This is a genomic window from Janthinobacterium sp. UMAB-56 (assembly GCF_900095265.1).
Classification (GTDB): Bacteria; Pseudomonadota; Gammaproteobacteria; order Burkholderiales; family Burkholderiaceae_D; genus Janthinobacterium.
The window spans coordinates 169,195-224,462 of the sequence record NZ_LT607658.1; the positions used below are offsets into that span (position 1 = coordinate 169,195).

Here is a 55,268-nt window from a genome sequence, read left to right on the forward strand (position 1 = left end):
TGCTCGATAAAGTCGGCTTGCCGGAGCAGGCCTTCCACCGCTATCCGCACGAGTTCTCGGGCGGCCAACGCCAGCGCATCGCCATTGCCCGCTGCCTGACCATGCAGCCGGAAATTCTGGTGTGCGACGAATCCGTGTCGGCGCTGGACGTGTCGGTGCAGGCGCAGGTATTGAACTTGCTGCAGGATTTGCAGGATGAATTCGGCTTGTCCTATATCTTCATCTCGCACGATTTGTCCGTGGTGAAATACATCGCCGACCAGGTGATGGTGATGCACAAGGGGCAAGTGGTGGAACTGGCCGATTCGGATGAGCTGTACCGCAACCCTGTGCATCCGTACACGCGTACCTTGTTGAGTGCCATACCCAAGGGCGTGCAAATCTAAACACGCTTTTACGGTAAGATAGCGGCCATGCCCAACCTCATTTACCTGCTCGAACATTACGGTGTCCTGATTGTCTTTGGCATCGTGCTGGTGGAGCAGCTCGGCCTGCCGATTCCCGCCTTCCCCATCCTCGTGGTGGCGGGGGCGCTGGCCGTCGATGGCGACATGAATGGGGCGCTGGTGCTGGCCGCTGCGCTGGGCGCTTGCCTGATCAGTGACTTCACGTGGTTCCGCGCGGGCCGCCATTTCGGCAAGCGCATCCTGCGGCTGCTGTGCCGCATCTCGCTGTCGCCCGATTACTGCGTCAGCCAGACGGAAGACAAGTTCAAGCGCTGGGGGCCGAAAGCCCTGATCGTTTCCAAGTTCGTGCCGGGTTTCAATACCGTGGCTGCGCCCATGTCGGGCGCGCTGGGCACGCCGCCCCGCCTGTTTTTCCTGTACGCGGGCCTGGGCGCCTTGCTGTGGAGCGGCACGGGCATCGTCGTCGGCGTGATCTTCCACGCCAGCGTGCAACAGGTGCTCGACTTGCTCAGCACCATGGGCAGCACGGCCTTGCTGATGCTGGCCACTTTGCTGGGCTTGTTCCTGCTGTACAAATTCCTCGAGCGCCGGCGTTTCCGCCAAGCCTTGCAGATCGAGCGCATCGGCATCGATGAATTGCTCGCACTCATAGAGCAGGGCGAGGAACCGTTGATGGTCGACGCCCGCAGCGCCACGGCGCAGGCGCTGGAGCCTGCCGTGCCGGGCGCCTTGTTTTTCAATGGCAAGGAACCCGTGCCGGCCATGATCGCCATGGACAAGGACCGCCACATCATCGTGTATTGCAGCTGTCCCAACGACGTGACGGCTGCGCAAGTGGCCAAGTTGCTGCACCAGCACGGCTTTCACCGCGCCAAGCCCCTGCATGGCGGCCTCGATGCGTGGAATGCCGCCTATCGCTCGGACCAGCCGGCGCCCGCCAGCTTGCTGGGCGAAGGCTTGCCGTCCTGATCCACGCTGCCTGCCGCACGCCAGCTTGGCAGTAAAGCTGGTGGTAAAAACCGGTAGTAATAATACGAAAACACCATCGCCGGGTTGCCTGGATGATAGCGCCACACCCGTGCCGCCGCACACCAGGCAGCTTTGCGCAAACTCCGGCATACTGTGCTTTCCAGCTAATTCCTGCTGCTGTGCAACATGATTTTCGTGTGTCTGACGAGTGCAAGTACTTACTATGAATCTTTGTTTGTGAGTAACGTTGGCTGCGCCTGTTGCATTTGGAGTGGAACTACCAATAAAGGCTAGATTTGATGTACTTAAACTACAAACTTTGCTTGCCTCCGGGCGCATTCATCCTTTAAGCTTGGCGTCCCATGCGTCCCACTTCATCATTTAAAATCATGAGCGCTTCGTCTTCTCCCGTACTGCCGACTTCCGCCTTCTCCGATGGACCGCGCCTGTTGGCCGATGTGGGCGGCACCAATGCCCGTTTCGCCCTGGAAGTGGCCACCGGCCACATCACCCTGGTGGAAGTGTTGCCTTGTGCCGATTACCCTAGCCTGTCTGCCGCCCTGCAAGCCTACCTGGCACTGCCGCACATCGCTGCCGCCGGCGGACAAGCCGTGCGCCATGCCATGATCGCCATCGCCAACCCGGTCGACGGCGATTTCCTCAGCATGACGAACCACCACTGGTCATTCTCGATCCGCGCCATGCGCGAAGAGTGCGGTTTCACGACCCTGGACGTGGTCAACGATTTCACGGCCCTGGCCCGCGCCTTGCCGCAGCTGTCGAGCGAGCAAAAGCACCAGGTTGGGGCGGGCACGGCCCGTCCCAACACGGCCATCGGCCTGATCGGCGCCGGCACGGGCCTCGGCGTGTCGGGCCTGATTCCGTCGCATGGCGGCTGGATCGCCCTGCAAAGCGAAGGCGGCCACGTCAGCTTTGCGCCGTTCAATGAAGTGGAAGTGAGCATTTTGCAATTTGCCTGGCGCGAATACGAGCACGTCTCGGCCGAGCGCCTGATTTCCGGCGATGGCCTGGAACTGATCTACCGCGCCCTGGCCGACCGCGCGGGCGTGCCGGCGGAAGCCTTGCCGGCGGCGGAAATCACGCGCCGCGCCCTGGCCGGCGAATCCCAACTGTGCGACGACGTCATCGAAGCGTTCTGCTGCATGCTGGGCACGGTGGCGGGCAACGTCGCCGTCACTTTGGGCGCGCTTGGCGGCATTTATATCGGCGGCGGCATCGTGCCACGCCTGGGCGAGCGTTTCGACCGCTCCGGCTTCCGCGCCCGCTTCGAGCGCAAGGGGCGCTTTGCCAATTATGTCTCGCAAGTGCCGACCTTCGTCATCACGGCGCAGTACCCGGCGTTCCTGGGGGCATCGGCCATTCTCTCGGAGAAACTCGCCTCCCGGTGATGCAGGTGGCTGGGGATGTGTCGTGTCGAGGCCGGGTAAAACGCGTGTTTTACCCGGTTTTGCGCTTTTCCGCTTTTTATCAGGTACAATTGGCATCGTTGGATGAAACGACGACTGTCGCTCTCCTGTCTGGCTGTGTTGTCGCCACGGGAAAAGCAGCTGCTCCGAAGTGCGTTTCATTGCTGGTTATTTAAGGCCAGCACCATGGATGGCAGGACTTTCACTGCATCCGCTTTAATCCCGCTTTGCGCGCATCGGCCAAGGCGTCGGAAAAACAGCCTCAACTTGTAACCCAGCACGGCGTCATCATCGATGTATGCCATCTGTTACGTTGAAATGAACGTTTTTGATTTCTTTCTCTGCATACGAATTGCAACACATATCCGCACAGAATTGCTATGAATACAATTGAGGCTAAAAAAGTCCTCGAAACCGCGTTGCTGTGCGCTCGTGAATCGCTGACGATCCACAGCTTGAAGAAGCTGTTCGTCGATGCGGACGAGAATGGTCGCGTGCGTGGTGTCGGCGTTGGTGCCGACACGATCAAGCAATTGCTGGAAGAATTGCGGCAAGAGTGGGAAGGGCGCGGTATCGAGATCGTCAGTCTGGCCTCGGGCTGGCGCTTTCAAAGCCGCCCGGAAATGAAGATGTATCTCGATCGCATGACGCCCGAGCGGCCGCCCAAGTATTCGCGGGCGACCCTGGAAACCTTGGCCATCATCGCCTACCGCCAGCCGGTAACGCGCGGCGATATCGAGGAAATTCGCGGCGTTGCCGTCAATTCGCAGACGATCAAGATGCTGGAAGACCGTGGCTGGGTTGATGCCATCGGCTACCGCGACGTGGTGGGACGGCCGGCCTTGCTGGCCACCACCAAGCAGTTTTTGGATGATCTGGGTTTGCATTCGCTGTCCCAGCTGCCGCCTTTGCAGCAAATCAGTGAAATGCAGGGCAATGGGCTCGAAGCCCTGGAAGCGGCCCTGCAGGAAAATTTTGACAAGGCAAGCAATGAGCTTGCCCCCCAGCTTGGTGCAGGTAGCAATACGGCTGTGACAGATGTAGATGTGACAGCAAGCCTTGATGCCGGCCCCGATGCTTCGCCCACGGACGAAGCCTACACTCACGACCCTGCGCCAGAACTAACGGTTGACGCTGCGCCAGGTCAGCACAGCCAAGAAACGAAGAATGAATAATCCGAACACACCCGAGACAGTAACCGCCAGCGACGAAGCCATCGTTGCCAAGCCCAAGCGCCGCACCAAGGCCCAGATCGAAGCTGATGCGGCCGCTGCCGTTGCAACTGCTGCAGCCGGCGACAGCGTCGCTGCCAAGCCGAAGCGCCGTACGAAAGCCGACGTGGCCGCCGATGCGCCTGTCGCTGACGCCGCCGTAGAAGCTGCGCCTGCCGTCAAGAAAACCCGCGCCAAGCCAGCGCTGAAGGCCGTGGCCGACGCCGCGGAAGCCGCTGCCGAGGCGGTTGCTGCCCCGGCGCCGCGTCCGCCGCGCGCCCGCGCCGCCGCCAAGGCCGCTGCCGCCGTCGCTGAAGCGGCGCCGGAAGCCGTGGCTGACAAGCCGGCCGAAGCTCGCACTACCCGTGGTCCGCGCCAGATGCGTGGCGTGCAGGCAGAACGCGCGCTGCGCCAGCCGCCGCGCGCCGAAGCGCCGCAGGCAGCCGAAGCCGTTGCTGCAGCGCCTGCCGCAGAGCAAGTAGCTGCGCCTGTCGCCGATGTGTTCGATGCCGAAGGCAACCTCGTTTCCGGCCCGCGTCTGCCGCGCGGTCCGCGCAACGACGTGCCGGGTGCTGGCAAGAATGCCGGCAAGAGCCGCAAAAAGGGCAAGGGCCGCCAGGCTGCGCCCGGTAAACTCAGCGACGCTGACGCCGTGTTCTCGTTTGTCACCTCCGACGCTTTCGACAGCGAAGAAGGCGGCACGGGCCGCGTGCAAAAGGTGGCCGTGCGCCGCGACCTGACGTCCGACGACGACGCACCGAAGCTGCACAAGGTGCTGGCTGAAGCCGGTCTCGGTTCGCGCCGCGACATGGAAGACCTGATTGTTTCGGGCCGCGTGTCCGTGAATGGCGAGCCGGCCCACATCGGCCAGCGCATCCTGCCGTCCGACCACGTGCGCATCAATGGCAAGTTGATACAGCGCCGTGTCAGCAAGAAGCCGCCACGCGTGCTGGTGTACCACAAGCCGGCCGGCGAAATCGTCAGCCACAACGATCCGGACGGCCGTCCATCCGTGTTCGACCGCTTGCCGACCATGAAAGCGGGCAAGTGGCTGGCCGTTGGTCGTCTCGACTTCAATACGGAAGGCTTGCTGCTGTTTACCACCTCCGGTGACCTGGCCAACCGCCTGATGCACCCGCGCTACGGCATCGACCGCGAGTACGCCGTGCGTACCCTGGGCGAGCTGGAAGAGGGCATGCGCCAGAAGCTGCTGGCCGGTGTCGAACTGGAAGACGGCCTGGCGCAGTTCTCGAAGATCGCCGATGGCGGCGGCGAAGGCATCAACAAGTGGTACCGCGTGGTGATCGGCGAAGGCCGTAACCGCGAAGTGCGCCGCATGTTCGAAGCCATCGGCCTGACCGTCTCGCGCCTGATCCGTACTCGCTACGGCGCCATGACCCTGCCGAGCGGCCTGAAACGCGGTCGCTGGGAAGAGATGGATGAAAACACCGTGCGCGACCTGCTGACCGCCTACGGCATCGAAAAGAAAATGCCGGCATCGGGTGACCCGCGTGCCGCTGGTGCCGCCAAGGGCCGCGAAGCGCGCAAGGCCAGCCGCGATGACGAGCCGAATGGCAACCGCATCGATGTGAGCAACCGCAACGCCGATCCTTTCCCTGTCGCGCCGCGCCGTGGCCAGCCGCAAGGCCAGTTTGCCCGTCCGCAAGGCCAGGGTCGCCCAGGCGGCGCGGGTCGTCCAGGCGAAGCGCGTGGTCCGGGCCGTGGCCAGCCGCAAGGTCCGTTCCAGGGTGGCCAGCCGCGCTCGTCGGCATCGTTCGAAGGCGCGCCGCAAGGCCAGGGTCGTCCGCCGCGCGCGGCCGGTCAGGGTCAGGGTCGTCCGGGTGGTGAAGGCCGCGCGCCGCAGCGCGGTCCGCGCCAGCCCGATCCGCTGCAAACGACCTTCGGCTTCGCTAACACGGGTCCGCGCCGCAATGCGGGCGGTGCCGGTGGTCAGGCGCGTTCCGGTGGCCAGCCGCGTGGCGGCATGGACCGTGGTGGCATGGATGGCATGCCGCGTCGTCGCAGCAAAGGTTAATCGGGAAGAGTTTCTTCTTGCGCGCCCGCCGAACTGCTGCGGGTGCGCGCTCTTGTAACTGTTGTAAGCCGGGCCGCTCCTCGTGTGCGGCATTGCGGCGAAGTTAATAAGAGGTTATAATCTGCAGCCTAATAAAAGTTCTCCGCAGGGTTGTTTGGTGGGGAGTGCTTTCATCTGGCTGGGGAAATACAAGAAGATGGGCAGATGCCCATTTTTTTTTTGTTGAACCGTTTGTAATGGCGCCAACAAGAGGCCATATATGACTTGCGCGTGTTTTTTTGCATGTTGTCGGCGCTCAGTGTGGCGCTGTCATGCCGAAAGCGGGCCTTATTTCTGGAGAATTTCTTGCAGCAGTTGGGATTAATTGAAAAGACAGTTACAGGTCTGGGCTATGAGCTCGTTGATGTCGAACGTGCCGAGCGCGGACTGCTGCGCGTCTTTATTGATTTCAGCGCCGCCGATGCCGCTGAAAAAGGTCCGATCACGGTCGAAGACTGTGCCACGGTGAGTCACCAGTTATCGCATGTGTTGACGGTAGAGAACGTTCCTTACGAGCGTCTCGAGATTTCTTCCCCGGGTCTGGATCGTCCGGTGCGCAAGCTGGAAGACTTTGTCCGTTTCGCAGGCCAGGAAATCATCGTCAAGCTGACTGTGGCGATGCCGGGTACGAACAACCGGAAATCGTTCCAGGGGCTCTTGCAAGAACCCGTGGGCGATAAATTGTCGTTGGAATTTGAAGGTAAGGATGGTCCGGCGATGTTGGAGTTTACGCTCGCGGATGTGGATAAGGCACGCTTGGTGCCGCAGGTGGTTTTTAAGGGACGCAAAGCATGAGCCGCGAAGTTTTATTATTGGTTGACGCGCTGGCGCGCGAAAAAAACGTCGATAAAGATGTCGTCTTCGGCGCCCTCGAATTCGCGTTGGCGCAAGCCACGAAGAAACGGTATGAGGGTGAGGTAGACATCCGCGTTTCTATCGACCGTGAATCGGGCGAATTCGAATCGTTCCGCCGCTGGCACGTTGTGCCCGATGAAGCGGGCCTGCAATTGCCGGATCAGGAGATCCTGCATTTCGAGGCAAAAGAACAGATTTCCGATATCGAAGTCGATGACCACATCGAAGAGCCGATCGAATCCGTTGAGTTCGGCCGCCGTTTCGCCCAGGATACCAAACAGGTCGTCCTGCAGCGCGTGCGTGACGCCGAGCGCGAACAGATCCTGGTCGATTTCCTGGAGCGCGGCGATTCGCTCGTCACCGGCACCATCAAGCGCATGGAACGTGGCGATGCCATCGTCGAATCGGGCAAGATCGAAGCGCGTCTGCCGCGCGACCAGATGATCCCGAAAGAGAATCTGCGCATCGGCGACCGTGTGCGTGCTTTCATCTTGCGTATCGACCGCAATATGCGCGGCCCGCAAGTGATCCTGTCGCGCACCGCGCCCGATTTCATCATGAAGCTGTTCGAACTGGAAGTGCCGGAAATCGAGCAAGGCATGCTGGAAATTAAATCCGCAGCCCGCGATGCCGGCGTGCGCGCCAAGATCGCCGTCTATACGGCCGACAAGCGCATCGACCCGATCGGTACTTGCGTCGGCATGCGCGGTTCGCGCGTGCAGGCCGTGACCGGCGAACTCGGTGGCGAACGTGTCGATATCGTGCTGTGGTCGGAAGATCCGGCGCAGTTCGTCATCGGCGCCCTGGCGCCGGCGAACGTCTCGTCGATCATGGTCGATGAAGAAAAACACGCGATGGATGTCGTCGTGGATGAAGAAAACCTGGCAATCGCGATCGGCCGTTCCGGCCAGAACGTGCGCCTGGCCTCGGACCTGACCGGCTGGAAGATCAACATCATGACGGCCGAAGAATCGGCTGACAAAGCTGCCCAGGAAACGGCTGCCGTGCGCATCCTGTTCATGGAAAAGCTCGATGTCGACCAGGAAGTGGCCGATATTCTGGTGGAAGAAGGTTTCGCCAGTCTGGAAGAAATCGCTTACGTGCCAATTTCCGAAATGCTGGAAATCGAATCGTTTGACGAAGATACCGTCAATGAACTCCGTACCCGTGCGCGTGATGCGCTCGTGACCGAAGCGATTGCTTCGGAAGAGGGTCTGGAAGGCATGGACGAGGCGTTGGTGGGTCTGGAAGGCATGGACCGCATCACCGCCGGCAAGCTGGGTCTGGCTGGTATCAAGACCGTTGAAGCATTTGCAGCACTGGCATACGACGAATTTGGCGCAATCCTGGCCTTGTCTGCGGACCGTGCGCGTGAACTGATTACAAGTGAATTTAAAGATGTGACCGACGATGAGATGAAGTTGGTTGACTCGAAATACGACGATCGTGCCAAGGCCTTACAAGCCAAGGCATGGAGTCTGGCCGAATCCGCAAAGGCTTAATTTGAGTATCTTTATCATCTCCGCGACACATAGAAAAGAGGACTGAATGGCGAGTAACAACGTAGCCCAATTTGCCACCGAACTGAAGATGCCTGCAGATTTGCTGCTGACGCAGCTGCGTTCTGCCGGCGTCGAGAAAAGTTCGACGTCAGATCCATTGTCGAAAGATGATAAGGACAAGCTTTTGGATCATCTGCGCCGCACACACGGCGCAGCGGCTGACACAGAAAAGAAAAAAATCACCGTGACCCGCAAGGAAACGACTGAAATCAAGCAAGCTGACGCCACCGGCAAATCGCGCACCATCCAGGTGGAAGTGCGCAAGAAACGCACTTTCGTCCAGCGTGACGAAGCTGCGCCGGTCGTAGCAGAACCGGTTGCGCCTGCCGCACCGGTGATCGATCCCGCCGACGTGGCGCGCCGTGAAGAAGATGCCCGTAAACAGGCTGAACTGATCGCCCGCCAGGAAGCCGATCTGCGCGAAAAGCAAGAACGTCTTGCCAAGCTCGACGCGGAAAAAGAAGCCCAGGCGAAAGCCACGCAACAGGCTGAACTGGCTGCGAAGAAAGAAGCTGAAGCGGAAGCCAAGAAAGCGGCTGCCAAGGCTGCTGCCGCACCTGTCGCCAGCGCCGCTGCACCTGTCGTTGACGACGCCGCCGCTGAAGCGAAAAAAGTGGCTGCCGCTGAAGAAGCGAAGAAGAAAGCCGCCGCCGCTGCTGTTGCCGCCAAGGAAGCCGCTGACAAAGCGGAAGCCACCGAGCGTGCACGCAAGGCTGTTGCCGACGAAGTCGCCCAGATCAAGGCCATGATGAACGCGCCACGCCGCGCCATTAAGGCACCTGAACCCGTACCGGTTCCGGTCAAGCCGAAGGCGCCGGAAGGCACCCTGCACAAGCCTGCTGACAAGAAACCTGGCGACAAGCCGGGCGACAAGAAGCCTGCTGTTGCAGACAAGAAATCCATCAAGTCGGCCAATGTGTCGTCCACCTGGTCCGATGACGCGAAAAAACGCGGCACCACCGGTGGTCCCAAGCCACGCGGCAATAGCGGCCCAGGCGGCCGTGACAGCTGGCGCGGTGGCGCGAAGGGCCGTCGCCCGACGCACCATGATGACCGTGAATCGAACTTCCAGGCTCCGACGGAAGCCGTCGTCAAAGACGTGCACGTACCGGAAACGATCACCGTGGCCGAACTGGCGCACAAAATGTCCGTCAAGGCATCCGAAGTCATCAAGCATTTGATGAAATTGGGCCAGATGTGCACGATCAATCAGGTGCTGGACCAGGAAACCGCCATGATTCTGGTGGAAGAAATGGGCCACAAGGCGTTCGCCGCCGAACAGGACGATCCGGAAGCGCTGCTGGCCGATGTGGGCGAACACGCGCACTTCGAAAGCAAGCCACGCGCACCGGTGGTCACCGTCATGGGTCACGTCGACCATGGTAAGACCTCTTTGCTCGATTACATTCGTCGCGCCAAGGTTGCTTCCGGCGAAGCGGGCGGCATTACGCAGCATATCGGCGCTTACCACGTCGATACGCCACGCGGCATGATCACCTTCCTCGACACCCCGGGTCACGAAGCGTTTACCGCAATGCGTGCCCGTGGCGCCAAAGCAACCGACATCGTTATTCTGGTGGTTGCCGCCGACGATGGCGTGATGCCGCAAACGAAAGAAGCGATTGCCCATGCGAAAGCAGCCGGCGTGCCGCTGGTGGTGGCGATCAACAAGGTCGACAAACCAGGTGGTAACGTGGACCGCGTGACGCAGGAACTGGTCGCCGAGCAAGTCGTGCCGGAAGAATACGGTGGCGAATCGCCATTCGTGCCGGTGTCGGCCAAAACGGGTCAGGGTATCGACGATCTGCTGGAACAAGTGCTGTTGCAAGCCGAGGTGCTGGAACTGAAGGCACCGGTCGATGCGCCTGCGCGCGGCCTGGTTGTCGAGGCGCGTCTGGACAAGGGCCGTGGTCCTGTCGCGACGATCCTGGTGCAGTCCGGTACCTTGAAACGCGGCGACGTGATCCTGGCTGGCTCTTCGTATGGCCGTGTTCGCGCCATGCTCGATGAGAACGGCAAGTCCATCGCTGAAGCGGGTCCTTCGATCCCGGTCGAAATCCAGGGCTTGACGGAAGTGCCGGTTGCCGGTGAAGAAGTCGTCGTCATGGCTGACGAGCGCAAGGCGCGTGAAATCGGTCTGTTCCGTCAAGGTAAGTTCCGTGACGTGAAACTGGCGAAACAGCAAGCTGCGAAACTGGAAAACATGTTCGACCAGATGGCCGAAGGCGAAGTGAAAAACTTGCCGCTGATCATCAAGACCGACGTGCAAGGTTCGCAAGAAGCGCTGGTCGGTTCGCTGCAGAAACTGTCGACCTCCGAAGTGCGCGTACAAGTTGTGCACGCAGCCGTCGGCGGCATCACGGAATCGGACGTCAACCTGGCAGTCGCCTCGAAAGCGGTCATCATCGGCTTCAACGCCCGTGCTGATGCCCAGGCACGCAAGCTGGCCGAGTCGAATGGCGTGGACATTCGCTACTACAACATCATTTACGATGCGATCGACGAGATCAAATCGGCGTTGTCGGGCATGTTGGCACCAGAGAAACGCGAAACCGTCATCGGCCAGGTCGAGATCCGCCAGGTTATCCTGGTCTCGAAAGTGGGCGCGATTGCCGGTTGCCTGGTCACCGATGGCGTGGTCAAGCGTGCTTCTTCCGTCCGCCTGTTGCGCAACAACATCGTGGTGTGGAGCGGCGAGATCGACTCCCTGAAACGCTTCAAGGACGATGCGAAAGAAGTTCGCGCCGGTCTGGAGTGCGGCCTGTCGCTGAAGAACTACAACGACATTCAGGTTGGCGACACACTGGAAGTGTTCGAAGTCCAGGAAATCGCTCGTAGCCTGTAATCTCGGTAAGAACAATGGCGCGGACATATCGTTGTCCGCGCAAACACGTGGGGCGCATTGGTCAACGGGCAACCGTTTGACCCATGCGCCCTGCGGCACTTAGGACAGCATATATCATGGCTAAACATAGCAAAACCATGCCAGCGCGCGGCTTGCGCGTGGCAGACCAGATCCAGCGCGATCTGGCTGAAATCGTCGCCTACGAATTGAAAGACCCGCGCGTGGGTACGATGATCACCATCACCGAAGTGCAGATCACGCCCGATTACGCCCATGCCAAGGTGTTTTTCACGATGTTGAAAGACAGCAAGGAAGCCATCAAGAACACCACCGAAGGCTTGATGGCCGCGTCTGGCTTCATCCGTGGCTTGCTGGGCAAGCGCCTGCACATCCACACCCTGCCGATGCTGCATTTCGTGCACGACAGCTCGACCTCGCGCGGCATGGAAATGTCGCTCCTGATCGACAAGGCCAACGCCACGCGCGCGGCCGACGCCGAGCCGGATGCGAAGCCTGAAGACAAAGCGGACGAGCAATAAAGGTGGCGGGTCCGAAGAAACCGCCCGGCATCAAGCGGGTGCGCGACCTGGTCGACGGTGTCTTGCTGCTCGATAAGCCCGTGGGCTGGTCCAGCAATGATGCCCTGATCAAGGCCAAGCGCGTGTTGAACGCGAAAAAAGCGGGCCATACGGGTACCCTGGACCCGTTCGCCACGGGCTTGCTGCCATTGTGTTTTGGCGAAGCCACGAAGTTCTCGCAAGACTTGCTGGAAGCCGACAAAACCTACGAAACTCTGGTGCGCCTGGGGCAGACGACGGATACGGGCGACACGGAAGGCGCAGTGCTGGAAACGCGCGACGTTAACGTCACTCAGGAGCAGATCGAAGCCGTGCTGGCGCAGTTCCGCGGGCCGATTCTGCAGACGCCGCCCATGTACTCGGCCTTGAAGCGAGATGGCAAGCCCTTGTATGAGTATGCAAGGGCAGGCATCACCCTGGAGCGCGAAGCGCGCCCGGTGACCATCCATAAGCTTGAGTTCCTCGGCTACGAGGCCCCGTTCCTGAAATTGTCCGTGATGTGCAGCAAAGGCACGTATATTCGCGTGCTGGGCGAAGACATCGGCCATGCCCTCGGTTGCGGCGGGCATCTGAACGCTTTGCGCCGCACGCAGGTGGGCGATCTGACCTTAGACGGCGTCGTTACGCTGGACGAGCTGACGGCGCACGCTGCGCCCTTGAGCTTGCTGGCCCCCGTCGATGCTTTATTGTCGAGTTTCCCTGCCGTCCAGCTGACGGAAGAACTGTCCAAGCGTTTCCTGCACGGCCAGCGCATCGCGCTGGGCAAGGAAGACGTCGCCGTGCCGGCCGAGCCAGGCAGGGTGCGCGTGTATCACGACAGCAAGCTGCTGGGCACGGGCCAGTTGCAGGAATACAGCATCCTGGCGCCGGAGCGTTTGATCGCGACAGCACACGAATAAGTAAGTCACGCTCAAGTCATATTGATCAGCGACACTGCTAATCCGGTGTCGTATTTTTAAACAAACCGTCCCCGACTGCGGGAGCCGCCAGCATTTTTAGATAGCGTTGCAACGCAACATGCTATACTACGCGGTTCCGGAAATAGATTAGCATTCGGGTATCTCGTACACCTTGTACGCACTCCGCAGTTTTTCAGTAACTACTACGACCATGTCAAATACAAAACGCGCAATTCGTAATATCGCCATTATCGCCCACGTTGACCACGGCAAAACCACGCTGGTGGATCAGCTGCTGCGCCAGTCCGGCACCTTCCGTGAAAACCAAGCGGTCGACACCCGAGTCATGGACTCGAACGACCTGGAAAAGGAGCGCGGCATTACGATTCTGTCGAAGAACTGCGCTGTTGAGTACGAAGGCACCCACATCAACATCGTCGACACCCCAGGCCACGCCGACTTCGGCGGCGAAGTGGAACGTGTTCTGTCGATGGTTGACTCGGTTCTGCTGCTGGTCGATGCACAAGAAGGCCCGATGCCGCAAACCCGTTTCGTCACGCGCAAAGCGCTGGCACTGGGTCTGAAGCCTATCGTCATCGTCAACAAGGTCGACCGTCCAGGCGCGCGCCCGGACTGGGCCATCAACCAGACGTTCGAACTGTTCGACAAGCTGGGCGCTACCGACGAACAACTCGATTTCCCTATCATTTACGCTTCGGGCCTGAACGGCTATGCCGGCCTGACCGAAGACGTGCGCAGCGGCGACATGAAGCCGATGTTTGACGCCATCCTGGAACACGTTCCAGTACGTGACGACAATCCTGAAGGCCCGCTGCAAATGCAGATCACCTCGCTGGATTACTCGTCGTACGTCGGCAAGATCGGCATTGGCCGCGTCAACCGCGGTACCGTCAAGGTCGGCCAGGACGTGCTGGTCATCAATGGCCCAGGCGCCACGCCTATCAAAGGCCGCATTAACCAGGTGCTGAACTTCAAGGGCCTGGAGCGCGTGCTGGTGGACGAAGCTGTTGCCGGCGACATCTGCCTGATCAATGGTATCGATGAAATCGGCATCGGTTCGACGCTGTGCGCAGTCGATACCCCGGATCCGCTGCCGATGCTGACCGTCGACGAGCCGACCCTGACCATGAACTTCATGGTCAACAACTCGCCACTGGCTGGCCGCGAAGGCAAGTTCGTTACCTCGCGCCAACTGCGTGACCGTCTGGACCGCGAACTGAAAGCCAACGTTGCTCTGCGCGTTTCGCCAACCGACGACGACACGATCTTTGAAGTATCGGGCCGCGGCGAGCTGCACCTGACGATTCTGATCGAAAACATGCGTCGCGAAGGCTTCGAGCTGGCCGTATCGCGTCCACGCGTCGTGTTCAAAATGGTCGATGGCGTGCGCCACGAGCCGTTTGAAAACCTGTCGGTCGACGTTGAAGAAGTCAACCAGGGCGGCGTCATGGAAGAACTGGGCCGTCGTCGCGGCGACCTGCAAAACATGGAATCGGATGGCAAGGGCCGCGTGCGTCTCGAGTACCTGATCCCTGCGCGTGGCCTGATCGGCTTCCAGGGCGAATTCATGACCCTGACCCGCGGCACCGGCCTGATGAGCCACGTGTTCCATGAATACGCGCCAGTCGACAACACCCGTGGCGAAATGGCTGGCCGTCGTAATGGCGTGCTGATCTCGCAAGACGACGGCGCCGCTGTTGCCTACGCTATCTGGAAACTGCAAGACCGCGGTCGCATGTTCGTGTCGCACAATGACCCGGTCTATGAAGGCATGGTCATCGGTATCCACTCGCGCGACAACGACCTGGTCGTCAACCCGATCAAGGGCAAGCAGCTGACCAACGTGCGTTCGTCGGGTACCGACGAAGCGGTGCGCCTGGTGCCACCAATTCAGATGTCGCTGGAATACGCAGTCGAATTCATCGAGGACGACGAACTGGTGGAAATCACGCCTAAATCGATCCGTCTGCGCAAGCGCTTCCTGAAAGAGCACGAGCGTAAAAAAGCGTCGCGTGATGCGTAATATGTTGTAGTGCATGGCCTGCGGGCCATGCCGCTCCCGGCCCGCTGCGCCGCGTCACCGTCACTGGTGAGGCACGCAGCGGGTTTGTCATTTGCAGCTCCTGTTTTTTGTAGACACCATGACTTCCTCTTCTTTGCCTTCCCGCCGCCTGTCCGTCGCCCCGATGATGGATTGGACCGACCGCCATTGCCGCAAGTTCCACCGCGAAATCACGCGCCACACCTGGCTCTACACCGAGATGGTGACGACGGGTGCGCTGGTGTACGGCGACGTGGAGCGCCATTTGCGCTTCAACGAGGAAGAGCATCCGGTGGCGCTGCAGCTGGGGGGCAGCGATCCGCAAGACCTGGCCACCAGCGCCAGGCTGGGCCAGCAGTGGGGCTATGACGAGATCAACCTGAACTGCGGCTGCCCGTCCGAGCGCGTGCAAAAGGGCGCGTTTGGCGCCTGCCTGATGGCCGAACCGCAACTGGTGGCCGACTGCGTGAAAGCCATGCGCGACGTGGTCGATATCGACGTTACCGTCAAGCACCGCATCGGCATCGATGACAGCGAGTCCTACGACTTCGTGCGCGATTTCGTCGGCACCGTGGCCGACGCCGGCTGCAAGACATTTATCGTGCATGCGCGTAACGCCATCCTGAAGGGCCTGAGCCCGAAGGAAAACCGCGAAGTACCACCGCTGAAATATGATTATGCCTATCGCTTGAAGCGTGATTTTCCCCAGTTCGAGTTCATCATCAATGGCGGCATCAAGACGCTGGCTGAAATCGACCTGCACCTGCAGCACCTCGACGGCGTGATGCTGGGCCGCGAGGCTTACCACAACCCGTATGTCATGGCGCAGTTCGACCAGCGCTATTACGGCGACGATGCGCCCGTCAAAACGCGCGAACAGGTGCTCGAAGCGATGATTCCGTATATCAGTGCGCAGCTGGAAAAGGAAGCGGGGCGCTTGAAACTGAACAGCGTCACGCGCCACATGCTGGGTCTGATGCAAAACCTGCCCGGCGCGCGCGGTTTCCGCCAGACCCTGTCGGATTCGAAGAAGCTGGCCTCGGGCGACCCGCGCCTGTTGCTGGAAGCGGCGGCGCGCTTGTCCTTGCCTGCCTGATGAGCTGCGATTGCCATGCCCATGCACAGCAGTTGCATGGCTACCTGCAAGCCGTTAGCGCATTGAAGGATGATGGCAGTTTGTTTCTTTGCGATTATCTGGGGCCCATCGCAGCGCAGGCATCGTTAGACGCCCTGTGCCGCGCGCTGGGGCTGCCACCGGAGGGCTTGCGCCTGCAGCCACTCGGGACGGCCGCGTGCAACGGCGTCTTGTGCACGCCGCGCCAGTGGCTGCTCGAGCGCCTGAACCCGATGAGCGATGCCGATCGCCAGTCGCTGGACGGGCGCCTGTTCGACGGTTTCGCGCGCGAACTGGCCGAACTGCTGGGCGGCGAGCCGCACTGGTATCAACTGGTATCGTCTAGCCAGCGCAGCCTGGCCGCCCACTTGGGTGCCATCTGGAGCGTCTTTGTCTTTGGCACAGAGCGTCACGCCTATGTGATGCATTGCAGCTGGGACCGCTGAGCCAACTTGTCTATACCTGTGCCCTGGCGCACTGGTATTGTCTGTACTTCCCCTTCCTCTGCGTATCTCTCCCAAAACGCTGTCACCGGCTTTCCCATGTGTTGTAAATGCGCTGTTTCGGCGCACGCCCGCACTGTCGTGGGGCATTTCTATGGGCCAAGAAACGGCGTTGTTGCCATTTCCCCGAAGAAAGTTAATCAGGCATTTATTCAGGTACTTATTGCTTGCTTTGAGGCAAAATTTACACCTATAATTGATTATAGACAAATATTTCTCATATGAATGTTTGATGTTGATCTAATATCATCAGTGTCAAAAATTCAGTGTGTGGAAGAAATTTGCATTCGCAGTCACTGGCGTTTTCAGGGCTGTTGTGGATCAGGAAGTACCCCAGGCTGCGTGCGGCCGGATACCGCCAGCATACCAATGGGTATGGGCGGAACCCGGTGTAACGCAGCCTTCGTCTTGTCGTGCCGGGCAAAAATCCTTATCAATAGTTTCATTTACGAAGAGCCGAAATGAATTTAGCAAAAATGAAGGTTGGTACCCGCCTGGGCCTGGGTTTCGCCCTGGTACTGGTTCTGCTGGTGGCCGTGACCGTCCTCGGCATCGCGCGCATGGCGCAAATCCAGGACCGTCTCGATCACGTGATCAATGTCAACAACGTCGTCACCCGCCTGGTGATCGATATGCGTGGCAACGTCAGCGACCGCATCACCTCGCTGCGCATCCTCACTCTGATGACCGACGCGGGCGATATGGAGCCGGAAATGGCGCGTATCAAGACGCAGACCAGCACCTATCAGGAAACGCAGAAAAAACTCGAAGAGAAATTCGCCATCGAGTCGACTGCCGAAGAAAAAACCTTGCTCGCTTCGATCAAGGAATATGAAGCGGCAGCCATGCCTGCCATCGCCAAGGCGTCCGCACTGTGGATGGCCAACGATGCGGAAGGCGCCACGCGCGTGATGATCAAGGAAATCCGCCCGGTACAGAAAAAATGGATGGAGGCGCTGGAGCAGCTGGCCACCCTGGAAGACAAATTGAACGAACAGATGCAATCGGATGCCCGCAAGGCCTTCGACAGTGCGCGCCTGTTCATGATCATCCTCGGCGTGTTGGCCGTGGCGATGGGCGTGGCGGCAGCGCTAGTGATTACCCGCGGTCTGCTGAAACAGCTGGGCGGCGAGCCTGACTACACGGCATCGATCGCCGGCAGCATCGCCAATGGCGACCTGTCGATCGGCATCCACACCCAGCCTTCCGATACGTCCAGCCTGCTGGCGGAAATGAAGGAAATGCGCAACAGCCTGGTGGGCATCGTCGGCCAGGTGCGCGTCGGTACGGAAACCATCGGCACGGCGTCGCGCGAGATCGCCGACGGCAATCTCGACCTGTCGTCGCGTACGGAAATGCAGGCGAGCGCGCTGGAAAAAACGGCGTCGGCCATGGAAGAGCTGACTTCGACCGTGAAACAGAATGCGGACAATGCACGCGAAGCCAACAAACTGGCCGCCACCGCTTCGGACGTGGCCTTGAAGGGCGGCTCCGTGGTGTCGCAAGTGGTTGACACCATGAGCTCGATCAATGAATCGGCGAAGAAGATTGTCGACATCATCGGCGTCATCGACGGCATCGCCTTCCAGACCAACATTTTGGCGCTGAACGCGGCCGTGGAAGCGGCGCGTGCCGGCGAGCAAGGCCGCGGCTTTGCCGTGGTGGCCTCGGAAGTGCGCAATCTGGCCCAGCGTTCCGCTGGCGCCGCCAAGGAAATCAAGATCCTCATCGATGATTCGGCCGAGAAGACCGAACGCGGCACGCGCCTGGTGGGTCAGGCTGGCGTGACGATGGGCGAAGTGGTCGACAGCGTGCGCCGCGTGACGGACATCATGAGCGAGATCGCCAGTGCCAGCCAGGAGCAAAGCGCGGGCATCGAACAGGTCAATCTGTCGATCATCGAGATGGATGGCATGACGCAGCAAAATGCCGCCCTGGTGGAGCAGGCTGCCGCTGCGGCGCAAAGCTTGCAAGACCAGGCGTCCGAACTGGCCCACGTGGTCAGCATTTTCAAACTGGTTGAAGGCGAAGAGAAGCCGGCAGCGTATGTGCCTGCACCCGTGGCCACGGCACCAGTGGCCGTGCGCAAGCCGGCGTCGGTTTTGCGCCCGGTGAAGTCGCTGACGCGCAAGGCTGAAGCGGCCGCGCCCGTGGCAGCTCCTGCGCCACGCAAGGCGGCAGGCGCTGGCAGCAATGATGAGTGGGAAGAGTTTTAAGCGCGGCCAACGGCGCACAGGAAATTGTAATTACCGTATCTGATAATCATGGGGAAGCACATGTTTGAGAATAAGCGTTTTATGAGTGTTGCAGCAGCCTTGCTGGTGTCCGTTTCTTCCGCCGCCTTCGCGGCCGAGGTGCCGGCGTCGTTCGATTCCAAGAGCTGCAAGGCCGACTATCCGAAAGCCTCGCTGATGAACGAAGAACAGGGCACCGTGTCGATGTCCTTCCTGGTCAATGCCGATGGTAGCGTTGCCGATTCGAAAGTGGACAAGAGCAGCGGCTTCAAGAACCTGGACAAGGCCGCCATCAAGGCTCTGTCAGCGTGCAAATTCAAACCGGGCACCAAGGATGGCGCCGCAGCGCAAACCTGGACCAAGGTCGATTACGCCTGGAAGCTGGACTGATCCGCGCATTGCCGGGAGCCAGGCTCCCGGCATGGTCGTCTCCGCTACGGGCGGCGCCTGCAAGGGTGCCGCCCGTAGTGTTATGTGCGCCAGCCAACGGCGCTGTCGCCGCCGATTCTGTTACCCTCAAAACATACCTTCGGGATATCCCACCACAAGAGGCTCACCATGCAGCGCATCCTGACACTTTCCTCCCTGGCCGCTACCGGCTTGCTGCTTTCCGCCTGCGCATCGCTGGGCACGCCTGCCGGCTTGCAGCCTGGGCAAACCGTGGCCGTCGTCAATAGCCTGAGCTGGGACAATCCCCTGACGGGCAAGCGCGATGGCGTGCGTACCAGCTGGCCTGTCAAGGAAGGCAAGATTGCCCCTGAATATTTTCCGCTGGCGCAATTAAAGCAATGCGAGGCCGGCGGCAAGCCTTGCGCCTGGGGCGTGATGCGGGCGCAGCGGGGCGCGCCCGCCATGGCCTATGTGGACGGCGGCGTGGACCTGGCCGTGAGCGTGTCCATCGACGTGGCGCGGCGCCAGGATGCGCGCCAGGGGGAGATGCAAACGGCGATGGCAATCCCGCAGGATGTGGCAGCGCTGGCTGGCCGGCAACAGGTACAGCCCAGTTGGACATTGAAGTACGGCAAGGTCGAGCAGGTCGAGCTCGATTACGGCGTGCGCTATCAGGTGTGCGTGCAGCGCTACGATGCTACCGGCAAGGCCATTGACACGTGCGCGATTCCGTTTATTTGAGGAAACATGCCGCGCCAGCCGTGTGTAGCGGCTTTGCCACAATGCATGTTGCAGCGTGCTTCGGGGTGTAACAATCGGTAAAAGCGCAGCAAAGCGCGGCGTAATTTCTTATAGTACTTAATTAAGCTAGTGCATAGCATTGGTACTCGAGGAGAATTGCAATGAAAACCCTGTTGGCAGTAATCTCGCTGGCCGCCCTGGGTGGCTGCGCTGTGGCGCCGCCCGGTCCGGCGTATTACGGTTCGCGCGCGCCACAGGGCGCCTACAATCCCTATGAATGGCATACGGTCTCGTCCGAGCCGGCGCAGTCGGGTCGGGTAATGAGCGAGCCGCGCGTGGAATACACGAATGAGCCGGTGTATGTACAGCGGCAACCCGTGTACGTGCAGCAACCCGTGTACGTGCCGGCGCCTGTGTACGCGCCGCAACCGTATTATTACAATCCGCCCGTGACGATCGGCCTGGACTTCATGTTTGGCTTTGGGCGCTACGGTGGGCACCGCGGTGGCTGGGGCGGGCATGGACGCTACCACGGCCGCCGTTAGTCATCGGTCAGCGTTCATCTGGCGCGCCTGGTCGTATGGCGGGCAGTAGCGGGATGCTGTATCAGTGGAAATAGACCGAACCCTGATGCAGCACGTCCGCCGAGCACAGGATATACATCGCCGCCGCTGCCAGACCTATTTGCAAGGCGCCAAAGCTGATCGGGATGAGGCGGGACATGTCGTACTCCTGAGTGGTGTGGGGTGTGTTCAGGCTTTCATCATAGTTTGAGTTGATGCTTTTGGGCATCAGATGAATGTCCGCCGCGATGTAGGACAACACCTCGTGCCTGGCTCCCCGCCTCGCTCTGCGGCCGCTTAGCGGTTTTTCCAGCGCACTACAGGCTCTTCCGGTGCCGTGTCCGGCACGTTCGAGATTGCCAGCCAGTGCGTCAGGCGTTCCGGGTGCTTGAGATTGATGCCCATGCCATCGATGATGCCCACCTGTTCCAGCATGCGCGCATCGATCTTCGCCTTCGACACCGTGGGCGCACCCATGACCATGCGGTCATACGCCTTGCGCGCCTTGTGTTCCCACTTGTGCAGATTGCTTTCGTCGAAGCGGTTCGCTTCGAAATACACGGTCAGGGTGCCATCGAGATTGCCGAAGCCGACAATGCCTGCGCCCTTGCGGATGGTGGTGGTGTTGTCGATGTCAAATTCCGCCGTGGGCACGAAAATGCCGGCCCGGCCATCGATATCGGGACGTCCCACGGGTGTTTCCTTGCCGTAGGAACTCGTTTCGGTAATGGTTTTTTCTGCAGACATGGTACGTGTGTGGTGGCCGTGCCGGGAGCGCAATCGGGCCCGGCAGCGCCAGTCATCCTGTTCAAAAAATGCGTGCTGATGAGCAGGGCGGGGTAGGGGCCCTGGCGGAGCGATGCTAGGCATTGCCTGATACCCCGCTATTGTAGCGCCAATTTAATTCTTTATGGCAACATTTCCTGCGGTAATGCCCCCGTTTTTCCATGAAAAAAGCCGCCCGGCCAGGCGGCGGGGCGGCTGTTGCGCGAGACGGCCCGGATTCAGGCGGCAGTCTTGCGGCGTGCCATGAAACCCAGCAAGCCCAGGCCCAGCAGCATCATGGCGTAGCTTTCCGGTTCCGGCACGGCAGCCAGCACCGAGACGTTATCCAGGTAGGAGCCATAGGTCGGTGCGGAGACGGGGCCGATCGACTCGAAGCGCAGCAAGGTCGACGAGTCGAGCGCGGTCACATTCTGGCTGTAGGTTTGCCATACGCCGCTGTTGGTACCGACCAGTGCCGTTGGCGTGAGCAGGGTCGAACCCCAGTAGACGTTCATCAGGCTGCTCGCGCCGCCCGGCGTGTCGGGACGGCCAGAGTAGGCAAATGACAGCGCATACGTGCCGCCGGCCGTGGTGGCGAGCGATTGCGACACGGACGTCAGGCGCGCGGCATTGAGTTCCAGGTATTGCATGCCATCGGCGGCGACGGGGTTGAAACCGCCCAGGCCGCCTTGCGTGGCGCCTTTCTGGATTTCAAAAGCCGTATTGCCGCTGACGGAAGAAGTCCAGCCCGTTACAGCACTCAACTGGGCGTAAGGCGAGGCAATGACATTGCTTTCAAAACTGCCGTTGACCACCAGTTCGGTCGCGGCGTGGGCGCCGCCGGCAGTGATCAGGGAGGCCAATGCGGCGATCTTGAAGAGAGTGGCAGGCGTTTTCATATAGCGTCCATTTTATTGGTTAAAAGTTAATTTGATTTCTTAAATGACATTTAAAGAATATCACTAAAACTCACATAACGAACAGGCGCTCGATAAAAATAAATGTAATTGTGAAATCATTTATGTCTACATGGCAATTGGTTTCCATGATGAATTAAATGCGGCGTCGCGCCAGAGTGAACTGTGCCTTGGCGCGGCTTGCACCACAGTATTTTTGTGACATCGCGATGTAAAAAAACCTGCGCCGTTACAACAACGATGCAGGTTTTTTCTTGCCGCAGACCTAGGTGGCGGCATATCGATTCGATAGGCACCGCCGCGCGCGTGGGGATCTGGACATCAGAACGCCAGGCGTCCCTGCAGATAGACCATGCGCGGCGCGCCCACCAGCTTGCCCAGGTTGCCATCCGAAGTGCGCGTGAAGAAACGCTTGTCGCTCAGGTTATTGACGCCGGCGACCAGTTCCAGACCTTTCTGGCCCGGCACTGCCCATTTCACTTGCGTGTTCCAGGTGCGAAAGCCGGGAATGACGCCCAGGTTGCCCGCCGCATTTTCCGCCACGGTGTTGCTTTCGTCAGCGAACTGACGACTCTGGTGGCTGCTCGACAAGTCGAAGCCCCAGGCGCCCAGTTGGTAGTGGGCGCCGACGGTGTCCGTGGTGCGCGAATAAAACGGCACGTCATTGCCCGCGTTCGCGCCGTCCTGCAAAGTGGCTTTGGTGTAGGTGTAGGTGGCGTAGGCGTTCAAGCCGGCCAGCGGACCGGCCTGGTCGAAATGGTAGTCGATGGCCGTTTCCAGGCCCCGGTGATGCGTGGCGCCGACGTTGTAGAAGATGACGTTTTCGCCGCTGCCCACGGACTGGATCTGGTTGTCGAACTTGATGTTGAACAAGGTCGCCTCTGCCGACAGCTGATCGCTCTTCCAGCGCGCGCCCAGTTCGGCTGTTTTCGCCAGTTCCGGCTGCAACGGATTCTTGCTCGACTGCGCATTGAGCTGCGTGTTTTGCACGGCGCCAAACGAGCTGTTGTAGTTGCTGAACAGGGTGACGTGATGGTTGAGCAAGTAGGCCACGTTCAGCGACGGCAGGGCCTTGTTGTTGAGCAACTCGATCTTTTGCTCGGTCGGCAAGTGGTTATAGCGTTCCGTCTTGATGTGCTCGTAGCGCACGCCGGGTGTGATGCGCCAGGCATCGATGGCGATCTTGTCGTCGATATACACGGCCTGGGCATCGGTGGCATTGTTGGCGAAGCGCGTCGGCTTTTGTTGTACGCCGCTGGCAATGACCACGTTATAGATGCTTTCATCGGCCCGCTCGGCCAGGTAGCGGTAGCCGACGGTGACATCCTGCGAGACTTTGCCCGTGATGAAGCGCTGCGTGTAGCGCGGCTCGATGGCCGTCGTTTCATAATTGCGCGGCTGACGGCCCAGGCCTGTGCGGCCGGCATTGATCAGGGTGCTTTCGCGCGAACTCTTGTTGTAATAGGCGCGCACCTCGAATTCCTGCGTACCGGACAGGGCGTTCAGGTAGCCGATGTCGAAGGCCTTGCGCTCGCCGCTCCAGAAGTCGGTCGGGCGCGTGTTCTGGAACGGGTCCTGCTTGTACTGCGCGGCGCTCAAACCGCCCGGCGTGCGCGAGGTCACGTCGTAGTAAGACAGCTTGCCGTACACCTCGGCCGTCGGGCTCAGGTCGTAGCGCAATTTCAGGGCGAAGTCGTTGACTTTTTCATCGCTGCCGACGCGCCAGTCGCTGCCGCGTATGCCCGAGTACAGTACCGCCAGGCCCAAACCGCTGTCGAGCTGGGTGCCGGCAAAGACGCTGGCCTGGGTATTGTGGCCCACCTCGCTGTAAGCGTTATAGCGCACGCTGGCATCGTCCGTGATGCCAGGCGTGGTAGGCACGCGGCGCGTCTTGAAGTTGATGATGCCGCCCACGTTTTGCGGGCCGAAGCGCACGGCGCCGCCACCGCGCACCACGTCGACCGTCTCGACATTGGCCAGGCTGACGGGCGCGAACGACAGCTGCGGTTGGCCATACGGCGCCACCGACATCGGGATGCCATCGAGCAAGACCGTGCTGCGTGGCGAATAGCGCCCCGCCAGGCCGCGCACGCCGATATTCAGCGAGATGGCGCTGCCGGCGCTGCCCGAGTTGTCGCTGATCTGTACGCCGGGAATGCGGCGCATCACGTCGCTGAGGCTGGCCGCGCCCGAGTTCTCGATGTCGTCCTTTTGCACCACCGTGCGGGCGCCCGCGAAATTCTTCGTGCTGGCGGCCATGCTGGTGCCCAGCAAGTTGCCGCTGACCTGGATGGATTCCAGGATGGCACCGGCGTTATCGGCCGTACTTGCCGTATTGGCCTCCTGCGCCTGCGCGGCAAGGGAAGCGCCCAGACAGGCGACGGCGATGGCCAGCGCGCACGGGCGCAGCGAAAAGGGCAGTGTGGAAAGTGTGGCAGCCATGCATGGATCTCCGTAGTGACAATGCTTGCGCGGGCAATCAGGCGGCGCGACAACATCGTGGCGTGGGCATCCGGCGCAAGGGGATAAGAATGATAATGATTCTCATTATATTCGTCAATTGCGAACCTTGTGCAGCGCCGACTTTGCACGGGAGAAGCGAGCAACTGTTGTTGATGCGGTACAGCGGGGGCATGGATTGCCGCACGGCAGCATGGCTTTCGTGCGGCGGCCTCGGGCGTGCTTCTTGTATACTGCCGCTTTTGCAGCCGTCAGACGTGAAGGTACAATGAGCCAGACAACTGAAACGACATCAGGCGCTTCCTCTATTGAGCGCCGCCAGGGCGACGGGCAGCTTGCTGCCGCGCGCAAGCTCAATCTGCTGGTGGTCGACGACAACCAGGAAGTGGGCGAATCGCTGGCCATGTTGCTCGAAGCGCTGGGCCACCACGCGGTGGTGGTGCGCAATTGGCAGATGGCCGTCGAGCAAGTCAAGCTGTGCGTGCCCGACGCCGTCTACCTCGATATCGAAATGCCCGGCATCAGCGGCATCGAAATCGGCCGCCGCCTGCACCACCATCCCGAGACGGCCAATGCCGTGCTGATCGCCGTCACCGGCCACAGCCTGCCCATGTATATGGACGATGCGCTGGCCGTGGGCTTCCGCCACTTCCTCGTCAAGCCCGTGCGCCTGGAAGACCTGGTGACGACGGTGCAGTCGGTGCTGGCGGGCTAGATTCCCTGTCCTATGGCCGGCTCAGCGACCATTGCTGATTGTTCGCATTGGTCAAATTCCACTGGATGATCTGCGCGTTTTCCGCCGTACTCAGATTGAATACGTCCAGGGTCAGGTTGCTGTAGCGGTTGCTGATCGTCTGGTAGCCAGTCGCCGGGCTGGCGAAACGCCATTGCTGGCCCAGTCCGCCCCAGTAAGTCCATTGCGCGATGTTGGTCCCGGCCGTGGTCGAGTTGTTATAGTCGTCCAGGCCCAGCAGGCTGTTTGCATTGATCAGGCTGTAATACCCATCGCCATGCCCCACCACATACCATTGCTGGTGTTTTGCCCCTGTGTAAGTTTGCTGCTGCACCAGTGCGCCATTCGCCGTGCCGGCGCCCGCCACGGCCAGCGCCTTGCCGCTCAGGCGCGAGCGCAGCACGGTAGGGCCATCCGAGATACCGCCGCAGCTGGCGACGGAGAAATTGCGCGTCAGGCTGGGCCAGCCATCGCTGTAAGTCATCTTCAAAATGTCGAGCTTGGCCGCGCCATTGTCGTTGACGTCGTAATAGTGGATCGAGGTGTAGTTGCAGCCATCCTGCTTGAGCACGCCGATATGGCCCGGTCCCTTATACCTGCCGTCGAGGTTGGGCAGCAAGGTGTGCGTGCCGCTGTACGGTCCCGTCACGCTGCTGGCGCGCTGCACTTCCACGTAATATGTGCTGGCGGCGCCCTGGCAGCATTTTCCCCGATTGACGAACAGGTAATAATACTGGCCGTCATGTGTGATGTAGGGCGCTTCGATATCCTTGCCGCCGCCACCGAGAATGGTCGTGACGTTGCCGCTCGTCTTTCCCGTGGCCTGGTTGATTTCCGTCACGCCGATGCCGCCAAAGAAGGAGCCGTACGACATGTAGACCTTGCCGTCATGGTCGCGCAACAGGGCCGGGTCGATGGCATTGATTTCCGCGCCGCCCCCATACGATTGCACGACGATGCCCAGGTCCGTCCAGTTGGGGTTTTTCAGCGAGGCCGAGCGGGCCACGCCGATGGCCGATACGGACGTGCCGAAGGTGGAGACCGAGTAATACAGGTAATAGTAGCCATTCATGTGGATCACTTCGGGGGCCCAGTACGAGCCGCTGAAGTTGGGGATTTTATTGGCGATCCAGGCCGGCGGCGTGCTGAATACGGGCGCGGGGCCGGCCGACCATTTCAGCAGGTCCGTCGAGGTGGAATACCAGATGCCGTCGCCTGTGGTGAAATTGAAATACGTGTCGCCGTCGCGCGTGAGTGTGCCGGGGTCGTGCGCGTTGGGCACGCCGGTCAGATTGAGCGCTTGCGCGTGGGCGCAGAATATCAGGCAGAGTGCCGCCAGGATGTGCTTCATCGTTGTCTCCGTACTGTTTTTATGGGGCGGTCCAGGCCGCACCCCAGAGTAGGGCGATGGTCAAATTTGCACTAATGAATTTTTTACAGGAAGCGATACCGGGGCCGGTATCGGTGCAGAAATAAAAGTGGTTCTGGAATAGAAAAAGCCCGGCTCAAAAACCGGGCTCTTCTTTATTCTGTGGGGTGGCTGATGGGGCTCGAACCCACGACAACAGGAATCACAACCCTAGCGCTTAACATAAATTTATTCTTTTAAATCAATACTTTAAAAATTTTATCTTCCAACGCTGGGCCATTTTTTATCACCAGTCTATGCGGCCTGCAGCCTGCTCGTTGGAAGATCGAACGATTGTCATCCTCCCTTTTGTACCTATTTCCCTCAGTTGAGAAGGCATTCCATTTCGCCAATTTGAATCCAAAGGTATTAGACGGACGCCCGTTATTCGGAATAGCATTGACGCGTTACACCTTTCAACTTGGCAAGATGCTATCCTGTCAAAAACTGCCGAGTTCGGCCACAAGTGGTCATCGCGCATTTAGAATATTCTGGCGTATTCAATCGTCGAAACAAGCGAAGAAATAGGGGATTTACATGTCTGACCAAATTGAACCAATTGGTGAAATTTTGCTTTGCTCTGACTGTTTTAAAGATGAGGGACTGCGGATTGATGCTGCAAACCATGGCGCTGAGCAGCCCGGTAATTGTCCGAACTGTCAAAGTGCCCATGGGAGCAAGTTGACACTAAATCATGTTAGAAGTCTCGCATGGCGCTTCTTCGTTAGTGGAACTACAGTTAGGGGAGAGTACGGCGCAGCTCCAGTCATTCAGGTGAACGAGCAGCATTACGGCCAAAGTGACATCGTCCCGTCAGCTTGGCTCGAGAACGATGTCAGGTTGATTGAGGAGGCCGCTAAAATTGGCATGTTCCATTATGGACCACGACTGTGGATGGTCGGTGAAGTCGAGCCCTTAAAGGCTCTTCAGAATCCAATAACTCGTCCTCAGATTATCGAACGTATTCTGAAGGAGTACCCTGAGAGTACTCTCAGCGTTGGCAGTAAATTCTATCGGCTGCGATTAGACCCTGAGCGCCCAGCCGATTCTTCAGAGTACGACAGTCCGCCGGCGGCTTTTTCGGGTAAAGGGCGTATGGATTCTCCAGGTCTATCTGTCATGTATGGATCGCAAGATCTAGACGTCTGTATTCACGAATGCAGAGCGTCGACGGAGGATGAAGTCTATGTTGCTACCTTGAAGTGTAAGCGCGATATCCGGTTATTGGACCTCACTCACCCCCTAGAGGAAAGTGATTCTGTGACGGAGTTCGAGAGTCTGGATATGGCTATTCACATGCTGTTTCTTGCCCGATCTCACTCATATGACATTACGCGCGATATCGCTCTCGCTGCGAAGGACGCTGGTTATGATGGCGTGATTTATTCGTCCTTCTTTAGCTTGATTCGCACAGGTACCCATCCTTTCGAGACGGTTTACGGTATGTCGGTTCGTCGAATCCATCCAGACCGAAAACAATACGTGGATGCGACTACCATTCGCAATTTTGGCTTATTTGGTAGACCCGTGGAGAATGACTTGGTCAGTGTCGAGTGCGTTAATCGGCTGGTACTCACCCAAGTTGGATATCAAGGGAATTTCGGGCCTGTCGAGTATTAAAATCAATGTTGGATTGTCGGGAAAATGCTTGCGACCGCGATAGCCAAAGCAGAGGATTATGTATTTCCGGGAAAGAAAGTCACTGTTCAGGATAGAAAGAAAATATCAATTTGGTTGACGCTCGGAACAAGTGACTTGCTAAGGAAAATACTTACTCGGTGGCACCAGCCTTCTTGATTTTCCTGCGATCGTAGTGCTTGTGCGTGGTGCTGGGGTTCGCGTGAGCGGCAAAATCATACGCGTCGACGTTGCGCTGGTCGAACTTGGCCGTGATGGCCGCCGGCCGAATGTCCTGCAGTGAAAAATACTGTGCGTGGTCTGCAAGGCGGTAGCCGGCCTCATACTTCGCCACTTTCAGCCCCTTCTTGTACGCCAGGATATATTCCAGCTCTGCGGCGCGTTTGCGGGCAAGCGCGGCGGCCGCCTCGGTATCAAACGTGGCGATCCACTCGAACATGGCGTCTTGCCATACCGACCCCATCCCTGACCGTGTGTACGCCTGGCCTTTTGAATTGGCGAACAGGTATTGGCGCGGGACCGAGTGCGTTTGCTCAGCGCGCGCGACGACCACGCGCAACCTGGTCGACCACTCCCGCAGCTTCATCACCTCGGCCTGGCCCTTCTTGCGCTTGGCGCTGGTGACGATAACGCCTTCCTTTATCTTGCCTGAGATATGGAACGGCCGCACCTCGGCCGCGCGAAAGCCGGTCAAGTAGGTGAACATGGCGGCGCAGCCCAGGTTGCGGAAGGTGGCGGTCTGGCGCAGCGACCAAAGGTAAAAACGCACAACCTGGCTGCGGGTGATTGTCCGCACGTCCTTCTCGATGTCGTTCTGCATGATATCGGTGAACGGCATCGCCTCGATCACGCCCCAGCGCACGGCGTATTTGCAGATGGTCGACATCAGCGACAGTTCCTTGTTCGCCTTCGCCGGCGCGCCGGCTTTGGCGCGCGCGTCCAAGTACTGATAGCCGTGCAGCATGCGCAGCGATTTTGGATCCATTTTGCCGAAGAACTTGGTCAGGTTCTTGTAGCCGGATTCCCGGACGGCCAGGCCATCCTTGGACTGGTCGAGGTAATGGGTGGGCGCGATCTCGTCGCGGAACCGCTCGATCAGCTGCGCCACTGAGCCGGCGATGATCTTGCCCTCGATGATGTCGAGCGCCTTGCGCTTGGCCGCGCGATCAGCGTCAGCGATGCCTTTTCGATCGCCAACCATGGCCGTGGCCAGCGTCTCGCTGCTGCCGTCCGGGTGCTGGTAATAGAAGGATATTTTCCGGACGCCGACGCGCTTGTAAAGACGGTCGATGCCGGTGCGTTCTTTAGCAGAACGCTTGGAGGTTTGGTGCTTGATCATATTTGATTGAGGTTGCTTCTTCTGTGATGCCCATCTTGCGATCATGATAGGCCCGTGCCACTTTCGGTAGACCGCGCGCGTCGACTTCAAACTTCCAGCGGTTTTTCGTGAGCCAGGCCTGCATGCGGCAGCGCTGGCCAGGCTTGCATCCGACCAGCTCGGCCAGTTCGGATGCGCTTAAGTAGTTCGTCATGGATACCACCAGTACAGACTGAACAGGGCGCTGGCCAGCGATGCGAACGCGACGGCGATACGCAGACGGTAGGGCATAGGCTCGGCGCGGCCCTGGCGCCGTTTTGGTGGCTTACCGAGTGAGGCGCTGACGGCCGCCATGTACGCGGCGATGGCTTTGTCTTCACGCTGCTCGACCCGGTCCGCCAAGCGCCTTTCCAAGCTGCGCAGCAGGCGCCGGAATTGGAGGCTGATCATTCGCCCTCCGTTTTCTTAGCCCGGTCCAGGCGTTCGATCTCGGCGACCAAGAGCGCTGCGGCTTTAACGAGTTCCTGCCGTCGATCGCAGGGCTTTGGTGGTCCCCAGTCGGCAGGGATGATCGCTTGGCCCCAGGTCATGCCGTAGCCGGTTTCCTCTGCCGGCCAATCGCGGGCGGCTGGCGGCATAGCGTAGAACGTGGCGTAAGCAGCGATCTCGTCGTTTTGATGCACATCATCGTGTTCCAGGTCGTAGCCTTCCGACTTGATCTGCCGATCGCGCTCAGCAATCACATCGCGCGTGGCGGCACTGGTTGGCGGCAGCTTGTCGGCATACTCGATGATCGATGAGCGCAGCCATTCTGCGCCGCGATTGAAGCCGTCAGCATAGGCCGTAGCTGTCGTTTCCGTGTAGACCCAGCCGGTGACGCCAATATTTACCAGATGCACTGCAGCCAGCGGCCCAACGCCCTTGTCCAGCACCAGGCGAGCAGGCATGCGGGCCATCATGGCCTTGCATACGCTTACTGGCTCCTCTAGCGGCGCGCCGTCGCGTATTGCGTCCAATAAAACACTGTGCCCCACGCTCACTTTAGGGGGCGCTGGGTGGGTGAAGAGTGGGACGAGGTCAGCAGTGTTGATGCCGGCTCGCGTGGCCCATTTGCTGGCACTGTCATAACTAGAAAACCATACGCGGACGATTCGATTGTCCGTGGCGAACACAGCAAACCCTATGGCATCGTCTTGTTGGATGCGCGTTGGTGATACGCCGTTCGAGGAGTGGGCCTCTTCGATCAGCGCGCCGACGATCTCGGCCGGGCTGCGCTTGAACTGGAACTGTGGGCGGTATGCCTGGATCTCCTGCAGCAGCTCGGCGCCGAGGTTGGCCATGGCGGCCACCTGGTGCGGGCCGTTGGGCAGGAAGTCCAGGGTGGCGGTGTCGATGGTGATCGATGCAGTTTGGCCGGCGCGCATTGCTTGCCAGTCCAGGCGTTCCTGCACTTCTACGGCATCGATGCGCTCAGCGCCGGCGGCTGTTTGGGGCGTATTCATGCTGCAGCTCCTTGCGTCGATGGCAGGATCTGCAGGGCAGTTGCTGGCCGGCCTGGCGCTGGCGCGTAGCTCGTCGACGAGCAGGCGTCAAAACTGCTCATGTCCAGTTCATGCATCAGAAAGTGGTTGAACTCGATCAGGCCGCCATTCTCGATCTCATGGACGACGGCGGCAGCAAGTGCCACGGGCAGCGCCTGTTTGGGGTTGAGCACGAAGAAGCGGCGATCGCAGTTATCCGGGCTGAGTGCCTCGCGCGCGCCGGTCATGAAAACCACGTTGAGGCTGTTCGAAATGGCGATATCGGGCAGGCCGTGGCGATGGACCACAATGTTCGATGAGGTGATCAGGTTTTTCACGCAGGCGGTGTCTAGGTCCGAATTCTTGAGGTCTGACAGCCCGGCATAGCGCTTGCCGATGGCCCATGCGTTAAATGTTCGGCGTGGCAAGACGCCCCCAAGCTGCGCCTGGTTGCCATACATCGGACCGATGACTTGCTCGAAGAGCAGGTGGCCAGCGCCGTCTTTGTTAGTCGTGAGGATTGCCGTGCGCATCTTTGCGCCACGGTTGCGCAGCGGGTAGGCCAGCCAGCGTGCCAGCCAAAGGGCCTTTGCTTCGTCCTGATCGCACAGGTGCAGCAACAGCATGCGGATATGCGGCGCGGTGACGGTGGCCACCGGCGCTGCAGGCTGGACGAGCGAGCCGAGGAGGGTGCGGATGTTGGCGATGATGGCTGTAATGAATTTCATGATTGCTCCGTTTTAGTGGTGGTTATTGAGGGGCTGCTTCGGTATCAGGCGTGGGCGTTGTGGTGCCGGCGGCCGGGGATTTGGGCCATGGCCATGGATCTGGTTTGGCGGTGGTTTTTGGCTTGCGTACGCGCGGTGCTGGCGTCTTGATTTCTGGTTCCGGCTGGTCGACCGCAGCTACTGCAGGCGCCTCGATCTCGGCTACTTCTACGCTTGAGGACAGGCCGATTTGGTCTGCCAGGTTGGCAGCGTCCTCGTCGTCGGACTCTTCCTGCGCCACGTGGGCCGCGCCTGGTGTGCTTGCTTCTCCGGCGCGCAGCCAGACTTGACCTGGTGCGTAATTCCAGCCAAGGGCTTTCGCGGCCCGATCGAGGGAATAGACCAAGAGCGGCCGCTCGGCGAGAATAAATTTACTGAGGTCATTTAGGCGGTCTGGTGCGTTGGCGATGAGGTCACTCAACTGGTGCTCCTGCAGATCCTCAAACGCGATCGACGCCATTTCCAGCTGCAGGCGTACGGCATCAGGGTCTATGCCTTCATGCCTGGCCATGGCATGTATTGCGGCCTGCTGGTTTTCGAGGTCTTCGTTATCCCAGCCATTGGTAATCAGGCTGTCGCCTAGCAGCAGGTCGACCAGTAGCAACTGCAAATCGGACAGGCCAGCCTGATCGATATAGGCGTGAATGCTCTCGGTGCTGGAGGTGTCAAACGTGTATACGCCGGCGAGAGCCTCGTCTGGCAGATCGCGGTCAATCAGCACCAGTTTGGTAAATTCGCGCAGCGAGGCCAGTGAGAAACCGTTGGCGCCGCGTGCGCGCAGGCGCTTGTAAAGCTCGATGCGGTACGCCTCTTCCTGTTCGGCTTTTTTCTCTTCCGCGCGTGCGATTTCCCGTTGCTTTTCGGCGGCCGCTTGCTTTTCCGGTGTATGTGCAGCGGCCTCCTTTTTTGCTTCTGCGGCGCGGAGTGCCGACATGCGCGCGTCATAGACTTCTTTTGTTTCGCACGCGCCGGCATCTTCCAAGAGTTTCTGGATGGTCGCCTTATCGTAAAAGGGGGTCAACAGGCCCTTCTCGTCCTTCACGTACCACGCTGGCTCGGGCAGCAGACCGCTCTCAAGGAATTTCTCTGTATTGCCTTCATTTTTTGTGCTGGGCGCGTTGCGTTCGAAGACCCACAACGGCGACGCCAGCGCTACAAACTGGCTGCTGGTTCTATATTCATTCTGGCGTCTTTTTGTCGCCCCATCCTCGCCTTCGTAGACAGGCACGCCGCCTTGGGATGCTGCTGCAATGGCTAATGCATCGTGCGCCTGGCGCTTTTCGGCGTAGCACGCCGGATCTGTGCAGACGTCTGCACTTTTGATGTCAGTGAATACGTCCGGCTGGTTACCTGTTTTCTTGGGGCACTTGGTACAGGCGCCGGCAAGAGGCAGTAAGGCGGCATCGCTGAGCTTAAACAGCGCGCGGGTCAGGTCGACCATATAGCGGGTCTGGATATGCTGTAACGCCGCGCGGTACGACATCGGCTCGCCAGTGCGCTGATCTGGCGCGCTGATCTCGGACAGCGCCTTGATCTGCAGGGCAGGGACAGGTACGCGTGCGATCAGCAGCGCTGTCGAGGCGGAAATCGCGTCATCGAGGAACTTCTCGCGCACCTCGGTCGTCAGTGCGCACAACTTCAGGCGGGCATAAATATAGGAGCGTGATACTTCCAGTTTTACGACCAGCTGGTCGGCCGTGTATCCGGCCTGCAGCATGAGTTCCTGGAACCCTTCCGCCTCTTCCATCGGGTGCGGGTCTTCTCGCTGCAGGTTCTCCAGGATCTGTATTTCGCGCGCCTGGCTATCGGTCAGGTTGCGGGTAATGGTCGACACGACGTCCAGCGCGGCGATGCCGGCAGCGCGCCAGCGGCGTTCGCCAGCGACGATCTCGAACGGCTCGGGCGCTTCGGCGGTCGGCGTGACTGGTCGGATCAGGATCGGCTGGATGATGCCAACCTCTTTGATGTTCGCGGCCAGCTTCTGCAGTTTGACTTCGTCGAAGCGTTTGCGATTCGTGTAGCTGGGGCGGATATCTGCGCGGCGGGTGCTGCCGTACACAGGGCCGTCGACCAGCTCGTCGACGACGATGGTTTTCGCTTTGCGTGCCGGCGCGGTTTTCAGGCCCCCGATGGTGGGGATTACGAGGTCGCTACTCATGGGTGGGCCTTGACGAATAATTTCCCTGATGGTCCGCAAAGGCCGGCAAAGTCGTTGTTGCTGCGGGCTTTAACGCAGACTATTGGCTGGTAGCCGTAAACAAGATCGATAAGCCGGACATCTGGCGACGTACACTGCGGAAAGCGTCGTGCTGGGGAGGTGGCGAAGTGCAAGCAATCCTTGCAAAACACCGGCTCTGCTGCTGGTGGCATCGGTGGCCGTGCCAGTGGCATATCGGCTTTGAGTTCCATATAAATCTCCAGTGATGGGCATTCGCCCTTTGTTACTTCTTGATGAAATCGAATGGGGCGCTGTTGCCGATCGGGAGCAGTTCGTTTCCCTCGGCCAGCTGCGCGGCCAGGGCGTTTTTCGCCTGGCGTGGTGACATGGGTTTTCCGTCCGGGTGCGCGAATCCGCGCAGTTCGTGCAGTGGCCTGGCCAGCACGCTGCGGACGTCGATCGCCAGGTGGACGAGCGGGGCGGTCATGCCGGCACCCGGGGCAGTGGCACGGCCAGGCGCACGCCGGCGCCGGATGGCACGACGACGTCGAGCAGCCAGACGGTGTGCTGCGGCTGTGGCTGCGCTTTGGCGATGACAGGGGGCTCGATGCGGTATCCGCGTGCGCGCATGACATCGAGCACGCGCAGGATGTCGATGCTGCGGCCGCCGTCGGATGACAGGTCGGCCGGCGCGCAGCGGATCGAGGTGGCCAGGTGCTGCAGGCGCGCCAATGCGGTGGCCGCGGCGAGTGCCTGGCTGAGGTGCTGATCGTGTGCCAGCGACTTGGTGGCGGTTTTCATCGCGGGGCCTTGAACGGCTGGACGGAAACCAGGCAGATGCCGAAGCGGTCGATCATCGACATGGCCACAGGGGCAGCATCGGCGCCAATGGCGGACAGTGGCCGGCCTTCGCCGGGCAGCTGGCCGGGCAGGCGGATGATGACGTTGAAGGCGCTCATGCCAATTGCGCCTTTTCCCATGCTTGCCTGTAAATTGCCTTGCCCTCGTTCTCGCCGGCATAAAACGCATCGCGTTCAGCCGTTCCGGACGGGTACGGTACCGCGATTGTTTTGTTCTCGATTACACGAGCAAGGTGGGCCCGGGCGCCAGCTTTGTATGCGGCGCTGCGCGGATCGCGTGGGCGGTCAAATGCGGCTGCCATGAGGCTGTCGACCGTGGTTGCTGCTGGTTCGAGGTTTTCCATCGTCTTTGCTCCATCGTTGTGGTTGCTACTTCGATGGTGGCAAGTATAGGTCAACTATACTTTTAATGTAAAGAAAAACTATACATTATGGTTTTTATGTTTTGGACGACGTGATTGGCTGCTTGATGGACGTAAAAAAGGCTCGCGCTGGGCGAGCCTGTATCGGGCAAAAGGAGTGGATGTTTAGCGTCTGCGGGTTTTCCTTCGTAGTTCCGCCAGAACGCCAATTATTGTGAGTGGCACTTCGTCGCTTCTCACTGTAGGGTAGTTTTCGTTAATTGGAACCAATTCAAATATGTCGTTACCTTGAGCGTTTGTGCCACGCAGTCGGTACTTTTTGAAGGTCGCTTCCTGCTTACCATTTTTGGCGGCAACGCAATCTCCAGGGCGCGGTTCCCATTCTGGCTCGATGATAACGATGTCCCCTGGTAAGTAATCGGGAGACATCGAATCACCTTCAATTTCTAGAGCAAATACCCACCGAGAGTAGCCCTCATCAACGTAAATCGTGGCTGACCCGTCGCCTGGTGCGTATGGCGCAACAATTTCTTTTAACGCTCCAGCCTGAATGGATGATATGACTGGTATTGCCCGAGACCCAAGCTTTGCTGCCTTAGCGTTCTGGTCAAATGGGGCGGTGCTTACTAGCGATAGATGGGATGGCTCCGTCGACATGCCCTGGCGAATTTCATCAGGTAGCGACTGCGCGGTGATCTTGGCGATCGCTAGCAGTTGGCGCAAGTTGGGGCTGTGTTTACCTGTCTCCCAGTGAGAAATATTTGCCTTACTGTGCCCACGCTCGGACCCGAGCAGCAGCGCCATTTTTGCGCCTAGATCAGCTCCCGACATGCCTGCCGTGGCTCTTGCTGTCCGCACCCATTTAGCTATTACGTCTTTAATTTCCATTCCGCCATCGTATAGGTTCTCTTTACCAATAAGGTATAGAAGCGCTTGACGCAAATGTATAGAATACCTATACTCAAGCGAATTCATCTACCGGATGCAAAAAATGACACCAGAAAAAGCACTTGAAAACGCGATAGCGTTAGCCGGCTCTATGCAAGCGCTGGCTGATCACCTCGGGGTGACTAAAGGCGCTGTGAGCCAGTGGAAGCTTCCTGGTCGGCAGATCCCGGCAAAGCACTGCCGGTCAATTGAAAGCATGACTGGAGGTACATCGCGTTGTGTGGATCTGCGTCCAGACTTGTTCGCTTTGAGCCTGCCGGCTGCCCCCACTCATCGCGCTACTGATTTGATTCCCATACCGGGCCACGCGGGGCGCCAATTGCCTTCTCCATCAAACATTCTCGATACGGTGCCAGAGCGTGCGGTCGTCGGAATTGATGGTCCAAACGGTTCGTAGGCACTTTTGTTTCATGCCGCAAGCGTAGCTAGATTGCTTGCGAACAACAACCACCATGTAGAAGGAAATGTTGTGAAAATCAAAAAAGCGTACCTTGGCATGATCAAGGCTTTCCCTGGCGGATGGGATGCAATTTCAGCTGCGTTGGGCATGAGCCGCAATGGCCTGGAAAACCGCGTCTACGAACGCAAGGGCCAGGGGGTGACGGTCGACACGGCCCTGCAGCTGCAGGCGTTCTCTGGCACTACGTTATTTGCCGAGGCGGTGGCCGCATCGAGCGGTGGGGCATTCGTCAAATTGCCGGCAGACCTATCGGACGGCAATGAAGTGCTGGCCAAGAAGTTTCGCGACATATACGTCCGCTTGGGGATCTTCGCCGCCCACTTCGAAGAGGCGACTGCAGACGAGGTGATTGATGCGCGTGAGCGCGCCTGCCTCGATGCCGATATGGATGGCTTGCAGCGGGGTCTGTCCGAGCTGATGGCGTTGACCATTCGCGTGTATTGCTTGCCTGACGGTGGTCAGGATGGTGCGGCATGAGCGTATACCGTGTACCACGCGCCGGCACGCGCCCCGACATCGCCGTGCGCAAACTCCTGCAGCTGGGAGGCCGTGCTGATCTAAACGACTGGATGCGTGCCATCGGCTGGAGCGGCACCATCACCTCGTTCGAGCGCGATATCGTCAATTCGTTGACTCGCTGCCACGTGGTGCGCATGGAGGCCGGCCAGTACACCGTCACGCAGCGCGGCCGGGACTATGCCGGCCCGGTCGTTGGCGCCGCGACGTCGACGGCAGGGCAGGTTGCGGGGCCGCGCCACGCGCCATCTAAGGCGTTATTGTCGGATCGCCACAGTGCGCGTGCAGGCCTGGTGCGCGAGGGCGCGCTCGATTACGCACAGATCCCGTCCCGCTACGGTAGTCAGCGCGTTGCGCACAAGGCGAAGGTGCGTACCGCGTGACTCTCGACGATTTTGCCGCAGTCAACAGCGCGGCCATCCTTTCCATTGAATCGCTGCTGAATTCCTGGTTCCCGAACGGCGTGCGTGAAGGTATCGAGTTCTGTATTGGTTCTGCCTCCGGCGAAGCCGGCAAATCAATGCGTATCCGTCTCGAAGGCGATAAAGCCGGCGTATGGGCTGATTTTTCCGACGACGGCGTAGCCGGCGCTGATCTCATTTCCCTCTATGCGCATATCCACAGTGTGAAGCAGGGCCGGGCGTGCGCCGACCTGGCCGCGCAGCTGGGTATCACGCTGACGCCATCCGATTTTTCCCCTCCTGGCGCAACGCGCCCTATCGTTTCGGCCAAGCCGAAAAACACCCCCAGTCGCGCGCCCGCGCAAGCGGACAAAGGGGTACAGGCAGTTTCCGAGGCAAAAATAAAGACGCCCTGGGCGCCAATTTTGCCCGTCCCGGCCGATGCAGGGCCTTATCCGAAGGCCCACGTGGTGCGCGGCAAGCCTGATATATCGTGGGAGTACCGCGACCAGGGTGGCCAGCTGCTGGGTGTGATCTATCGTTTCACCACCTCGGACGGTGGCAAGGAAGTGCTGCCGTGCGTGTTCGCGCAGCACCCGGTCTCGAACCACCGCGAATGGCGGTGGATGTCGTTTCCTGTTCCTCGCCCGCTGTACCTGCGCGGTGCGCTGCGGCCCGAATTGCCGGTATTGGTGCTGGAGGGCGAGAAGTGTACAGACCGCGCCCACGACATGTTGGCAGATGAGCTGGATGCCGTGTCCTGGGTCGGCGGCAGCAAGGCGGTCGACAAGGCCGACTGGACGCCGCTGGCAGGCCGCACGGTGATTCTGTGGGCCGATGCCGACGCCAAGCGCTACAAGGAAAAGCACAAGCGGGCCGGCGAGCTGATGCCGGAAGCGGACCAGCCCGGCATGGCGGCGATGATCAAGATCGGCGCCATTCTGCGCGGCCTGGGCTGCTCGGTGTTTTTTGTCGACATTCCCGCACCAGGTGAGGTGGCCGATGGCTGGGACGTGGCCGACCTGATCGATGGCGGCGCCGGCGTTGACGAGGTGATGTCCTGGGTGACGAGGCTGCGCGTGGACGAGATCGATTCAGTTGACCAGGCCGGGATCGTCGCGGCGCCGGCGGCGCCTGCAGATGACGTGCCTGGCTGGGTTGACGAGCAGATGGATTCACTGCCGGCAGACGGATCTACCCCTTTGCCAGCTGGCGCGGGCATGTCGCCAAAGCAGCTGCGGGCGGAATTGATCCAGACTGCTAATGGCGGCGTAAAAGGCTGCCGCGAGAACGTCTACACCGTGATGCAGGGCGATCCGCGCTTGATTGGCTTGGTGGGCCTGGATCTGTTTTCCGGCCTGCAGGTGAAACGGCGCGCCACACCCTGGCGCAGTGAACCAGGCGAATGGACGGAGGGCGACGATTTCCACCTGGGCGTGTACCTGTCGCGCCACCATAGCCTGCTGCTGGCCAGCATAGGCGACATCGAGCGCGGTGTGGCACAGGCGGCGCGCGAGCATGCGTTCAACCCGGTGACGGACTACATGGATCGCTGCCGCGCCATGTGGGACGGCAAACAGCGCGTAGCCGGTGCGTTCGGCCGGTACTGGGGCTGTGCAGATAAAGCCGAATACCTTGAGCTGGTGTCGACCATGTTTTTTGTTGGTGTTGTGGTGCGGGCCTATCGCCCAGGCGCCAAGCACGACTACGCGCCCGTATTCGAGGGCGGCCAGGGCGAGGGTAAGTCGACCGCGCTGAAGGTGCTGGGCGGCGACTGGTTTGCCGACACGCCTTTCCGTATGGGCGAGAAAGACGGGTACCTGTCGATCCAGGGCGTGCTGCTGTACGAGGTGGCCGAGCTGGAGCAGTTCAACAGGTCAGAGGTGACGGCCATCAAGGCGTTCATGTCGTCGACGGTGGACAGGTTCCGCGAGCCGTACGGCCGCCGCATGAAGAACATGCCGCGCCGCTGCGCATTTGCAGCGACGACCAACGAAGGCGAGTATTTCAAGGACTCGACGGGCAACCGACGTTTTTGGCCGGTGGCCACAGGGACTATCGATCTGGACGCGTTGATTGAGGACCGTGACCAGTTATTTGGCGAGGCCGTGGCGATGATGAATGCCGGCGTGCTGACGTATCCAACACGCGAACAGCAGACGCGCCTGGTATCGCCTGAACAGGAAAACCGCGAGATCCCCGACCCATGGCATGGCCATATCTACCGCTACCTGGAGGGGCTGGACGCCGATGGTAATGAGAAGGTCAATGGCAAGATCAACCGCGTCACGGTGCTGGACCTGTTGACGCGCGGCCTACACTTCGAGATATCGAAGCTTGGCCCGGCCAAGCTCGAAACGATGCGCATCGGCGCGATCATGCGCAAGCTGGGCTGGATCAAAGATCGAGAAACATCGGGCGCGCGCGAGCGGTTCTACGCGCGGCCAGCGCCGGCGCCACAGCCTGGCGCTGAACCAACACGGGAGGACGACGATGCGCCGCTTCCCTTCTAACGTAACGGGCGTTGCTGCAGCAATCGTCTGCCAGGGATCGTGGGCGCCATGTGCGCAGGCGGAAAAGGCGGAATTGCATACGGCTGACATGCCCATTCCGGCCAGGCTGGACCATCCGTCCAACCTCGCCAATTTGAGGTTGGACGGCTGGAACCCGCATGAGCAGCGGCCCCGCCAACCTCCCAACCTCGCCAACCGAACCGCGCCCACACGCACGCACACGTGCGCACGTATACGTGCGTGTGCGGGGCCGTTTCCAACTTTTCCCCTTCCAGTAAAACCTAGAAATAGGTTGGGTAGGTTGGGAGGTTGGCAAAGCAAGCAACCATGCGGGTTTCAGCCGTCCAACCTTTTGCCCAACCTTTTTGAGGTCGGACGAAACAGCAGGAGAGTGGCATGAGCAACGGCAACATGAGGGAACAGATGCCCCAGGTCGCGGCAATCATCGATGCGTTCCGCGAGGCATTCGGAGCGAAGGAGGTAGACGCGGCGATACGGCGCGGCATGCGTGGCGGGCAAGGATTCCACGCTACGGAAGGTGGGCATGAGGTGGGCACGCCGATCGCCCGGGGCGTGCGGATAGGAACGGATGAGCGGGGCAACAGGATCAACCTGGACGACCCGCAGGCAAATATTCCTGAGCCGTATGTGAGGCGGATGGGCGAGATGGGATAGCAGCAAGCATGGGATGAACAAACAGTGGACAACGAAAAGGGGTAGGACAATGGGGACGATGGAAGTGGAAGCAGTGCACCAGGTAGCGCCACTGGACGTTTGCCTGAATATTTGGGCACGTTGGAACGCCCTAGGTGATTATCAGATCACCAGCGGGGAGGGCAATCAGCAGGATACCAAGGAGTTCATGCAGGCGGGCGAGGCCATCGAGGTCATGATCAACTCGCTGAGCCGGATGCAATGGTGGGCGGTCCGCAAATCCAAGGGGATTTGCACCGCTTGGATATTCAAGGATGTGCATTTTGCTGATGCCTTGGCGGAGGCTGAGGCAATCTTGGAGCCTAAATTGCGCAAACATGTTGCCACTAGGCGACATTTCGATTAGGATGCGTCTGTTAGATGTACTTAGTGCGTCTTGAGCAGATAGCCCGCCTTTAAAAGCGGGCTTTTTGCGTTTTTGCGTAAAGATTTCTCAACAGCGAAAGAGGTGATCTGTCTCGATCCGCTGCATAGCGGGGGATACATACGTTCCTTGTGCTTGCCCACTTCGGTGGGCTTTTTTATTTGTGTTGATGATAGTGCGCCGCAGTGTGCGTATCAACCACCGGCCCACGATGTTTCTTGTGGGTCGTTTGTGCAGACGTCTGCACAGATCTGAATGGAGCGGCGATGGCGTTTGATATCTCGGTGCGCACCAACTTGGCGGACTTCGAGCGGGGCCTGAATGATCTCGCCCGGCGTCAGCTGCCGTATGCGACTGCACTGGCATTGACGTCGCTGGCCAAGATGGTGACGGTGGATGAGGTCAAGAACCTGTCGGCCAAACTGAAGAACCCGTCGCCCTTCACGCTGCGCTCGGTCAAATCCGTGGCGGCGCGCAAAGACAACCTGACGGCCAGGGTGTACGTGATGGACAAGACGGCCGCCTATCTTGAGCCGTACGAGCGCGGCGGTGTGCATAAGCTGGCTGGCAAGGCGCTGCTCAATCCCAAGGACATCACGCTCAACCAGTACGGGCAGTTGCGCAAGGGCGCGCTGGCCGCACTGAAGGGGCGCAGCGATATCTTCATCGGGCCGGTCAAGACGAAGAAGGGGATCGTCAACGGTGTGTGGCAACGCACGGCGGCAACGGCATCGATCACGAACAAGAAGACGGGCAAGACGCGCATCAGTTCGCGCGGCGTCAACACGTCCGGTGCGTTGAAGCTGTTGATACGCTTCGGTGATGCGCTGGCAGTCAGGACGCGGCTGGGGTACCAGGCGCGAGCAACGGCGCTGGTCAATGCCAACTTCAATGCCGAGATGGACAAAGGCATGGTCAAAGCGATGGGGTCGGCCCGGCCGTGACCCATCGGTCGACCAGGGCGCAGGCCCTGCCGAAATGAGCGGGTCCTCCCTGGGGGGTTTGCTCCCGAGGGCATTGCGCGCCCCGGTTTGTTTCTAGCTGAGGAATTTTATAGCCTTCCTTCCTTTTTGATTATCGGATACCGCCATGGGAAAACTGGTCGCCAAGCGCGAGCTGTCGGAAATCATCGGCGTATCGGAGCGCACATTCAGCGAGTGGCAAAAAGAGCCCGGCTTCCCTTTTGAGATCAACGGCGGGCGCGGCTCGGTCAACAGTTACGACACGGCGAAAGTCATCCAGTGGATGGTCGCCCGCGACATCGCGCGCCGCGTCGGTGAGAAACCGCGTGACCGGGTCGACCGGTTGAAGGCTGACTTGTTGGAGGTCGACCTGGCCGAGCGGCTGGGCCAGCTGGCGCCGGCCGCGCTGTTCGAGCGCGCTTGGTCGGATCATATCGTCGCGACAAAAACAGAATTGCTCTCGCTGCCGCTGCGCCTGGTCGGCGAGATTCACGCATTGCATGGCATCACGGTCGATACCGATCTGATCCTGGTGCAGATCGAGGCCTCGCTGGCCAAGCTGGAGAGTTTTGATGTCGACGCATTCGATTCTGATGAACCCGACCCTGAAGGCGATGATGCGCCAGACGGTGGCTACGACGATTAAGGAAGTCCAGAAGCGCTGGGCGCCCGCCCCGAAAATCAGTACCCGCGCCTGGGCGCGGAAATACCGCTACCTGTCCGAGCTGGAGTCGCAGCTGCCGGGCAAGTACAACCTGGACGTGACGCCCTATCTGGCGTGGGAGAACGGGCCGCTCGATGCGATCGACGATCCTACCGTGCGCAAAGTGGTCGGGCAAAAATCGGCGCAGATCGCATGGACGTCGGGAGTCATCGGTAACGCCCTGGCTAAGTGGGTCGACAGCGACCCGTCGCCGATCCTGGGACTGTTCCCGAAGGAGATGGCGGCTAAAGAATATATGGCCGAGAAGTTCGAGCCGATGGTCGACGCGACGCCCCGCTTGCGCGGCAAGATAGACCTGCGCAGCAGGAAGGCGCAGCAGCGCCAGTTGTTCAAGCGGTTCCCTGGCGGGTTCCTGAAACTGGTCGGCTCGAATTCGCCTTCTTCGGTGAAGTCGACGCCGACGCCGCGCGTGTTCGTGGAAGAGCCGGACGATTGCAACCTGAACCTGAGAGGGCAGGGGGACTCGATCAAGCTGGCCGAGGAGCGGGTCAAGACCTATGCGCGGCCGAAGCTGATCATTGGCGGCACGCCGACGATTGAAGGCGTTTCGGCTGTCGTCGCTGAAATGGAGAATTCGGACAAGCGCCGGGCGATGATCCCTTGCGGCGATTGCGGCGAGGAGCACCCGCTCGACTTCGATAATTTGCGCTGTCTGGACGACCCGCTGCAGAGCCACCCTGTCTTCGGCATCAAGCTGCCGGAGACGGCGTATTACGCATGCCCGGCTTGTGGCTGCGCCTGGACCGATGCACAGAAAAATCGGTATGTACGCAAGGGCCGCTGGGTTGCTACCGCACCGTTTCGTGGCGTAGCCGGCTTCTACTTCAATGAGTTGATGAGCCCGTTCCCAGGCTCGCGCATGGCGTTGTTGATGGAAAAATGGCTGACCGCGCTGCATGCGTTCAGCCTTGGCGATGCCGGCCCGCTGATTGCCTTTGTCAATAGCAGCAAAGGCCTGCCATACACCTACAAGGGTGACATGCCGACGATCGGGGCACTGCAGGAACGCGAGCTGGATTACGAGGGCAACACCGTGCCGATCGGCGGCTTGATCCTGGTCGCTGGCGTCGATATCCAGCACGACCGGATTGAAGTGGTGTTGCGGGCATTCGGGCGTGGCGAAGAAAGCTGGCTGGTGCAGTACATCCGCATATTCGGCAATCCTGCTGTCTATGAAGATCCTGTGTGGGCCGACTTGAATACGATCCTGTATCACAAGTACCGGTCGGTGCGCGGCTACAAAATTGGCCTGTCCGCTGTCAGCCTGGATACGTCGGACGGCACCACGTCCGACGCGACGTACAAGTGGGTGCGGAACAACCAGCGTAAGGGCATTCCGTTCGTCATGGCGATCAAGGGATCCAGTTTGAAGGATTCCGAGATTTTCGCGCGGCCGGTACCGACCAAGGAAACGAACAAGCGCAACACCAAGGCGGCGAAATATGGCTTGCAAGTGTTCATCGTCGGCACGTCGCGTGCCAAGGACTTGCTGATCGGCGAAAGCGGGCGCGTCTCGCTGGACGGTAGCGGGCCTGGCCGGTTCCATACCTACAGAAACACCAGCCCGGAGTATTACAGTCAGCTGCTGGAGTCTGAGGTCAAGGCGCCGATCCGGACCAGCAACGGCCATATCGTCAAGGCCTGGCAAAAGAAAGTCGGCCGCCGCAATGAGGTGCTCGATTGCGAGGTCTACGCGCTGCATGCCAGCCGCGCCGCGAAAGTGCATTTGCGCATGCCGGCACAATGGAGCTCCCTGGAGGCGCAATTGAGCCAGGCGCCATTGTTCGATGACGATGACCTGCCGGATGTGCCGGTATTGCCGAGCGAAGGCGCGGCGCCGGTCAACAGCGCTCCTGGCGCTGCGGTAGAGGAGGTCTTGCCCACGGAGTCGTCGCATCTCGTGGAAGCCGTTGCTGCTTCTGAACCTGCTGCAGTGCGAGTTATATCCGTCGCCGCAGTACCGGCATTGAAAAAACGTAAACGCTTCGCGTAGGAACTTCATGAAACCATTTGATCCATCCACCAGCTTGCTGGCCGGCATGCCCACGGCCGCGTTGCAAAAGACGCTGGCCGACGCGCAGCAGGCATATATCGACCTGTCGACTGGCGCCAAGGGAACGTCCTACTCGTACACCCAGGGCGACGGCGCGCGCGCCGTGACATACACCCAGACGAATATCTCGCAGCTGATCGTGCTCATCCGGACGCTGCAGCAGCAGCTGGGTATTATCAGCCGATCGCGTCGACCAATGCGGTTCCGATTCTGATGGCCAGCCCCGTTAGAATCCTCGGGCCGAACGGCCAGCCGCTGCCGCCGCATCGTGACCGAGCATCGATGCTGTCCGGTGCCGGTGGTTCCCCATACGACGCCGCCGATATGTACGGCGACCACATGGCTGACTGGACGCCGTTCCTGGGTTCGCCCGATGGCGACCTCAATATGCACCGCGACCGGATCGTCTCGCGCGTGCGTGACATGGTGCGCAACGATGGCTGGGCATCCGGTGCCGTCACGCGCATCCTGGACAACGCGATCGGCGCTTCTTTCCGGCCGATCTTCAAGCCGGATTACGCCGCCTTGCGCGCCCACACGGGCATCAAGGAATTCGACCACGTGTGGGCCGATGAGTTCAGCCAGTGCCTGGGTGCCAGTTACCGAACCTGGTCGAACGATATCGGCCGCTACAGCGACACCCAGCGTGAAATGACGGTAGGCCAGCAAATGCGCCTGGGTTTTCGGCACAAAATTGTCGATGGCGATGCATTGGCCATGGTGCACTGGTTGCCAGACAGGCAGGGGCCAGGGCGTGCGCGGTATGCGACTGCCATCCAGATTCTGGACCCGGATCGTTTGTCGAATCCTCAGTTGGTATTTGATAGCAACGACATCCGGGGTGGGGTGGAAATTGACGCTTACGGCGCTGCGGTTGCTTATCACATCCGCCGTGCCCACCAGGGCGACTTCTTCGCCGGCGCCAAGTCGGTAACGTGGGAGCGCATCGAGCGGGAAACCAGCTGGGGCCGGCCGATCATCATCCATGATTTTGACCATGAGCGCGCTGGCCAGCATCGAGGCGTAGGCATCTTTGCGCCGGTGCTGCAGCGGCTGAAAATGCTGGTCAAGTATGACAACGCCGAGCTCGATGCCTCGATCATCAATGCGATCTTTGCCGCTTACATCGAATCGCCGTATGACCCCGCTGTTGTCGAAGAAGCGATGGGTGGTGACGACCTGAAGGACTATCAGACTCAGCGCAGTGAGTTTCACGATGATCGCCGGATCAAGCTTGGCGGCGCCCGCATGCCAATTCTTTTCCCGGGCGAGAAAATCAATGCAGTATCCGCGACGCGGCCAAACGCCAATTTTCAGGCCTTTGAGTCTGCTGTGTTGCGGAACTTCGCGGCCGGGACTGGGCTGTCGGCGCAGCAGGTCAACAACGACTGGTCCGACGTGAACTACAGCTCGGCGCGTGGCGCCATGCTGGAAGCCTGGAAAACATTGTCGCGGCGTCGCAATGACTATGGGGTGGGTATGGGTCAGTCGGTTGTCAGTGTATTCGCCGAAGAAGCGATGGAAGTCGACAACTTACCCTTGCCACGGCGCGCGCCGCCTTTCCACGAACACCGCACGGCTTACTCTCGGGCCAAATGGATGGGACCAGGTCGCGGCATCATCGATCCTGTGAAAGAGCGCCAAGGCGCCATCCTGGGCATGGATGCCGGCCTATCCACGCTCGAAGATGAAGCCGCCGAACTTAGTGGTGTGGATTGGCGCGAAACGCTGGAGCAGCGCGCGATAGAAGTCAAACGGTTTGCCGAGCTGGGGCTGCCGTTGCCGGAATGGGGTGGTGGCTACGACGCATCCGAAATGATTGATGAACCGAAGGCTAAATGATGAAATTTGAATTCTTGGCACAGCGCTTGTTCAACACGCCGCTGGCGATCGCGCCCGGCAAGGCCGAGGTGATCATGGCGGCGCTGGCCGACCGGCTGGGCATCAGCCAGATCGCGCGGCTGAACCCGGCGCCGCTGTTGATGGAAGACGATGACGTGGTTTATTCGTCGCCTGGCCGCAATGGCCGCGCCGGCTATGAGGTGGTTGCCGGCGTGGCCATCATCCAGGTCTACGGCACGCTGGTGCAGAAACTCGGCTCGTTGCGTCCTTTTTCCGGCATGACCGGTTACGACGGCATCCGGCAGAATTTCCTAATGGCGCTGAGTGATCCGGACGTGAAAGCCATCATGCTCGACATCGACAGCCCAGGCGGTGAAGTGGCAGGCTGTTTCGACCTGGTGGACGCAATCTACCGTGCGCGTGGCAAGAAGCCGATCTGGTCGATCCTGAACGAGTGCGCCTACTCGGCAGCGTATGCGATCGCCAGCGCGGCCGACCGCATTACTGTGCCGCGTACTGGCGGCGTCGGCTCGATCGGCGTTATCTGGATGCACATGGACTGGTCGAAGGCCCTGACGGGTGCCGGCTTCAAGGTGACGTTCATTACCTACGGCGAGTCGAAGGCGGATGGGCATCCTGAAATCCCGCTGTCTCCGGAGGCGCTGGCGCGCTTCCAGGGCGATATCGATTTGATGGGCGAATTGTTTGTCACGACCGTCGCCCGCAACAGGAATATCTCGGCCAAGGTGGTCCGCGATACCCGGGCCGCAACCTACTTGGGGGCGGCCGGCGTCAGCCAGTCGCTTGCAGATGATGTACTGGCCCCTGATGCAGCATTTCGGGCATTGCTGGCCGAAATTACCTAACTTTTTCTGGAGAATACATGAGCAGCAAAATCGCAAAAATGGTGGCATCCCTGTCGTTCGCCCACCTGTTGGGCCAGCCGGCCGGCGCCAAAGCCGACGGCGGCGAGGAAGACGACGACAAGAAGCAGCGCACCGACGAATCCGACGAAGACTATGCCCGGCGCATGGAAGAAGAGGAGGAGGAAGAGAAGAAGAAGGAAGATGCCCGGAAAGCCGAAGAAGAAGAAAAAGAAGAAAAGAAAAAGGAAGAAGAAGCCAAAAAGGCCAAGAAAGCCGAAGAAGACGAAGACGACAAGGAAAAGGCGGCGCGCGTGAACGAGCGTGCCCGCTGTGCCTCGATCTTCAAATGCGCAGCAGCTGCCACGCGGCCCGATGTCGCCGCGCACCTGGCCTTCAATACCAGCATGCCCAGCGCTGAAGCGATCGGCATGCTGGAGACCTTCGCGATGGGTGGCGCGCCGCAGCCGTCCAGCCTGGCCAGCCGCATGGCGAGCGTCAAAACGCCAAACGTCGGCGCCGGTGCCGCAGCTGCTCCTGCAGCTGGCAGTGATGCCGCTGTTACGGCGCAGATCATCGCAGCCGGCAAGGCTCGTCGCGGCGAAAAATAGTTTTCAACCCGTCACTTAAAGGAAGTTCAACATGAGTCTCCCCGTCAACCAGGTGGGTGGTAGTCCGCAGATCCCTGGCATTTATGCCGAAACCTTTATCCCGGATCAGCTGATCGCGGGTCGCCATCCGCTTGTTACGGACACCGTGACCGTGCTGGCGGGCCAGGTGTTCCCGCGTGGCACCGTGCTGGGCCGTATTACCGCGTCGGGCAAATACGTCGTGGCGCTCGCTGCCGCTGCCGATGGTTCCCAGAATCCGGCAGTCGTTGCTGTCGACAACGTCGACGCGACCGCCGGCGACGTGAATGCTGGTGTGTATCTCGCCGGCGAATTCAACGGTGCCGCCATGACCCTGGGTACCGGCATCACGATTGCTGCAGCGGCGGCTGCGCTGCGGCCCTTGTCGATCTATGTCAAGGGTTCGGTGTCCGCTGCCGACCCGACCTGATCGGCAATGTCCAATGAAGCCCTCTGACGAGGGCTTTTTTTTCGTCCAAATTTCTGGAGTAAATTATGTCCTTTTTGTTCAACACCAACGTCCTGATCGGCGTGGTGCCCAACCTGAAGCGCCCGCAGAAATTTCTGCTGGATCGCTTTTTCCCGAACATCGTGATGGCCGATTCCGAGTATGTCTCGATCGACGTCGATGTCGGCCTGCGCCGCATGTCGCCGTTTGTATCGCCACTGGTGCAGGGCAAGCTGGTCGAACAGCGCCGCCTGCAGACCAACCAGTTCAAGCCAGCCTATATCAAGGACAAGCGCGCCCCTGACCTGCGCAAGCCTGTGAAGCGCATGATCGGCGAACGTATCGGCGGCGAATTGACCGGTGCCGCGCGTGAAGCAGCCAACCTCGAAGCGGAAATGTCCGACCAGGTCGACATGATCGATCGCCGCCTGGAATGGATGGCAGCCTCGGCGCTGATGAACGGCACGGTGCTGATCGTGGGCGACGGCTTCCCTGCTGTACTGGTCGACTTCGGCCGCGACCCGAGCTTGTCGATCGCGCTGACCGGCGCCGATAAATGGGATACGGCCTTCCAGGCGGTCGGCGCGAATGGCATCTACACCGCGCCGTCGGATTTCATCGAAGAAAGTGGCCACAACATCTTGAAGAAGTCTGGCGGCACTGCTACCGACCTGATTTTCACGACCACGTCGTGGAAGTACTTCAAGCTGGACAGCAATGTCAAAACGTCGCTGCATTACCCGCGTTCCGGCGAAGGCAACAACGTGAATATCGGCGCGCAGGTCCAACGGGGCGCCCAGTACAAGGGCAAATGGGGCCAGTACGATCTGTGGGTCTACAACGACTGGTACATCGATGAGAACGGCGTCGAGCGTGCCATGGTGGATGACGGCAAGGTCATCATGAGCGGCCCCGACCTGATGGGCACGCGTGCCTTCGGCCAGATCCTGGACCCGGAAGTTAACTACGCGGCGTTGCCCTATGCGCCGAAGACCTGGGTCGAAAAGGACCCGGCCCAGCGCCTGATCATGATGCAGTCCTCGCCGATTGTTATCCCGTCCCGTGTCAACGCCTCGCTCTGCGCAACCGTAGCAACTCCGAAAGTATTCTGATCATGGCCGCCAAAATTGAAAAATTAGTCAAAGCGGTCGTCGCCCCAGGCCGCACCGTTAAATTCGAAGGTAGCAATGTCGGACCAGGTGGCGAAGTGTCACTGCCTGTAAGTGAAGCCGCCTGGCTGCGCAGTGGCGGCTACCTGCTCGACCCTGCGGCGACGGCGCCGACCATCGCGCCGGGCCCCGCGTTCGAGAAGGAGGGTGACGACAATCCTCCGTCGGCAGAGTGATCGACTGGGACCGCGTGGTGAACGGGCCGGTTATGGCCCAGTTCGGTGAGCCAGCGCAGTTCCAGCCGGCTGCAGGCGCCCCCTTCGGCATTCATGGCACGTTCCATGAAGCCTACAAGTCCGTCGACCTGGTGGGCGGTACCGGCATTACAACGGAAATGCCCGCCCTGGGCGTCCGGTTGGCCGAGTTTGCGGTGCCGCCGCGCCAACGTGACCGGGTCGTGATCACCGCCACCAATCTGCATGCCGGCGGCACGTATGTCGTCAAAGAAGTGCAGTTGAATGGCGTCGGTGCCGCCATCTTGCTGCTTAACTATGCGGAGCCATGATGGCTGGTGAACTGATGCTTGCGCGCCGGCAGATTCGCCTGGCGGCACTGGCGGCGTTGACTGGTGAACAGTTCGCTGGCGTTACCGTTGATTCACCTGGTGACTGGAGCACGCCGCCTGAACTATTGCCAGCCATCTTGTTGCGTGCGCCGGACGATCGCAAGGAATCGATCGGAAAGGGCGCGCCGCAGTTCACCAGTACCTGCACGATCGAGATCGAGGCACGAGTAGAAGAGCGAACCGGTAGCGCCGCGCAGGATGCGATCGAGGCGCTTTGCTTGTGCATCGAAATGGCGCTGCTGACGAACAACGATCTGATCCGCATCATCAACCAGGTTGTGTCTGTGGAAAGCCGTACGGAGATTTCTTCGGAAGGGCGGACTCATTTTGGCGGCGCCCGCATGCTGTTCGCATTCGAAGTGCCTGAAATGTTCGATTCCTACGGCGCGCCTGGTGCGCCACCTGGTGAGCCGTTGACCGGCCTGCCTATTCCTTTGCACAGTTTTGGTTTGCACCTTGATGCGGGCGCGCCTTTCGACTCCAGGGGCAACTATCCCGATGCGCGTTTTCCTGCGGCACCTGCGCCGCGCACGGCCGGCCCTGACGGCCGCGACGAAGGTGCGCTGAACATCGATTTACCTCAATAGGAGATTCCCATGTATGTAACGCCAGCGCCGGGTCTGACGATTCCGGACCCTGATTTACAGGACGTCCTGCCAGCCAATGGCCGGGAAGTGCCTGATACGCCGTACTGGCAGCGCCGCATCTTCGACCGTGATGTATCGGTCAAGGCTGCTGTCGCTGAAAAGCCGCCGCGTTCGACCGGGAGTAATAAAGAATGACCATCCCATTCAAAGGCGTCCCAAACAACATCCGGGTTCCGCTGTTCTATGCGGAAGTCGACAACTCCCGCGCCAACTCGGCGCAGGCGGCGCAGCGCGCGCTGATCATCGGCCAGATCACGGCGGCGGGCACGGCGGTGCCGAACGTGCCGATTATTTCCCAGGGCGCCGCTGACGCTGCACTGGCCGGTGGCCAGGGTTCGATGCTGGCGTTGATGACGGCAGCTTATCGCCTGAACGACACCTTCGGCGAGGTGTGGTACCTGCCGCTGCTCGATGACCCGGCTGCGGGCGCCGCGACTGGCACGCTGACCTTCAGCGCGGCTGCGACCGCGAGCGGCACGGTCTACGCGTACGTTGCCGGCGTTCGCTACGCGATGCCGGTCATGGCAACGCAGACGGTGGCACAGCTGGCAACGGCGCTGGCCGCCCTGGTCAATGCTGACGGTGCCTGTCCGGTCAAGGCGGCGGCTGCTGCAGGCGTGGTGACCTTCACCGCGGTGAACAAGGGCCCGTGCGGCAACGATATCGATCTGCAGCTGAACTACCAGGGTTCGCGTGGTGGCGAAGTGCTGCCGGCCGGCCTGACCGTGGCCATCGCACCAATGGCAGGCGGCGCCACGGCGCCATCGATGGCGGCGGCGTTTGCGAACCTGGGCGACCAGACGTTCGACTTCATCGTTTGCCCGTACACGGACGTGATATCGCTCGACGCCATCAAAGCGCTGATGAACGATACGACCGGCCGCTGGTCATGGAACAGCCAGTTGTATGGCCACTTCTTCGGGGCCTACAAAGGCACGTTCGGCGCCCAGGTAACAATGGGTACCGCGCGCAACGACCAGCATGGAAGCGTGATGGGCGTGAACGGCTCGCCGACGCCGTCCTGGATCTGGGCGGCGGGGACGGCAGGTGCTGCGGCCGTCAGCCTGCGCAACGATCCTGCATTGCCCCTGCAGACGGTGGCGATCCAGGGCGTGCTGCCGCCGCCGCTGCAGAGCCGTTTCCAGATGACGGACCAGAACATTTTGCTGCACTCGGGCATTTCGACCTTTTCGGTAGCCGATGACGGCACGGTGTCGATCCAGAATCTGATCACGACCTATCAGAAAAACGCGTTCGGCAACCTGGACGACAGTTACCTGCAGATCGAAACGATGTTCACCCTGGCCTACGTGCTGCGCGAGCTGCGCACCATGGTGACCAGCAAATACGCCCGCGTGAAGCTGGCGGCCAACGGCACGCGCTTTGGCTCGGGCGCTGCGATTGTGACGCCAAACATCATCCGCGCCGACCTGATCGCCAAGTATCGCGAACTGGAAGACGCCGGCATCGTGCAAAACGCTGACGCGTTCAAAGCGGGCCTGGTGGTGGAGCAGAACAGCCAGAACCCGAACCGCGTCGACGTGCTGTATCCGGGCATCCTGATCAACCAGCTGCGGATCTTCGCGCTGCTCAATCAGTTCCGCCTGCAGTAAGACAACCCCAGGGCCGCTATCCAGCGGCCTTTTTTTATAGGAGCCTGAATTGGCAGATACCACCAACCGGTTGGCAGGCGTTGCATACCTGACGGTCGACGGAACGAATTACATGCTCGCCGGCGATTTCGCATACAGCGTGGCGAAGGTGGCGCGCGAAACGCTGGTCGGTCAGGACCGCGTACACGGCTACTCCGAGAAGCCGGCAGCGGGCAAGATGTCGTGCACCGTGCGCGACTCCGGCGGCCTGAGCGTCGCCAATTTCAACGCCATGACGAACGTGACCGTCACCGTTGAATTGGCAAACGGCAAGACGATTGTCGGCCGCAATATGTGGACCGTGGAGGCCCAGGAGGTGAAAACCGCCGAAGCTACTTTTGAAGTGAAATGGGAAGGTTTCAGCGTCGAGGAGGCGTAAAAAATGATTGATCAAGAAAATTTGGATGGTGTGGACGGTGCAGGCTCTGCGGCTGAAATCGTAGACGAAAAGACGCTGCAGCTGCGTAAGCCGGTGGCGCTGGGCCACATCGAATACGCCACGCTTGACCTGCGTGAGCCGACTGCTGGCGACTTGTCGAAAGCGTCGAAGGCCGGCAGTGATGTTGACGTGGCGATCGCGCTGATTTCGATCGTGGCGAAGGTGCCGCGCGGCGCCATTGAAAAACTGTGCCAGCGCGACTTCCAGGAGGCGGCTGATTTTTTAGGCAGCTTTACTGTACTTGGCCCTCCAACTGGCGTGAAGTCGTAGCCGAGCTGACCAAGTATTACGGCTGGGGGCCGCACGACGGGTGGTCCCTGACCTGGACCGAGCTTGACTGGTGGAGCGAGCAGGCGCAGCGAATGCTCAAAGCGGGAGAGGCTGAATAATGGCAAGCGTTTTTAATATTGTTATCACGGCCGTCGACCGTGCCACGCGAACAGTGCGGCAAATTAATGACACGTTCGAGCGGCTGGCCAGGCCGCTCGTTTTGATTCGCCGCTCGGTTCAGCAGCTCAGCACTGAACTGGGCCTGGACAAGGTGGCCAAGGCAATGGGCGGCGTCGGCCGGTCCGCGCTCGATGTCGCCGGCCGAGTGCGCTCGATCGTGGCGCCGATGGCCGCCGTGATCGGTGTCGGCTCGATCGCCGGCTTGCTGGCGTTGGCCACCAGTTGGGGTACGGTCGGCATGGAAGTGAGCAAGGCCGGGGCATTGATCGGCATGTCGACGTCGACACTGATGTCGATGCGTGGCGCGGCCAAGCTGGCTGGCGTGACGGCGGAAGAGCTGACCGGAAGCTTGAAGTCGGTCGGCGATACGATGGAAGATGCGCTGTTCGGGCGGAACCAATCGGCGCTGATGCTGCTTAATAAAATGCGCATCGGCATCCACAAGACGGCAGACGGCTCGATCGATGCCGCGCGTGGCTTCAAGGATATCGCCACCTACATTTCGGGTATCAAAAGCGCCCAGGTGCAGGGCGTCATTGCGCGCCAGTTCGGCATCGAGGCGGCTTTGCCGTTGCTGCGCAAGGGCGCCAAGGGCATCGAGGAGTTCCAGCAGAAAGTTGCCGAGTTTGGTGGTTCACGCACTGCCGGCGCGATCGCGGCCGCTGACCAGTTTGGTTTCAAGATGGTGTCGCTCAGCATGGCCACCGAGGGCGTGAAAATTTCGATCGGTGAGCGGCTGATTCCGGTACTGCAGCCGTTCATTGAAAAACTGATCACCTGGGTGACGGCCAACCGCGAGCTGATCGCTACCAGGGTGACCGAGTTTGTCGCGGCGTTTGCCACCTGGATCGAGCGCATCAATTTCAATGATGTGTTGAATGGCATGACCAGCTTTATCTCGGGCGTTGCCGGCGTGATCGATTCGCTCGGTGGCTGGAAAACTGCCGCCTTGCTGGTGATGGGCGTGATGGCCGGGCCGTTCCTGTTGAGCGTGGCCACATTTGGGGCCAGCCTGGTGCGCTTGGGCGTGACCATCATCCCTGTGTTCATCCGCGCGCTGGGGCTGATGCGCCTGGCCATGCTGGCCAACCCGATCACCGCGATTGTGATGGCCATTGCGACAGTGGCGCTCTTTCTATATGAAAACTGGGACAAGGTCAAGAAGTGGTGGAAGGGCCTGTGGGGTGATATGTCCGACGACGCGGCCAAAAGTCAAAGCGCGATCGCCAAAACCACGGAAAAGCTGGCCAAGGGTACCAAGGGTCTTGGTGAAAAGCAGACCGGCGGTGCCTCGGGTGACTGGGGCGACCGCCGGGGCGGTGGTGCTTCGGGTGACTGGGAGGACGCATCTGGCACGCGCTCCCGCGCCCCACGCGGCATTCGCAATAACAACCCGGGCAATCTGCGGTCCTGGGGCGATATGCCGCGTGAGGATGGCTTTGCACGCTTTCCCACGCCCGAGGCCGGGCTTGCCGCGATGATCAAGAATTTGCAGGTCCAGCAAAGCAAGCATGGCCTGAACACGATCGCCGGCATCATTGGACGGTGGGCGCCACCAAAAGAAAACGA

The 55,268-nt window shown here is 60.0% G+C and carries 59 protein-coding genes (2 of these 59 only partly in view); 42 read left to right on the forward strand and 17 right to left on the reverse strand.

The genetic code is table 11. The annotated features are described in order from the left end of the window. The 17 genes from K0F85_RS15970 to K0F85_RS16050 form a co-directional block, all read left to right on the forward strand. Window positions 1-386, forward strand: partial view of an ABC transporter ATP-binding protein gene (locus K0F85_RS15970; protein ID WP_219116962.1) — the final stretch only. The gene continues 1,306 nt to the left of window position 1, outside the view; 386 of the gene's 1,692 nt are visible here — the last part of the coding sequence; its start codon lies off the left edge, out of view; its stop codon occupies window positions 384-386. A gap of 27 nt (window positions 387-413) precedes the next feature. Continuing rightward, window positions 414-1,376, forward strand: coding sequence for a VTT domain-containing protein (locus K0F85_RS15975; protein ID WP_219116963.1), 963 nt, complete (start codon window positions 414-416; stop codon window positions 1,374-1,376). Between the two features lie 389 nt (window positions 1,377-1,765). After that, window positions 1,766-2,785 (forward strand): glucokinase, encoded by a 1,020-nt coding sequence (locus tag K0F85_RS15980; RefSeq protein ID WP_219117055.1) that lies wholly within the window; start codon window positions 1,766-1,768, stop codon window positions 2,783-2,785. A 398-nt stretch (window positions 2,786-3,183) separates the two neighbouring features. After that, window positions 3,184-3,978, forward strand: coding sequence for an SMC-Scp complex subunit ScpB (gene scpB / locus K0F85_RS15985; protein ID WP_219116964.1), 795 nt, complete (start codon window positions 3,184-3,186; stop codon window positions 3,976-3,978). Beyond that, the gene (gene rluB / locus K0F85_RS15990) at window positions 3,971-6,049 is read left to right on the forward strand and encodes a 23S rRNA pseudouridine(2605) synthase RluB (RefSeq protein ID WP_219116965.1); all 2,079 of its coding nucleotides are present in this window, start codon (window positions 3,971-3,973) and stop codon (window positions 6,047-6,049) included. The genes scpB and rluB overlap by 8 nt, the downstream gene beginning before the upstream one ends. 345 nt (window positions 6,050-6,394) lie before the next feature. Next, window positions 6,395-6,883, forward strand: a complete 489-nt coding sequence (gene rimP, locus K0F85_RS15995; RefSeq protein WP_219116966.1) for a ribosome maturation factor RimP — start codon at window positions 6,395-6,397, stop codon at window positions 6,881-6,883. Beyond that, on the forward strand, window positions 6,880-8,445 hold the full coding sequence (gene nusA / locus K0F85_RS16000; RefSeq protein WP_219116967.1) for a transcription termination factor NusA: 1,566 nt from the start codon (window positions 6,880-6,882) through the stop codon (window positions 8,443-8,445). Before rimP ends, nusA begins: the two co-directional genes overlap by 4 nt. 46 nt (window positions 8,446-8,491) lie before the next feature. Further along, on the forward strand, window positions 8,492-11,350 hold the full coding sequence (gene infB / locus K0F85_RS16005; RefSeq protein WP_219116968.1) for a translation initiation factor IF-2: 2,859 nt from the start codon (window positions 8,492-8,494) through the stop codon (window positions 11,348-11,350). 116 nt (window positions 11,351-11,466) lie between these two features. Then, entirely contained in the window at window positions 11,467-11,889 is a 423-nt protein-coding gene (gene rbfA / locus K0F85_RS16010; RefSeq protein ID WP_219116969.1) for a 30S ribosome-binding factor RbfA, read from the forward strand. 2 nt (window positions 11,890-11,891) lie between these two features. After that, window positions 11,892-12,827 (forward strand): tRNA pseudouridine(55) synthase TruB, encoded by a 936-nt coding sequence (truB, locus tag K0F85_RS16015; protein ID WP_219116970.1) that lies wholly within the window; start codon window positions 11,892-11,894, stop codon window positions 12,825-12,827. Between the two features lie 211 nt (window positions 12,828-13,038). Further along, window positions 13,039-14,871 carry a translational GTPase TypA gene (typA, locus tag K0F85_RS16020; protein WP_035825203.1) on the forward strand — a complete coding sequence of 611 codons (1,833 nt, stop codon included), beginning with the start codon at window positions 13,039-13,041 and terminating at the stop codon, window positions 14,869-14,871. Window positions 14,872-14,989: 118 nt separating this feature from the next. After that, entirely contained in the window at window positions 14,990-15,985 is a 996-nt protein-coding gene (gene dusA, locus K0F85_RS16025; RefSeq protein ID WP_219116971.1) for a tRNA dihydrouridine(20/20a) synthase DusA, read from the forward strand. Then, the gene (locus K0F85_RS16030; protein ID WP_219116972.1) at window positions 15,985-16,449 is read left to right on the forward strand and encodes a hypothetical protein; all 465 of its coding nucleotides are present in this window, start codon (window positions 15,985-15,987) and stop codon (window positions 16,447-16,449) included. Before dusA ends, K0F85_RS16030 begins: the two co-directional genes overlap by 1 nt. Before the next feature lie 533 nt (window positions 16,450-16,982). Continuing rightward, window positions 16,983-18,722, forward strand: coding sequence for a methyl-accepting chemotaxis protein (locus K0F85_RS16035; protein WP_219117056.1), 1,740 nt, complete (start codon window positions 16,983-16,985; stop codon window positions 18,720-18,722). 60 nt (window positions 18,723-18,782) lie between these two features. Then, on the forward strand, window positions 18,783-19,130 hold the full coding sequence (locus tag K0F85_RS16040) for an energy transducer TonB (RefSeq protein ID WP_219116973.1): 348 nt from the start codon (window positions 18,783-18,785) through the stop codon (window positions 19,128-19,130). Window positions 19,131-19,298: 168 nt separating this feature from the next. Further along, window positions 19,299-19,871, forward strand: coding sequence for a hypothetical protein (locus K0F85_RS16045; RefSeq protein WP_219116974.1), 573 nt, complete (start codon window positions 19,299-19,301; stop codon window positions 19,869-19,871). Between the two features lie 161 nt (window positions 19,872-20,032). After that, entirely contained in the window at window positions 20,033-20,416 is a 384-nt protein-coding gene (locus K0F85_RS16050; protein WP_219116975.1) for a hypothetical protein, read from the forward strand. A 61-nt stretch (window positions 20,417-20,477) separates the two neighbouring features. On the opposite strand, the gene K0F85_RS16055 is transcribed toward K0F85_RS16050, so the two are convergent. The 4 genes from K0F85_RS16055 to K0F85_RS16070 all read right to left on the reverse strand — a co-directional run bounded on the left by K0F85_RS16055 (window position 20,478) and on the right by K0F85_RS16070 (window position 24,558). Next, window positions 20,478-20,696 (reverse strand): hypothetical protein, encoded by a 219-nt coding sequence (locus K0F85_RS16055; RefSeq protein ID WP_219116976.1) that lies wholly within the window; start codon window positions 20,694-20,696, stop codon window positions 20,478-20,480. Between the two features lie 35 nt (window positions 20,697-20,731). Beyond that, window positions 20,732-21,181 carry a hypothetical protein gene (locus K0F85_RS16060; RefSeq protein WP_035825219.1) on the reverse strand — a complete coding sequence of 150 codons (450 nt, stop codon included), beginning with the start codon at window positions 21,179-21,181 and terminating at the stop codon, window positions 20,732-20,734. A gap of 257 nt (window positions 21,182-21,438) precedes the next feature. Then, window positions 21,439-22,098: an FxDxF family PEP-CTERM protein gene (locus K0F85_RS16065; RefSeq protein WP_219116977.1), complete on the reverse strand. Its 660-nt coding sequence runs from the start codon at window positions 22,096-22,098 to the stop codon at window positions 21,439-21,441. 339 nt (window positions 22,099-22,437) lie between these two features. Then, entirely contained in the window at window positions 22,438-24,558 is a 2,121-nt protein-coding gene (locus K0F85_RS16070; protein ID WP_219116978.1) for a TonB-dependent siderophore receptor, read from the reverse strand. A 286-nt stretch (window positions 24,559-24,844) separates the two neighbouring features. Here K0F85_RS16070 and K0F85_RS16075 point away from each other — a divergent pair, with 286 nt between their 5' ends. Then, complete coding sequence (locus K0F85_RS16075; protein WP_219116979.1) at window positions 24,845-25,291, forward strand: response regulator; 447 nt, start codon at window positions 24,845-24,847, stop codon at window positions 25,289-25,291. 10 nt (window positions 25,292-25,301) lie between these two features. Here K0F85_RS16075 and K0F85_RS16080 read toward each other — a convergent pair whose 3' ends face one another. Then, window positions 25,302-26,660 carry a family 43 glycosylhydrolase gene (locus K0F85_RS16080; protein WP_219116980.1) on the reverse strand — a complete coding sequence of 453 codons (1,359 nt, stop codon included), beginning with the start codon at window positions 26,658-26,660 and terminating at the stop codon, window positions 25,302-25,304. 594 nt (window positions 26,661-27,254) lie between these two features. On the opposite strand from K0F85_RS16080, the gene K0F85_RS16085 reads away from it, so the two are divergent. Next, window positions 27,255-28,337, forward strand: coding sequence for an RES family NAD+ phosphorylase (locus K0F85_RS16085; RefSeq protein WP_257572822.1), 1,083 nt, complete (start codon window positions 27,255-27,257; stop codon window positions 28,335-28,337). A gap of 151 nt (window positions 28,338-28,488) precedes the next feature. On the opposite strand, the gene K0F85_RS16090 is transcribed toward K0F85_RS16085, so the two are convergent. The 12 genes from K0F85_RS16090 to K0F85_RS16145 all read right to left on the reverse strand — a co-directional run bounded on the left by K0F85_RS16090 (window position 28,489) and on the right by K0F85_RS16145 (window position 36,228). Continuing rightward, the gene (locus tag K0F85_RS16090; RefSeq protein ID WP_219116981.1) at window positions 28,489-29,694 is read right to left on the reverse strand and encodes a hypothetical protein; all 1,206 of its coding nucleotides are present in this window, start codon (window positions 29,692-29,694) and stop codon (window positions 28,489-28,491) included. Next, complete coding sequence (locus K0F85_RS16095; RefSeq protein WP_219116982.1) at window positions 29,660-29,887, reverse strand: DUF4224 domain-containing protein; 228 nt, start codon at window positions 29,885-29,887, stop codon at window positions 29,660-29,662. Before K0F85_RS16095 ends, K0F85_RS16090 begins: the two co-directional genes overlap by 35 nt. Continuing rightward, on the reverse strand, window positions 29,884-30,123 hold the full coding sequence (locus K0F85_RS16100) for a hypothetical protein (RefSeq protein WP_219116983.1): 240 nt from the start codon (window positions 30,121-30,123) through the stop codon (window positions 29,884-29,886). The genes K0F85_RS16095 and K0F85_RS16100 overlap by 4 nt, the downstream gene beginning before the upstream one ends. Beyond that, on the reverse strand, window positions 30,120-31,175 hold the full coding sequence (locus tag K0F85_RS16105; protein WP_219116984.1) for a hypothetical protein: 1,056 nt from the start codon (window positions 31,173-31,175) through the stop codon (window positions 30,120-30,122). The genes K0F85_RS16100 and K0F85_RS16105 overlap by 4 nt, the downstream gene beginning before the upstream one ends. Beyond that, on the reverse strand, window positions 31,172-31,921 hold the full coding sequence (locus tag K0F85_RS16110; protein WP_219116985.1) for a hypothetical protein: 750 nt from the start codon (window positions 31,919-31,921) through the stop codon (window positions 31,172-31,174). Before K0F85_RS16110 ends, K0F85_RS16105 begins: the two co-directional genes overlap by 4 nt. 22 nt (window positions 31,922-31,943) lie before the next feature. Beyond that, the gene (locus K0F85_RS16115; RefSeq protein ID WP_219116986.1) at window positions 31,944-34,118 is read right to left on the reverse strand and encodes a ParB/RepB/Spo0J family partition protein; all 2,175 of its coding nucleotides are present in this window, start codon (window positions 34,116-34,118) and stop codon (window positions 31,944-31,946) included. Continuing rightward, window positions 34,115-34,369, reverse strand: a complete 255-nt coding sequence (locus tag K0F85_RS16120; protein WP_219116987.1) for a hypothetical protein — start codon at window positions 34,367-34,369, stop codon at window positions 34,115-34,117. Before K0F85_RS16120 ends, K0F85_RS16115 begins: the two co-directional genes overlap by 4 nt. Window positions 34,370-34,401: 32 nt before the next feature. Continuing rightward, window positions 34,402-34,605, reverse strand: coding sequence for a hypothetical protein (locus K0F85_RS16125; RefSeq protein ID WP_219116988.1), 204 nt, complete (start codon window positions 34,603-34,605; stop codon window positions 34,402-34,404). Beyond that, window positions 34,602-34,919 (reverse strand): hypothetical protein, encoded by a 318-nt coding sequence (locus K0F85_RS16130; protein WP_219116989.1) that lies wholly within the window; start codon window positions 34,917-34,919, stop codon window positions 34,602-34,604. Before K0F85_RS16130 ends, K0F85_RS16125 begins: the two co-directional genes overlap by 4 nt. Beyond that, on the reverse strand, window positions 34,916-35,077 hold the full coding sequence (locus K0F85_RS16135) for a hypothetical protein (RefSeq protein WP_219116990.1): 162 nt from the start codon (window positions 35,075-35,077) through the stop codon (window positions 34,916-34,918). The genes K0F85_RS16130 and K0F85_RS16135 overlap by 4 nt, the downstream gene beginning before the upstream one ends. Then, on the reverse strand, window positions 35,074-35,322 hold the full coding sequence (locus tag K0F85_RS16140) for a hypothetical protein (protein WP_219116991.1): 249 nt from the start codon (window positions 35,320-35,322) through the stop codon (window positions 35,074-35,076). Before K0F85_RS16140 ends, K0F85_RS16135 begins: the two co-directional genes overlap by 4 nt. A gap of 183 nt (window positions 35,323-35,505) precedes the next feature. Continuing rightward, window positions 35,506-36,228, reverse strand: coding sequence for a LexA family transcriptional regulator (locus K0F85_RS16145; RefSeq protein ID WP_257572823.1), 723 nt, complete (start codon window positions 36,226-36,228; stop codon window positions 35,506-35,508). Between the two features lie 103 nt (window positions 36,229-36,331). Here K0F85_RS16145 and K0F85_RS16150 point away from each other — a divergent pair, with 103 nt between their 5' ends. The 23 genes from K0F85_RS16150 to K0F85_RS16260 all read left to right on the forward strand — a co-directional run. Continuing rightward, entirely contained in the window at window positions 36,332-36,685 is a 354-nt protein-coding gene (locus K0F85_RS16150; RefSeq protein ID WP_219116992.1) for a Cro/CI family transcriptional regulator, read from the forward strand. A gap of 72 nt (window positions 36,686-36,757) precedes the next feature. Continuing rightward, window positions 36,758-37,225, forward strand: a complete 468-nt coding sequence (locus K0F85_RS16155) for a YmfL family putative regulatory protein (RefSeq protein ID WP_219116993.1) — start codon at window positions 36,758-36,760, stop codon at window positions 37,223-37,225. Next, on the forward strand, window positions 37,222-37,647 hold the full coding sequence (locus K0F85_RS16160; protein WP_219116994.1) for a hypothetical protein: 426 nt from the start codon (window positions 37,222-37,224) through the stop codon (window positions 37,645-37,647). Before K0F85_RS16155 ends, K0F85_RS16160 begins: the two co-directional genes overlap by 4 nt. Next, window positions 37,644-40,178, forward strand: coding sequence for a VapE domain-containing protein (locus K0F85_RS16165; protein ID WP_219116995.1), 2,535 nt, complete (start codon window positions 37,644-37,646; stop codon window positions 40,176-40,178). The genes K0F85_RS16160 and K0F85_RS16165 overlap by 4 nt, the downstream gene beginning before the upstream one ends. Before the next feature lie 396 nt (window positions 40,179-40,574). After that, window positions 40,575-40,853 carry a hypothetical protein gene (locus K0F85_RS16170; protein ID WP_219116996.1) on the forward strand — a complete coding sequence of 93 codons (279 nt, stop codon included), beginning with the start codon at window positions 40,575-40,577 and terminating at the stop codon, window positions 40,851-40,853. Between the two features lie 58 nt (window positions 40,854-40,911). After that, complete coding sequence (locus K0F85_RS16175) at window positions 40,912-41,238, forward strand: hypothetical protein (protein ID WP_219116997.1); 327 nt, start codon at window positions 40,912-40,914, stop codon at window positions 41,236-41,238. A gap of 284 nt (window positions 41,239-41,522) precedes the next feature. After that, a complete protein-coding gene (locus K0F85_RS16180; protein WP_219116998.1) occupies window positions 41,523-42,200 on the forward strand; it encodes a hypothetical protein in 678 nt (225 codons plus the stop codon). Window positions 42,201-42,345: 145 nt separating this feature from the next. Next, complete coding sequence (locus K0F85_RS16185; protein ID WP_219116999.1) at window positions 42,346-42,864, forward strand: terminase small subunit; 519 nt, start codon at window positions 42,346-42,348, stop codon at window positions 42,862-42,864. Further along, window positions 42,791-44,935 (forward strand): phage terminase large subunit family protein, encoded by a 2,145-nt coding sequence (locus K0F85_RS16190; RefSeq protein WP_257572824.1) that lies wholly within the window; start codon window positions 42,791-42,793, stop codon window positions 44,933-44,935. The genes K0F85_RS16185 and K0F85_RS16190 overlap by 74 nt, the downstream gene beginning before the upstream one ends. Before the next feature lie 7 nt (window positions 44,936-44,942). Next, complete coding sequence (locus K0F85_RS16195) at window positions 44,943-45,209, forward strand: gpW family protein (RefSeq protein ID WP_257572825.1); 267 nt, start codon at window positions 44,943-44,945, stop codon at window positions 45,207-45,209. Beyond that, window positions 45,209-46,837: a phage portal protein gene (locus K0F85_RS16200; RefSeq protein WP_219117000.1), complete on the forward strand. Its 1,629-nt coding sequence runs from the start codon at window positions 45,209-45,211 to the stop codon at window positions 46,835-46,837. Before K0F85_RS16195 ends, K0F85_RS16200 begins: the two co-directional genes overlap by 1 nt. Beyond that, complete coding sequence (locus tag K0F85_RS16205; protein WP_219117001.1) at window positions 46,834-47,703, forward strand: S49 family peptidase; 870 nt, start codon at window positions 46,834-46,836, stop codon at window positions 47,701-47,703. The genes K0F85_RS16200 and K0F85_RS16205 overlap by 4 nt, the downstream gene beginning before the upstream one ends. 17 nt (window positions 47,704-47,720) lie before the next feature. Next, window positions 47,721-48,311 (forward strand): hypothetical protein, encoded by a 591-nt coding sequence (locus K0F85_RS16210; RefSeq protein ID WP_219117002.1) that lies wholly within the window; start codon window positions 47,721-47,723, stop codon window positions 48,309-48,311. 31 nt (window positions 48,312-48,342) lie between these two features. After that, window positions 48,343-48,759 carry a head decoration protein gene (locus K0F85_RS16215; protein WP_219117003.1) on the forward strand — a complete coding sequence of 139 codons (417 nt, stop codon included), beginning with the start codon at window positions 48,343-48,345 and terminating at the stop codon, window positions 48,757-48,759. Between the two features lie 65 nt (window positions 48,760-48,824). Beyond that, window positions 48,825-49,889 carry a major capsid protein gene (locus K0F85_RS16220; RefSeq protein ID WP_219117004.1) on the forward strand — a complete coding sequence of 355 codons (1,065 nt, stop codon included), beginning with the start codon at window positions 48,825-48,827 and terminating at the stop codon, window positions 49,887-49,889. Between the two features lie 95 nt (window positions 49,890-49,984). After that, window positions 49,985-50,122, forward strand: a complete 138-nt coding sequence (locus tag K0F85_RS16225) for a hypothetical protein (protein ID WP_219117005.1) — start codon at window positions 49,985-49,987, stop codon at window positions 50,120-50,122. Further along, window positions 50,119-50,451, forward strand: a complete 333-nt coding sequence (locus K0F85_RS16230; RefSeq protein WP_219117006.1) for a hypothetical protein — start codon at window positions 50,119-50,121, stop codon at window positions 50,449-50,451. The genes K0F85_RS16225 and K0F85_RS16230 overlap by 4 nt, the downstream gene beginning before the upstream one ends. Then, window positions 50,448-51,098 carry a hypothetical protein gene (locus K0F85_RS16235; RefSeq protein WP_219117007.1) on the forward strand — a complete coding sequence of 217 codons (651 nt, stop codon included), beginning with the start codon at window positions 50,448-50,450 and terminating at the stop codon, window positions 51,096-51,098. Before K0F85_RS16230 ends, K0F85_RS16235 begins: the two co-directional genes overlap by 4 nt. Window positions 51,099-51,107: 9 nt before the next feature. After that, the gene (locus K0F85_RS16240) at window positions 51,108-51,293 is read left to right on the forward strand and encodes a DUF2635 domain-containing protein (protein ID WP_219117008.1); all 186 of its coding nucleotides are present in this window, start codon (window positions 51,108-51,110) and stop codon (window positions 51,291-51,293) included. Continuing rightward, on the forward strand, window positions 51,290-52,771 hold the full coding sequence (locus tag K0F85_RS16245; RefSeq protein ID WP_219117009.1) for a phage tail sheath subtilisin-like domain-containing protein: 1,482 nt from the start codon (window positions 51,290-51,292) through the stop codon (window positions 52,769-52,771). The genes K0F85_RS16240 and K0F85_RS16245 overlap by 4 nt, the downstream gene beginning before the upstream one ends. Before the next feature lie 49 nt (window positions 52,772-52,820). Beyond that, window positions 52,821-53,189 carry a phage tail tube protein gene (locus tag K0F85_RS16250; protein ID WP_219117010.1) on the forward strand — a complete coding sequence of 123 codons (369 nt, stop codon included), beginning with the start codon at window positions 52,821-52,823 and terminating at the stop codon, window positions 53,187-53,189. Window positions 53,190-53,192: 3 nt separating this feature from the next. After that, window positions 53,193-53,519 carry a phage tail assembly protein gene (locus K0F85_RS16255; RefSeq protein WP_219117011.1) on the forward strand — a complete coding sequence of 109 codons (327 nt, stop codon included), beginning with the start codon at window positions 53,193-53,195 and terminating at the stop codon, window positions 53,517-53,519. Window positions 53,520-53,637: 118 nt separating this feature from the next. Continuing rightward, window positions 53,638-55,268, forward strand: partial view of a hypothetical protein gene (locus tag K0F85_RS16260; RefSeq protein WP_219117012.1) — the 5' portion only. It continues 286 nt past the right edge of the window; only the first 1,631 of its 1,917 coding nucleotides appear in the window; its start codon is at window positions 53,638-53,640; the stop codon falls past the right edge of the window.

What these genes read in the sequence shown, in the direction of transcription:
- K0F85_RS15975 (WP_219116963.1), top strand. Translation starts at nt 414, where the DNA reads ATGCCCAACCTCATTTACCTGCTCGAACATTACGGTGTCCTGATTGTC.
- K0F85_RS15980 (WP_219117055.1), top strand. Translation starts at nt 1,766, where the DNA reads ATGAGCGCTTCGTCTTCTCCCGTACTGCCGACTTCCGCCTTCTCCGAT.
- scpB (WP_219116964.1), top strand. Translation starts at nt 3,184, where the DNA reads ATGAATACAATTGAGGCTAAAAAAGTCCTCGAAACCGCGTTGCTGTGC.
- rluB (WP_219116965.1), top strand. Translation starts at nt 3,971, where the DNA reads ATGAATAATCCGAACACACCCGAGACAGTAACCGCCAGCGACGAAGCC.
- nusA (WP_219116967.1), top strand. Translation starts at nt 6,880, where the DNA reads ATGAGCCGCGAAGTTTTATTATTGGTTGACGCGCTGGCGCGCGAAAAA.
- infB (WP_219116968.1), top strand. Translation starts at nt 8,492, where the DNA reads ATGGCGAGTAACAACGTAGCCCAATTTGCCACCGAACTGAAGATGCCT.
- rbfA (WP_219116969.1), top strand. Translation starts at nt 11,467, where the DNA reads ATGGCTAAACATAGCAAAACCATGCCAGCGCGCGGCTTGCGCGTGGCA.
- typA (WP_035825203.1), top strand. Translation starts at nt 13,039, where the DNA reads ATGTCAAATACAAAACGCGCAATTCGTAATATCGCCATTATCGCCCAC.
- dusA (WP_219116971.1), top strand. Translation starts at nt 14,990, where the DNA reads ATGACTTCCTCTTCTTTGCCTTCCCGCCGCCTGTCCGTCGCCCCGATG.
- K0F85_RS16030 (WP_219116972.1), top strand. Translation starts at nt 15,985, where the DNA reads ATGAGCTGCGATTGCCATGCCCATGCACAGCAGTTGCATGGCTACCTG.
- K0F85_RS16035 (WP_219117056.1), top strand. Translation starts at nt 16,983, where the DNA reads ATGAAGGTTGGTACCCGCCTGGGCCTGGGTTTCGCCCTGGTACTGGTT.
- K0F85_RS16040 (WP_219116973.1), top strand. Translation starts at nt 18,783, where the DNA reads ATGTTTGAGAATAAGCGTTTTATGAGTGTTGCAGCAGCCTTGCTGGTG.
- K0F85_RS16045 (WP_219116974.1), top strand. Translation starts at nt 19,299, where the DNA reads ATGCAGCGCATCCTGACACTTTCCTCCCTGGCCGCTACCGGCTTGCTG.
- K0F85_RS16050 (WP_219116975.1), top strand. Translation starts at nt 20,033, where the DNA reads ATGAAAACCCTGTTGGCAGTAATCTCGCTGGCCGCCCTGGGTGGCTGC.
- K0F85_RS16060 (WP_035825219.1), bottom strand. Translation starts at nt 21,181, where the DNA reads ATGTCTGCAGAAAAAACCATTACCGAAACGAGTTCCTACGGCAAGGAA.
- K0F85_RS16065 (WP_219116977.1), bottom strand. Translation starts at nt 22,098, where the DNA reads ATGAAAACGCCTGCCACTCTCTTCAAGATCGCCGCATTGGCCTCCCTG.
- K0F85_RS16070 (WP_219116978.1), bottom strand. Translation starts at nt 24,558, where the DNA reads ATGGCTGCCACACTTTCCACACTGCCCTTTTCGCTGCGCCCGTGCGCG.
- K0F85_RS16075 (WP_219116979.1), top strand. Translation starts at nt 24,845, where the DNA reads ATGAGCCAGACAACTGAAACGACATCAGGCGCTTCCTCTATTGAGCGC.
- K0F85_RS16080 (WP_219116980.1), bottom strand. Translation starts at nt 26,660, where the DNA reads ATGAAGCACATCCTGGCGGCACTCTGCCTGATATTCTGCGCCCACGCG.
- K0F85_RS16085 (WP_257572822.1), top strand. Translation starts at nt 27,255, where the DNA reads ATGTCTGACCAAATTGAACCAATTGGTGAAATTTTGCTTTGCTCTGAC.
- K0F85_RS16090 (WP_219116981.1), bottom strand. Translation starts at nt 29,694, where the DNA reads ATGATCAAGCACCAAACCTCCAAGCGTTCTGCTAAAGAACGCACCGGC.
- K0F85_RS16095 (WP_219116982.1), bottom strand. Translation starts at nt 29,887, where the DNA reads ATGACGAACTACTTAAGCGCATCCGAACTGGCCGAGCTGGTCGGATGC.
- K0F85_RS16100 (WP_219116983.1), bottom strand. Translation starts at nt 30,123, where the DNA reads ATGATCAGCCTCCAATTCCGGCGCCTGCTGCGCAGCTTGGAAAGGCGC.
- K0F85_RS16105 (WP_219116984.1), bottom strand. Translation starts at nt 31,175, where the DNA reads ATGAATACGCCCCAAACAGCCGCCGGCGCTGAGCGCATCGATGCCGTA.
- K0F85_RS16110 (WP_219116985.1), bottom strand. Translation starts at nt 31,921, where the DNA reads ATGAAATTCATTACAGCCATCATCGCCAACATCCGCACCCTCCTCGGC.
- K0F85_RS16115 (WP_219116986.1), bottom strand. Translation starts at nt 34,118, where the DNA reads ATGAGTAGCGACCTCGTAATCCCCACCATCGGGGGCCTGAAAACCGCG.
- K0F85_RS16120 (WP_219116987.1), bottom strand. Translation starts at nt 34,369, where the DNA reads ATGGAACTCAAAGCCGATATGCCACTGGCACGGCCACCGATGCCACCA.
- K0F85_RS16125 (WP_219116988.1), bottom strand. Translation starts at nt 34,605, where the DNA reads ATGACCGCCCCGCTCGTCCACCTGGCGATCGACGTCCGCAGCGTGCTG.
- K0F85_RS16130 (WP_219116989.1), bottom strand. Translation starts at nt 34,919, where the DNA reads ATGAAAACCGCCACCAAGTCGCTGGCACACGATCAGCACCTCAGCCAG.
- K0F85_RS16135 (WP_219116990.1), bottom strand. Translation starts at nt 35,077, where the DNA reads ATGAGCGCCTTCAACGTCATCATCCGCCTGCCCGGCCAGCTGCCCGGC.
- K0F85_RS16140 (WP_219116991.1), bottom strand. Translation starts at nt 35,322, where the DNA reads ATGGAAAACCTCGAACCAGCAGCAACCACGGTCGACAGCCTCATGGCA.
- K0F85_RS16145 (WP_257572823.1), bottom strand. Translation starts at nt 36,228, where the DNA reads ATGGAAATTAAAGACGTAATAGCTAAATGGGTGCGGACAGCAAGAGCC.
- K0F85_RS16150 (WP_219116992.1), top strand. Translation starts at nt 36,332, where the DNA reads ATGACACCAGAAAAAGCACTTGAAAACGCGATAGCGTTAGCCGGCTCT.
- K0F85_RS16160 (WP_219116994.1), top strand. Translation starts at nt 37,222, where the DNA reads ATGAGCGTATACCGTGTACCACGCGCCGGCACGCGCCCCGACATCGCC.
- K0F85_RS16170 (WP_219116996.1), top strand. Translation starts at nt 40,575, where the DNA reads ATGAGCAACGGCAACATGAGGGAACAGATGCCCCAGGTCGCGGCAATC.
- K0F85_RS16175 (WP_219116997.1), top strand. Translation starts at nt 40,912, where the DNA reads ATGGAAGTGGAAGCAGTGCACCAGGTAGCGCCACTGGACGTTTGCCTG.
- K0F85_RS16180 (WP_219116998.1), top strand. Translation starts at nt 41,523, where the DNA reads ATGGCGTTTGATATCTCGGTGCGCACCAACTTGGCGGACTTCGAGCGG.
- K0F85_RS16185 (WP_219116999.1), top strand. Translation starts at nt 42,346, where the DNA reads ATGGGAAAACTGGTCGCCAAGCGCGAGCTGTCGGAAATCATCGGCGTA.
- K0F85_RS16190 (WP_257572824.1), top strand. Translation starts at nt 42,791, where the DNA reads ATGTCGACGCATTCGATTCTGATGAACCCGACCCTGAAGGCGATGATG.
- K0F85_RS16195 (WP_257572825.1), top strand. Translation starts at nt 44,943, where the DNA reads ATGAAACCATTTGATCCATCCACCAGCTTGCTGGCCGGCATGCCCACG.
- K0F85_RS16200 (WP_219117000.1), top strand. Translation starts at nt 45,209, where the DNA reads ATGGCCAGCCCCGTTAGAATCCTCGGGCCGAACGGCCAGCCGCTGCCG.
- K0F85_RS16205 (WP_219117001.1), top strand. Translation starts at nt 46,834, where the DNA reads ATGATGAAATTTGAATTCTTGGCACAGCGCTTGTTCAACACGCCGCTG.
- K0F85_RS16210 (WP_219117002.1), top strand. Translation starts at nt 47,721, where the DNA reads ATGAGCAGCAAAATCGCAAAAATGGTGGCATCCCTGTCGTTCGCCCAC.
- K0F85_RS16215 (WP_219117003.1), top strand. Translation starts at nt 48,343, where the DNA reads ATGAGTCTCCCCGTCAACCAGGTGGGTGGTAGTCCGCAGATCCCTGGC.
- K0F85_RS16220 (WP_219117004.1), top strand. Translation starts at nt 48,825, where the DNA reads ATGTCCTTTTTGTTCAACACCAACGTCCTGATCGGCGTGGTGCCCAAC.
- K0F85_RS16235 (WP_219117007.1), top strand. Translation starts at nt 50,448, where the DNA reads ATGATGGCTGGTGAACTGATGCTTGCGCGCCGGCAGATTCGCCTGGCG.
- K0F85_RS16240 (WP_219117008.1), top strand. Translation starts at nt 51,108, where the DNA reads ATGTATGTAACGCCAGCGCCGGGTCTGACGATTCCGGACCCTGATTTA.
- K0F85_RS16245 (WP_219117009.1), top strand. Translation starts at nt 51,290, where the DNA reads ATGACCATCCCATTCAAAGGCGTCCCAAACAACATCCGGGTTCCGCTG.
- K0F85_RS16255 (WP_219117011.1), top strand. Translation starts at nt 53,193, where the DNA reads ATGATTGATCAAGAAAATTTGGATGGTGTGGACGGTGCAGGCTCTGCG.